The 44,042-nt window shown below is 43.6% G+C and carries 39 protein-coding genes; 21 read left to right on the top strand and 18 right to left on the bottom strand.

Annotated elements, in window-relative coordinates:
• Window positions 1–243: 243 nt before the first annotated feature.
• Genes J6I44_RS19700 through J6I44_RS19690 form a run of 3 tightly spaced genes read right to left on the bottom strand, consistent with a single transcriptional unit; the run spans window position 244 to window position 5,899 of the window.
• The gene (locus J6I44_RS19700; RefSeq protein ID WP_265767981.1) at window positions 244–1,305 is read right to left on the bottom strand and encodes a SusE domain-containing protein; all 1,062 of its coding nucleotides are present in this window, start codon (window positions 1,303–1,305) and stop codon (window positions 244–246) included.
• A gap of 29 nt (window positions 1,306–1,334) precedes the next feature.
• Complete coding sequence (locus J6I44_RS19695) at window positions 1,335–2,900, bottom strand: RagB/SusD family nutrient uptake outer membrane protein (protein WP_265767979.1); 1,566 nt, start codon at window positions 2,898–2,900, stop codon at window positions 1,335–1,337.
• A gap of 26 nt (window positions 2,901–2,926) precedes the next feature.
• Entirely contained in the window at window positions 2,927–5,899 is a 2,973-nt protein-coding gene (locus J6I44_RS19690; RefSeq protein WP_265767978.1) for a SusC/RagA family TonB-linked outer membrane protein, read from the bottom strand.
• A 521-nt stretch (window positions 5,900–6,420) separates the two neighbouring features.
• On the opposite strand from J6I44_RS19690, the gene J6I44_RS19685 reads away from it, so the two are divergent.
• From J6I44_RS19685 to J6I44_RS19675, 3 genes are all read left to right on the top strand, one after another.
• Window positions 6,421–7,926, top strand: a complete 1,506-nt coding sequence (locus J6I44_RS19685) for a sigma 54-interacting transcriptional regulator (protein WP_265767977.1) — start codon at window positions 6,421–6,423, stop codon at window positions 7,924–7,926.
• 74 nt (window positions 7,927–8,000) lie between these two features.
• Window positions 8,001–8,213: a 50S ribosomal protein L31 gene (rpmE, locus tag J6I44_RS19680; protein WP_265767976.1), complete on the top strand. Its 213-nt coding sequence runs from the start codon at window positions 8,001–8,003 to the stop codon at window positions 8,211–8,213.
• 94 nt (window positions 8,214–8,307) lie between these two features.
• Window positions 8,308–8,943: an MBL fold metallo-hydrolase gene (locus tag J6I44_RS19675; protein WP_265767975.1), complete on the top strand. Its 636-nt coding sequence runs from the start codon at window positions 8,308–8,310 to the stop codon at window positions 8,941–8,943.
• 42 nt (window positions 8,944–8,985) lie between these two features.
• Here the strand turns inward: J6I44_RS19675 and J6I44_RS19670 are convergent, their stop codons facing one another.
• The 3 genes from J6I44_RS19670 to J6I44_RS19660 form a co-directional block, all read right to left on the bottom strand.
• A complete protein-coding gene (locus J6I44_RS19670; RefSeq protein WP_265767974.1) occupies window positions 8,986–9,618 on the bottom strand; it encodes a hypothetical protein in 633 nt (210 codons plus the stop codon).
• A 93-nt stretch (window positions 9,619–9,711) separates the two neighbouring features.
• Window positions 9,712–10,230, bottom strand: coding sequence for an LptE family protein (locus J6I44_RS19665; RefSeq protein WP_265767973.1), 519 nt, complete (start codon window positions 10,228–10,230; stop codon window positions 9,712–9,714).
• Window positions 10,217–11,509 (bottom strand): sigma-54 interaction domain-containing protein, encoded by a 1,293-nt coding sequence (locus J6I44_RS19660; protein ID WP_265767972.1) that lies wholly within the window; start codon window positions 11,507–11,509, stop codon window positions 10,217–10,219. Before J6I44_RS19660 ends, J6I44_RS19665 begins: the two co-directional genes overlap by 14 nt.
• A gap of 233 nt (window positions 11,510–11,742) precedes the next feature.
• Between J6I44_RS19660 and J6I44_RS19655 the strand changes: the two genes are divergently transcribed.
• From J6I44_RS19655 to J6I44_RS19630, 6 genes are all read left to right on the top strand, one after another.
• Window positions 11,743–12,300, top strand: coding sequence for an RNA polymerase sigma factor (locus J6I44_RS19655; RefSeq protein WP_265767970.1), 558 nt, complete (start codon window positions 11,743–11,745; stop codon window positions 12,298–12,300).
• Between the two features lie 5 nt (window positions 12,301–12,305).
• On the top strand, window positions 12,306–13,034 hold the full coding sequence (locus J6I44_RS19650; protein WP_265767969.1) for an early set domain-containing protein: 729 nt from the start codon (window positions 12,306–12,308) through the stop codon (window positions 13,032–13,034).
• Entirely contained in the window at window positions 13,031–14,296 is a 1,266-nt protein-coding gene (locus J6I44_RS19645) for a glycogen-binding domain-containing protein (protein ID WP_265767968.1), read from the top strand. The genes J6I44_RS19650 and J6I44_RS19645 overlap by 4 nt, the downstream gene beginning before the upstream one ends.
• Window positions 14,297–14,312: 16 nt before the next feature.
• Window positions 14,313–15,209 carry a hypothetical protein gene (locus J6I44_RS19640; protein WP_265767967.1) on the top strand — a complete coding sequence of 299 codons (897 nt, stop codon included), beginning with the start codon at window positions 14,313–14,315 and terminating at the stop codon, window positions 15,207–15,209.
• Between the two features lie 115 nt (window positions 15,210–15,324).
• Entirely contained in the window at window positions 15,325–16,164 is an 840-nt protein-coding gene (locus tag J6I44_RS19635) for a DUF4382 domain-containing protein (protein ID WP_265767966.1), read from the top strand.
• A 246-nt stretch (window positions 16,165–16,410) separates the two neighbouring features.
• Window positions 16,411–18,132, top strand: coding sequence for a sugar phosphorylase (locus J6I44_RS19630; protein WP_265767965.1), 1,722 nt, complete (start codon window positions 16,411–16,413; stop codon window positions 18,130–18,132).
• Here J6I44_RS19630 and J6I44_RS19625 read toward each other — a convergent pair.
• Genes J6I44_RS19625 through J6I44_RS19615 form a run of 3 tightly spaced genes read right to left on the bottom strand, consistent with a single transcriptional unit; the run spans window position 18,121 to window position 21,161 of the window.
• Window positions 18,121–19,023, bottom strand: coding sequence for an HAD family hydrolase (locus J6I44_RS19625; protein ID WP_265767964.1), 903 nt, complete (start codon window positions 19,021–19,023; stop codon window positions 18,121–18,123). The two genes, J6I44_RS19630 and J6I44_RS19625, sit on opposite strands and share 12 nt — an antisense overlap.
• A complete protein-coding gene (locus J6I44_RS19620) occupies window positions 19,016–20,011 on the bottom strand; it encodes a glucosyl-3-phosphoglycerate synthase (RefSeq protein WP_350356724.1) in 996 nt (331 codons plus the stop codon). The genes J6I44_RS19625 and J6I44_RS19620 overlap by 8 nt, the downstream gene beginning before the upstream one ends.
• Window positions 19,995–21,161: a M20/M25/M40 family metallo-hydrolase gene (locus J6I44_RS19615; RefSeq protein WP_265767962.1), complete on the bottom strand. Its 1,167-nt coding sequence runs from the start codon at window positions 21,159–21,161 to the stop codon at window positions 19,995–19,997. Before J6I44_RS19615 ends, J6I44_RS19620 begins: the two co-directional genes overlap by 17 nt.
• A gap of 326 nt (window positions 21,162–21,487) precedes the next feature.
• Between J6I44_RS19615 and J6I44_RS19610 the strand changes: the two genes are divergently transcribed.
• Both J6I44_RS19610 and J6I44_RS19605 read left to right on the top strand, forming a co-directional pair.
• On the top strand, window positions 21,488–23,356 hold the full coding sequence (locus J6I44_RS19610; protein ID WP_265767961.1) for a transthyretin-like family protein: 1,869 nt from the start codon (window positions 21,488–21,490) through the stop codon (window positions 23,354–23,356).
• Between the two features lie 363 nt (window positions 23,357–23,719).
• The gene (locus J6I44_RS19605; protein WP_265767960.1) at window positions 23,720–27,517 is read left to right on the top strand and encodes a hydantoinase B/oxoprolinase family protein; all 3,798 of its coding nucleotides are present in this window, start codon (window positions 23,720–23,722) and stop codon (window positions 27,515–27,517) included.
• Between the two features lie 18 nt (window positions 27,518–27,535).
• On the opposite strand, the gene J6I44_RS19600 is transcribed toward J6I44_RS19605, so the two are convergent.
• Complete coding sequence (locus J6I44_RS19600; RefSeq protein ID WP_265767959.1) at window positions 27,536–27,901, bottom strand: DUF3127 domain-containing protein; 366 nt, start codon at window positions 27,899–27,901, stop codon at window positions 27,536–27,538.
• 89 nt (window positions 27,902–27,990) lie between these two features.
• Window positions 27,991–28,659 (bottom strand): C40 family peptidase, encoded by a 669-nt coding sequence (locus J6I44_RS19595; protein WP_265767958.1) that lies wholly within the window; start codon window positions 28,657–28,659, stop codon window positions 27,991–27,993.
• A 208-nt stretch (window positions 28,660–28,867) separates the two neighbouring features.
• Here J6I44_RS19595 and J6I44_RS19590 point away from each other — a divergent pair, with 208 nt between their 5' ends.
• The 3 genes from J6I44_RS19590 (at window position 28,868) to J6I44_RS19580 (ending at window position 31,179) form a co-directional block, all read left to right on the top strand.
• A complete protein-coding gene (locus J6I44_RS19590; RefSeq protein ID WP_265767957.1) occupies window positions 28,868–30,103 on the top strand; it encodes a glycosyltransferase in 1,236 nt (411 codons plus the stop codon).
• A gap of 71 nt (window positions 30,104–30,174) precedes the next feature.
• Window positions 30,175–30,363 (top strand): hypothetical protein, encoded by a 189-nt coding sequence (locus J6I44_RS19585; protein WP_265767956.1) that lies wholly within the window; start codon window positions 30,175–30,177, stop codon window positions 30,361–30,363.
• Between the two features lie 51 nt (window positions 30,364–30,414).
• Complete coding sequence (locus tag J6I44_RS19580; protein ID WP_265767955.1) at window positions 30,415–31,179, top strand: hypothetical protein; 765 nt, start codon at window positions 30,415–30,417, stop codon at window positions 31,177–31,179.
• A 124-nt stretch (window positions 31,180–31,303) separates the two neighbouring features.
• Here J6I44_RS19580 and galE read toward each other — a convergent pair whose 3' ends face one another.
• The 3 genes from galE to J6I44_RS19565 all read right to left on the bottom strand — a co-directional run bounded on the left by galE (window position 31,304) and on the right by J6I44_RS19565 (window position 33,180).
• A complete protein-coding gene (gene galE, locus J6I44_RS19575; RefSeq protein ID WP_265767954.1) occupies window positions 31,304–32,311 on the bottom strand; it encodes a UDP-glucose 4-epimerase GalE in 1,008 nt (335 codons plus the stop codon).
• Between the two features lie 101 nt (window positions 32,312–32,412).
• A complete protein-coding gene (locus J6I44_RS19570; RefSeq protein WP_265767953.1) occupies window positions 32,413–32,766 on the bottom strand; it encodes a taurine dioxygenase in 354 nt (117 codons plus the stop codon).
• Window positions 32,767–32,811: 45 nt separating this feature from the next.
• Window positions 32,812–33,180, bottom strand: coding sequence for an acyl-CoA thioesterase (locus J6I44_RS19565; RefSeq protein ID WP_265767952.1), 369 nt, complete (start codon window positions 33,178–33,180; stop codon window positions 32,812–32,814).
• A 447-nt stretch (window positions 33,181–33,627) separates the two neighbouring features.
• Here J6I44_RS19565 and J6I44_RS19560 point away from each other — a divergent pair, with 447 nt between their 5' ends.
• Window positions 33,628–35,052, top strand: coding sequence for a Gfo/Idh/MocA family oxidoreductase (locus tag J6I44_RS19560; RefSeq protein ID WP_265767951.1), 1,425 nt, complete (start codon window positions 33,628–33,630; stop codon window positions 35,050–35,052).
• Between the two features lie 100 nt (window positions 35,053–35,152).
• On the opposite strand, the gene J6I44_RS19555 is transcribed toward J6I44_RS19560, so the two are convergent.
• From J6I44_RS19555 to J6I44_RS19540, 4 genes are all read right to left on the bottom strand, one after another.
• On the bottom strand, window positions 35,153–35,644 hold the full coding sequence (locus J6I44_RS19555) for a hypothetical protein (protein WP_265767950.1): 492 nt from the start codon (window positions 35,642–35,644) through the stop codon (window positions 35,153–35,155).
• Window positions 35,645–35,709: 65 nt separating this feature from the next.
• On the bottom strand, window positions 35,710–36,336 hold the full coding sequence (locus tag J6I44_RS19550) for a tetratricopeptide repeat protein (RefSeq protein WP_265767948.1): 627 nt from the start codon (window positions 36,334–36,336) through the stop codon (window positions 35,710–35,712).
• Window positions 36,337–36,381: 45 nt separating this feature from the next.
• Entirely contained in the window at window positions 36,382–37,029 is a 648-nt protein-coding gene (locus tag J6I44_RS19545) for a class I SAM-dependent methyltransferase (protein WP_265767946.1), read from the bottom strand.
• Complete coding sequence (locus J6I44_RS19540; protein WP_265767944.1) at window positions 37,026–38,189, bottom strand: BtaA family protein; 1,164 nt, start codon at window positions 38,187–38,189, stop codon at window positions 37,026–37,028. Before J6I44_RS19540 ends, J6I44_RS19545 begins: the two co-directional genes overlap by 4 nt.
• A gap of 210 nt (window positions 38,190–38,399) precedes the next feature.
• On the opposite strand from J6I44_RS19540, the gene J6I44_RS19535 reads away from it, so the two are divergent.
• The 6 genes from J6I44_RS19535 to J6I44_RS19510 all read left to right on the top strand — a co-directional run bounded on the left by J6I44_RS19535 (window position 38,400) and on the right by J6I44_RS19510 (window position 43,906).
• Window positions 38,400–38,627 carry a hypothetical protein gene (locus tag J6I44_RS19535; RefSeq protein ID WP_265767943.1) on the top strand — a complete coding sequence of 76 codons (228 nt, stop codon included), beginning with the start codon at window positions 38,400–38,402 and terminating at the stop codon, window positions 38,625–38,627.
• Between the two features lie 83 nt (window positions 38,628–38,710).
• Window positions 38,711–39,830 (top strand): peptide chain release factor 2 gene (gene prfB, locus J6I44_RS19530; protein ID WP_265767982.1). Its coding sequence is split into 2 segments (ribosomal slippage): window positions 38,711–38,770 and window positions 38,772–39,830, totalling 1,119 coding nucleotides; the frame shifts between segments, so codons are not numbered across the junction.
• Complete coding sequence (gene coaE / locus J6I44_RS19525) at window positions 39,830–40,429, top strand: dephospho-CoA kinase (protein ID WP_265767942.1); 600 nt, start codon at window positions 39,830–39,832, stop codon at window positions 40,427–40,429. Before prfB ends, coaE begins: the two co-directional genes overlap by 1 nt.
• A 75-nt stretch (window positions 40,430–40,504) precedes the next feature.
• Window positions 40,505–41,536: a class 1 fructose-bisphosphatase gene (fbp, locus tag J6I44_RS19520; protein ID WP_265767941.1), complete on the top strand. Its 1,032-nt coding sequence runs from the start codon at window positions 40,505–40,507 to the stop codon at window positions 41,534–41,536.
• A gap of 15 nt (window positions 41,537–41,551) precedes the next feature.
• Window positions 41,552–42,313, top strand: a complete 762-nt coding sequence (locus tag J6I44_RS19515) for an SGNH/GDSL hydrolase family protein (RefSeq protein ID WP_265767940.1) — start codon at window positions 41,552–41,554, stop codon at window positions 42,311–42,313.
• 663 nt (window positions 42,314–42,976) lie between these two features.
• The gene (locus J6I44_RS19510; RefSeq protein ID WP_265767939.1) at window positions 42,977–43,906 is read left to right on the top strand and encodes a hypothetical protein; all 930 of its coding nucleotides are present in this window, start codon (window positions 42,977–42,979) and stop codon (window positions 43,904–43,906) included.
• Window positions 43,907–44,042 lie beyond the last annotated feature (136 nt).

Below are 44,042 nucleotides of genomic sequence, written 5' to 3'. Positions count from 1 at the left end.
GCAAGCGCCTGCATTCAAGCCTGGATTACCGCAGCCCTGCACAAACCGAAGAATTATTAATAACCCAACAGCAACAGGCCGCATGATCACCCTTAACTCACTGTCTACTTTTTTGTTGCAATTCCAATAAAAGGGGGTTGTTTATAACAAACTATATAAATAAGCTCTAAATTGAGTAATTCAATGGGTTATAGAACTCATGGCTGGGATGACACCCAACCATGAGTATACTGGATAATAAAGTTAATTTTGGGTAAGCGAGTAGGTGTATGGGACTTCACTCAGGTTGAGTTCAACGGTATAATTACCGGCCTCTTCTACTGCAATGTTATCTGCACCGGCCTCCAGTGTGCCATCGCCTTCCGCATCACCGTAATTCAGATCCCAGGCATCGTTGGCACGGAATTTCATTTCGCCGGCTGTCAGGTCCGTTGTGATTGTCCATACTTTGGTATCGGGATTATACGTCATATCCTGGTCCGCATCCCATTCACCGGCTGTTGCATCTCCGATAACACCCCAATCGGTATTGGTTAAAGAGTAGGTAAGGTTACTTAAATCAACATCCATTTTATAATAGCCAGCCGTTTCAGCTATAATATTATCTCCGCCTGCGTCAAGCGTTCCATCGGCACCGGTATCGCCCCAGTCGCCATTATTCCAGTTGCGTTCAGCTGTAAACTTGAAGGCTGCACCAGCGTTAGCAATATAGACGTAGCCTTCGTAGAAGTCATCATCTTCAAAAGAATAGAGGGCAGGGGCATCGGCAGGTTCCCAGTCGGTCATATATCCGCTGGCTGCCTGGTAGCCGCCTGGAACGTAAATTTCCGGGTATTCTACCTCCACCAAGTAAGGAGTAAAAGTATAAGATGCTGGTTCCGAGATTTCTTGTTGAACGGAATCATTGACCATGGCACGAACTCGTACAGGCACCGTTATTTGTTGATTGGCCGCAAATCCGGCAGAGATCAGTCGGTTGTTCATGCCACTGACGGTAAGCGCATAGGAGCTCTCCGTGGTGGTTCCAATTTCTGTGGAGTCAGCAAAATCTCCGTTTGTGAGTCCCATTTCTATGGAATAGGTCACGGGGGCAGCAAAACCATAGTCGGGCTCTGTCCATGTTATCGTCATTAAGGTGTCTTCGGCTGTTTCTTCGGTAAGGGTATAGCCTTGTCCCGATTCAGGAGCAGTGATAGCAGGAGAACCCGGCTCTGAACTGATGACCGGGCCCATCTCTTCTTTATCACATGCGACAATGGTGAAGAGGCTAAGTAAAACAATAAAAGGTGTACGTAATTTCTTCATTATCATCATATTTTTGACGTTCAACATTATTAATAACCCAAATTCTGCGTCAGGTTTGTATTTGAATTCACATCTGAGGATGGAATAGGGAAGAGCGCATAATGATCGCTGGTAGCGGCACCTTCTTGTGTATTTCCTTTCCAGGCCCAGACGTAATCTGCAGAGGTAAAATGACCGTAGCGGATGAGATCTGTCCGCCGATGACCTTCCCAGTAGAGCTCACGTGCCCGTTCATCCAGGATGAATTCCGGGGTTAATTCACCGGGGGTAATATTTTGGGAAGCATCGCCAAAGGCTCGTTCCCTGATTTGGTTTACCAGGTCAACGGCTTTGGCGGTATTACCGCCTTCGGCGCCGCGCGCTACTGCTTCGGCATATATGAGGTATACATCCGCAAGACGGAACATGGGGAAGTCAGTATCCACAAATTCAGGGAAAGAACCAGGCTGGCCATCAGAGGTAATGTTTTTCCATTTCGTGATGGCATAGCCCTGCTTAAAGTCTTCAATGTCTTGAATTTCGAGCTCTTGTCCCTCGGTAAAAAACAACGCGCGGCTATCGTTCTCTTGGTCAAACTTATCGACCAATTGAGGAGTAGTTCGGTGTCCGGCCCAGCCCGCGTCAATGCCGAACTCCGTTGCGCTCATGTCGCCTCCTACGGCTGCATGGACGATAAAATTCGTACCTCCGTAGGTTTTGGTATGCTCACCATCGAAAGTGATAGGGAAGATAATGCCATCAGCGGTGTGATTATCGGCCAGGAACAGGTGTTGATAGTTGTCTTCGAGCGCATAGGCTCCACTTTCAATAACTTTATCAGCATAGGAAAGGGCATCACTGTAACGCTGTTCACCGGTATAAACTTCGGCATTTAAATAGAGCTTAGCCAGGAGCGTCCATGCCGCTGCCTGACCGGCGCGTCCGTATTCATTTTGGCCGGTAGCTGGAAGCTGATCTTCAATGGCAAGCAGCTCATTTTCGATATAAGAAAAAACGGAATCAGCCGAAGCCGGTTGCGGGTTGTAAGCACCAACTCCATCCTTTTCGGTTACAAAAGGAATCCCTCCTCCATAAAAATCAAGCGCATGCCAATAGCTGAGGGCCCGGAGGAATCGTGCTTCAGCATTATAACTTTGGACCATAGAGTTTTCGTTGCCGTTCGCATTCCTGATAAACTCATTGGCCAGCGTGATTTCATAAAAGATGCGGCTGTACATTCCCATGACAAAATCGTTGGAAGCCCCCCATGATTGATAATTAAATTCAGGAAGGCCGGGATCCGTCCAGGCGACGACTGCTTCGTCGGTTGGAATTTCCTGGGCTACCCAAAATTGACGAATGTAACTTGAAAATCCTTCATCAATGCCTTGGATATCTGCATTACCGGATGGCCCTTGCTGCCCGGTTGCTGCAAATCCGGCATAAAGTTTGGCAAGTACCTGCCGATAATCTTCAGGGGTTTCATACACCGCCTCTGATGTTACAATATCATTGTCGAGGGGGCTGGTGTTGAGGTTGTCCACGCAAGAGGCCATGAACAAAACGATCATGGCAAGCAATGCTGCTGATACAATTTTATAGTTTTTGATAAACATAATATCCGTGGTTTTATACATTCTATTTAGAAATTCAGATTTACACCTAACATGAAGGTGCGTGGACGTGGGTAAAGGTTGTTGTCAATACCGCCAAATACTTCTGGATCGAGTCCGCTGTAGTTGGTAATCACAAAAGCATTTTGCACTGTAGCTGACAATCGAAGTGAAGAGACAGCAGTCAGCACATCACTGAAGGTATATCCCAGCGTGATGTTATCCATGCGCAGGAAAGAGGCATTTTCGACATAATGATCAGAATGAAACTGTTCGGTATTGAAATCAGTATCGAAAATAGAGGTAGGCGTATTGCGGATGTACTGGGTGTACAACATGTCGCTATAAAAGGAATTGCTCGAAGCTACATTATTGTAGATGTAGTTACCTAAGCTTGCGCGAGCTGAAAAGGAAGCATCCCAATTTTTATATTCTAATCGTGATGAAAGCCCGAGGGTTACATCTGCATCTGGGTTTTGATACCGATACTTATCATCTTCATCAACCACTCCGTCATCGTTGCGGTCAACATAGAGTCCTTCAATGGGATTTCCATCTTGATCATAAACTTGCTCATGAACATAGAAAGAGCTTCGTGGGTGACCAACGCTATGGATTTGGATGGTATTGCCGGTCCCCCCAGCGATACCCCCGGTTTCAACTCCAATGTAATCTGGGTCGTCAGCGGTAGTAAGTTTAGTAATCTCATTGGTATTGTGGGAGAGATTAAAGCCAACTTCCCAGAATGTATTGTCTGTTGAAATCGGACGTCCGGTTATATTAAATTCAACTCCTTTAACCTCCAGCGTTCCTACATTTGATAGAATGCGGTTGGTAAAGTTGGTTCCGGCTGGAACGGGTACTACATTTAGCAGATCCGTTGTTTCTCGGTAATAGGTTTCTACAGATCCATAAATGCGATCATTTAAAAATCCATAATCGAGCCCAAGGTTATAGGTTGTGGTTTCTTCCCATTTGAGGTTGGCATTGTAGCCTTCAGGACGAAGTGTTTCCAGAAATGTATCCCCGAATTGATAAGAGGCGGTCGGTTCTCCATAAGTGTAACGACCCAAGTAGGGATAGTCACCCTGGCCGATTCGCTGCTGGCCCGTAACGCCATATCCCAGGCGGAGTTTTAACTGGCTGATATCATCAATGCCCTTAAGGAAGGGCTCTTTGTGCATCTTCCATGCCAGGGCGGCAGACGGAAAGAGGCCCCATCGATTATCTTCCGAGAACCTTGAGGTACCATCCTGGCGGAGCGTAGCTGTCAGCAGGTACTTATCCTTAAAAGTGTAATTCATACGCCCAAAGAAGGAAATGATGTAGTGCTCGGTCTCATAGTCGGTATCCTGATCGACAACAAGCGTAGAAGAGCGGTCGAAGTTAGTGGCGTATTCGGAGCCCCTGGAATAGTGATGCTCCCACGAATAGCCGGCCGTCAGATCCACTTTACTGTCAATAGAAGAAAGGTCATCATTGTAATTCAGATAAAAGTCGAGCAGTTCATTTTCTTTTTTCTGAGAATAATCACGTCGCACGCCATTCGCTTCATTGGCGCCCGAGTATTCGAAGGCCGCCGTTTCCGGGACAGTATATAATCCATCGCCAACATCCGAATAGTCGTATCCCAGATTGAGCGTTGCACTTAGCTCGGGCAGAAATGAAGTTGTATAATCGAATTTAACATTTCCAATAGAGCGGTAGACTGTGGATTCGTCATTAGTCTGATTCAGCAGTGCCACGGGATTGGACGGAGCTATAGAAATAGGACTTCCGTCAGCATCCACCCAGGTATAATAACCGTCGAAACGGTTTTCGCCCTCTACTTTCACGGGCTTCGTGGGGTCAAATACAACTGCAGATCCTATAGCGGCCTGATTGGCAAACTGATTATTTACCTGCATGCCTTTGAGATTAAGGTCTATTTTCAGGCGATCATCCAGAAAAGTGGGCGTTAAGGCCAGAGATCCCGTTAGTCGATCTAATTGAGAGGTTTTCAGGATTCCATTGTTTCCTGAATAGCCCAGCGAGAGACGGTAAGGAAGTTGATTGACAGCTCCGGTAAAGCTCAGGTTATGGTCCTGGCTCAGCGATTGTTTATAGATTTTATTTTGCCAATTGGTACTGGCTTCCCCTAAATACTGGCTGCCATCTTCCCCAAACTGTTCCCGGATCACATTCCGGAACTGGTCAGCTGATAGAACATCCACCTGGTTTCGGTTGGTCTGCACTGAAAACTTTCCGGTATAATTAACCTTTAACTCTTGGCCAACCGTTCCTTTTTTGGTTTCAATAATGATGACCCCGTTCGAAGCCCTGGAACCATAAATAGCAGTAGCGGAGGCATCTTTGAGCACCGTTATGGAGGCAATGTCATTGGGATTGATGGTATTTAGTGGGCTTCTCATCCCCGAAACACCACTGCCATCCAGCGGCACTCCATCTACTACAAAGAGGGGATCGTTGCTGGCCGATAGGGAAGAGCCACCACGAATACGAATGGTAGCTCCGCTGCCGGGAGCGCCATCATTAGAGGTTACGTTGACGCCGGCCGTCTTGCCCTGGAACAGTTCCTCCGGAGAGGTGATAGCGCCTTCATTAAAGTCATCTGCATTTACGGCTGTGACCGATCCGGTATTGTCATCAACATCCTGAGTACCATAACCAATGACCACCACATCATCGAGCGCCTGGATATCTGAGGAAAGTGCAATGTCAATCGTTGAGCGACCATCAATCGGAACTTCTTGCTTTATATATCCAACAAAAGAAAAAATGAGGGTGTCGGTTTCCGAAGGCACTGACAGAGAATATGCCCCATCGGCTCTGGAGGAAGTCCCCACGGAAGGAGCATTTTGGACAATAATATTTACCCCAGGCAATGGTTGACCATCGCTGGCATCCGTGACAATACCTGATACAGTAATTTGGGCAATACCAGGCAGAGCAAAGCCCAATAATAGGGACGTTGTTATTAGTAGCTTTTTTATATCATTCATAGAGTTAGCTGAGTTAAGTTTAAAGAATAGGCAATTCGTGGCTATTTAAAGTTGTTTTGAACCAAAACTTTCAGTCCAAGACTTAAAAATTTTAGTCAAGAAATATTTTTTTGTGTAGCTCGCTAAGTGTTGTAACAAGACCTCTTAATATATCTTTGGAAACGCCTTGCAATACTATGTAAGCGCTTACAGTCAATGGTATAAAATAAGGGCCTATTATCTCAACGGCCTGTTGTAAGCGCTTACAATGTGCTCTTAATTAAGAATTATTGCAACAATATTCAAGTTCTTCTTGGGATGATGAAAAAAATTAAAAATAAAATTTCATAAGGTGGGAGTTGTAAGGGAATAATAGAAGGAGGTTTGCACTTTATGGTTGGTTCATGGTTGCAAGAGCAATAAATATTATGCACTACTTCCACAATTAGCCAAAAAAGCTTAGATGAATAAATAATTATGAAATGATTCTTGTCTATATTCAGTTATCAAATTGTCAATTCAAATGGATTTAGTAAGTGCTCATGAGTGAAACGGTACCACAAATTACCACCCTTGGCCAATTAAAAGAATCAGAATGGAAATCAGTCTCGGTCAAGGAAGAAATCCGGCGTAACTTGATCAAAAAAATAAGGGAGGGTGACATATTGTTTCCTGAAATTAGGGGATATGATCAGTCGGTAATTCCTGAATTACAACATGCGCTTCTGGCCAAACATGATTTCATTTTATTGGGATTGCGAGGCCAGGCGAAGACCAAGATATTACGGCAGCTTTATCTTTTACTGGATGAGTATATGCCCATAGTCAAAGGGTCGGAAATTAATGATGATCCACTTAAGCCAGTTTCCAAACAAGCACGTGAGCAGATTGAAACAAAGGGGGACAAGACCCCTATTGAATGGGTTCATCGGAGTCAGCGATATGGAGAGAAGCTGGCTACACCGGATACGGCCGTAGCAGATCTGATCGGGGATATTGACCCTATCAAGGCGGCTGCCCGGAAATTGACACTGGCTGATGAACACGTAATCAATTTTGGGCTCGTACCGCGGACCAATCGTGGTATTTTTGCGATCAATGAGTTGCCTGATCTACAGCCGCGTATCCAAGTATCATTGCTGAATATTATGCAGGAGCGTGATATCCAGATTCGTGGTTTTAATGTGCGTATTCCATTGGATGTATTGATGGTATTTTCCGCCAATCCAGAGGACTATACCAACCGGGGAAATATCATTACGCCGCTTAAAGACCGCATTGATTCACAGATTTTAACGCATTATCCGCGTAAGCTGGAGATCGGGCAAAAGATTACTGAGCAAGAAGCGTGGGCCAACCGCAATGGTTCTGTGGAGGTGGAGGTACCGCCCCTTATGAAGGAGCTACTGGAGCAAATTGCCTTTGAGGCTCGTGAATCGGAGTATATTGATCAGAAGAGCGGGGTTTCAACAAGGATGACGATAACGGCAATGGAGCAGCTTATTTCATCTGCAGAGCGGCGGGCGTTGTTAAATAATGAAAAGAAAACAACGGCACGTATTACCGATCTTTTTCATATCGTTCCGGCGTTAACCGGCAAGCTCGAGTTGGTCTATGAAGGCGAGCAGGAGGGCGTTTTGAATGTAGCAAAGCATATTATCGGAAAATCCATAAAACAAACGTTTGGGCGGTATTTTCCTGATCCGGAAGAACAGAAAAAGCAGGATAAAGAGAGCTTGTATCAACCGGTGTTGGATTGGTTCGCCAATGGAAATGAGCTGGATATGACCGATAAGATGTCCCAAAAGGAATATGAAGCCGCCTTACAACAGGTTGAAGGCTTAGAAAAGTTGGTTGCCGGACGGGAAATATTGTCATCTGACGACAGCAATAAATATTCATTGATGGATTTTGTGGTCGAAGCCCTGCATCAGCACTCTATGTTGGGCAAAGAAGACCTGGATGACGGACGTTCTTATTCGGATATGCTGGGAAGTATGCTGGGATCGATGGACGACTTTGATGATCTGGAGGATTTCGATCGGTGATTGGGATTGCAAATGAGGCAACAGAGCCTTATATTTGCTTCTCTGAATAGCCAACAAAGAAATTTTAGGATCTCATGAAAAAAGGAATTCACCCAGAATACAACGAAATTACGGTTGTCCTCAGCGATGGAACAGAATTTAAAACCCGAAGCACAATGGACACCAATGATGGTGTTTACCGCAGCGAGGTTGACTCTAAAAACCATCCCTTCTATACCGGAAATATGAACTTCCAGAAAAAGGCTGGCCGTATTGATCGCTTTAAGAAGCGTTATGGCAACAAGTAGTTTTCTGTAGATCAATTATTTTAAGGATGCATGTCGTTAAGAGATGCATCCTTTTTTATTTCTTTCCCATTGTCCTGCTATTAATAATGACATAATGGATATCCACTCTTTTACCGTCGGGCCTTTTGCCGAAAATAGCTACCTGTTGATAAAAGGAAGTGAAGCCTTACTGATTGATCCGGGCTTCACATCAGCCAATGAATTTAGCCAAGTTCAATCAATTGTAGAAACTAATGAGCTTTCATTGTTGGCAGTGTTATTGACACATGCCCATGTCGATCATGCATTGGGTGTGCCACGGGTTCTTAATTACAAGCAGCTGCCTGTTTATTTAAGCGATAAGGACCGCTATTTATGGAATAATTTTGTTTCACAGGCCTCAATGTTTGGTCTGAATGTTGAAGGGTTTGATTTTGAGCCAGAGATTTTGCCGATACAACAGGACTGGTCAATCGGAGAATTTACTTTTGATGTATTGTACACACCCGGGCATTCCCCGGATCATGTTTCCCTGTACAGCCAGGATGAGGGTATTCTAATCGCAGGGGATGCACTCTTCAGGGAAGGCATAGGGCGTACGGACCTTTATAAGGGAAGCATGGAGACACTTAAAAAGTCTATCAAAACGGAGCTTTACACCCTGCCGGATGATACCACGGTTTATTGCGGGCATGGACCGAAGACTACCATCGGGCATGAAAAACAAGCAAATCCCTTTGTGTCGGTGTAGCGTAATTCGTTAAATGCCTCTGCGTAAATTAAGGCAAGAAAGCTACTCTTCTTCGGATTGCTCTTTAATGCTTTTCAGCCTGGTAATTTGCTCATTATAATAATCCTCTTTGTCTGCCTTTATTTTTTTCAGGCGCTCATAAGAACGGATTGCTGTATCAATTTTTCCTTGTTGCTCATGAATCTTTGCCAATGTTTCTGAGGTAAATTCGTCAACATCGCTGTTGATTTTAGCATTTCTTTTGCTACCTTCATCCATTTGATCTTGCTTGGGCCGTATACGTTGCGACTCCATTTCGGACAATCGTTGAATCAACATGTCCAAGTCTAAAACAGGTCCATGGCGCTTCAACCCAAAAGAGGCTTGAGTCTGATTGGTATCGGCTGGTTTGGGAATCCAGGCATCAAATACATCCGGATGCTGTAGATAATAGTGGAGCTTATTCAAAAAGGGACTACCCGGCGAAAAGATACGAGCTTTGAGTGCTTTTTCCATTGCCTCCTCCGGCATATTCCGGAGATAATAAAACCATGCAAGTAAAAAGTAACCAACTGCGTCGGGCCCGCGCTTGTCTAACTGTTTGGTAAGCCGCTTGGTAGCTTTAACAGGATCTTTTTGAAAATGTTCTGCATAGGATATAAGCGACTTAGGTATGTCAAAAGGTAATTGAAGCATCTCTGTTATTTAGTATTTCCCGACATCAAATTAGTTTGGTGTACAAACGAGTGATAATAGCACTCACGTCCATTAAGTTAACGTATTATACTGTTACCAGCCACTAACTGCATCATTAAACATATTATCAGCAACGCGGCCTAAGGCTTCTTCAGCCGCGGTTTCTTCTCCCTCAATTGGATTTTCATTGGTATCATAAGTAGCTGCTCCGCTGAAGGTTTTATTCCATTCCGGTTTATCCTTTTCTATATACTGGTAAGTGGCCCGTACGTTAATAGTAACCTCGTTACGAGTGGTCTCGTCATCTCCTGTTATACTAAAAGGGCCATTTCGGTAGTTGGTGATTGACCCTTCCAAAACAGCATCAGCCGTAGCTCGCGAATTGGCCAGCTGTAAGCGTGTTTGATTGATAAATCGATCAATGAGAGCCTCATTCAGCCGATCGCTGAGGTTGCCAACCCCACTCGATGATTGATCAGCAAAGAAGGGTATGTAGACTGAATTTACGTTTTCAGGTATAGAGGCACCGGTAAAACTATATCTAATACAGCCGGACCCAATAATGCTGATAAACAGCACTAAAAACAGGAGGATTTTTTTATTGTAAATCATACTGGTCTAATTTGCGATACAGCGTTCGTTCACTAATACCAAGAGCTTCAGAAGCTTTGCGGCGATTGCCATCATATTTTTGCAACGCCTGTTCAATGAGAAATTGTTCTGTTTTCTCTATTGAAGGAATATCCTCTGCACTAAAAAATTGGGAAAAAGCTTCTTCCTCGCTGTTTTCTTCTTCCGAAATATCAGCTTCTGCAAAAGGCTGCACGCCAATATTTTCCTCTGATGTTGCTCCTACATCAATATCAAATTCAGAAATATCGCTATGTTGAACTTCATCCTGAATGTTTTGGGGTAACGCTTTTAAATTTTTCTGGGAAAAGGTAGAATAGAGAAAGGTTCCCAGCATTTTTTTAAGATCACCGATATCATTTCTTAATTCAACCAGAGCCCGGTAAATAAGCTGTTGATCTCCATCTCCGGCCGACCCATTGGAGGTATGTTGCTGCTTATCAGCCAGTATTGGCAAGTTGTCCGCCGAGCCGGTATGCTGGCGTCCCTTCAAATACTTTTGCAACTTTTCGGTATCGATGAACTGCGATTTTTCCAGCACTACCAGCTGCTCGGCGACGTTACGGAGCTCACGTACATTGCCGGGCCAGCGATAAGAAATAAGCAGTTCTTTGGCATCATCAGAAAAGCCTTTGAATACCGAGTCGTATTTGGACGAAAATTCGGTAACAAATTTACGAAAAATAGGGATAATATCATCTGGGCGCTCACGCAGAGGAGGAAGCTTCACTTTTACCGTATCGAGTCGGTAATACAGATCCTCGCGGAATGTTTCATCCTGTACCAGCTGCCAAAGGTCTTTATTGGTAGCAGCAACGACACGAACATCGGTCGTACGCAATTTACTTGATCCAACCCGAAAATATTCCCCGGATTCAAGCACGCGCAGTAGTTTTACCTGCACGTTAGCTGGAGTGTCGCCAATTTCATCCAGAAAAATGGTACCTCCATTGGCTTTTTCAAAATAACCTTCCCGGGCCTCATGGGCACCGGTAAAGGCCCCCTTTTCATGGCCAAAAAGTTCACTTTCAATAATACCCTCAGGTATCGCACCACAATTGACAATAACCATATTTTCATGCTTGCGATGGCTGACGGCATGAATAGCTTTGGCCGTAATATCTTTACCTACACCACTTTCTCCTTGCAGAAGAACCGTTATATCGGTATCCGCAACCTGTATTATTTTGTCAATGACCTGTTTTAGGGCAACAGACTCACCTATGAGCCCAAATCGTTCTTGAAATGCTTCACGATCCATAGAAATGCCTATTTCTGATCTTTATGAACTTAACAACATCTTTAACTCTAAAGGTAACAATTACAACATTAGATACATAAAGATATTCTGATAACCGCTGAATATCTATGTCAAAAAATTTGGTAACTATCTTCCGGTTTGATCGTCATATGAATAGTGGAAACTATCTGAACTTTATTTTATGATACTGAAACCAGGCTATTACCACCTTTTGCAGTCAGTTTTTCTTGCGTATGAAAAATGAAAAAGAATTTCAGATAGTGGATGCGGTCCTTAATGGGAACAAAGACCGCTATCGCGAATTGGTGGATCAGTATGCCCCGATGGTTTTTCACATCGTCAACCAGTTCGTGGATTACAGAGATGAGGCAGAAGAACTGGCACAAGATATTTTTGTGAAAACATATGAACGACTGGCCTCTTTTGATAAGAAGTCTCGTTTTTCATCCTGGTTGTATATGATTGCCAAAAACCACTGCAGAGATTATGTAAAAAATGTTCGCCGGCAAAATAAATCCTTTAGCGAGATGAATCAGCATAAATTAGAGCAGCAAATGAAGGATGAAAGCAGAGCCGATACTGATATGGAAAAAAACGAATGGCTGCAATTATTGGAAGAAGGGTTGAAGGTGATAAACCAAGAATACGCAGAGGCTTTTTTGATGAAATATAGGTCTAGGATGACCTATAATGCGATGTCGCAACGGTTGGGGGTGTCTGTCAGCGCCCTCAAGGTTCGAGTATACCGAGCCAAGAAAGAGTTGAAAACATACATAGAAAAAAATAGCTGAACATTATGAACAAGGATGAATTGCTCCGGGGTTACCTGGAGGGTAATTTATCGTCTGAAGAAGAGAAACGAGCCTTGCATACAATTGCTGAGGACGAAGAGCTGCGTGCTATGTTACGATTTGAGCAACGGCTCAATGAGGTTTCTTTAGATGAATCGCTCGACTATGACAGGGAAATCGTGCCGGAGAATTTTTCGGCGCAGGTTATGCAGCAAATTGCACTGGCGGACGAAATACAGAGCCTTTCGGTTTATCAACAGCTGAAAGCTTGGTTTCGCGGGTTATTTACTCCAAAACAGATACAATGGCGGCCGGCTTACACTTTTGCAATGGTGGTATTGGCATTGGCTGCCTTCTTATATCCATGGTACCTGACGCAACAGATGAAAGAGGATATGCCCTCATTCGCTGAAAATAGTGAAAGTAAAGAGGGGGTAAATGGCTCGGTACAACAAGTTTCATCCGGTACGGAGGAAGTTATGCTTAGATTTGTTTACATCGATGAAAATGCTAATTCGATGGCAGTAGCAGGTGACTTTAATGATTGGGAGCCCGTAGAAATGAGAAGTCAGCAGATCGATGGAAAACAGGTATGGACTGCCCTTGTGCCAATGAAGCGCGGAGAACATCATTATATGTTTGTTAAAAATGAAGATCAATGGATGACAGATCCGCTGGCCACTATCCAGCGCGATGATGGCTTCGGTAATAAAAATGCTGTTATCTATTTATGAAAAAGAACCTGCTGATAATGTGTTTTATATTTTCTCTAACAACCTGTGGATTTAGCCAGCAGTGGCAGACGATATTTTACCTGGATACAAGGGTGGGGTATTCCACGAACAGCTATTTGAATCCCTTTTTATCTGAGTGGGATCCGGCGATGGAATCGGGCTATAATTTTACATCGTTTATTGGACAGACGTCTTGGTATAATGATGGTCATTCCTTCTCTGTGATGGGAGGTCCGTTATACATGCCCGTTTTTAACGAACAACAGGATAACTGGGGCGGAGGATTGGGTTTGCTGAACTACAATTATTGGCTGTCTGACAAAATAAGTGCAGGCTTGGAGGGCGGCGCCAGCTATATGACGGGAGCATACAGCCGGACATTATTATGGGCCCAGCCTCAATTAACGTGGTTTATTTCACCTTTTACACTGTTGCGTACAAAAGCGGGCTCCAATTTTCGCACCTATCGTAACTATGGAGGTGTAGATCAAACCAGGGACCGGCTTGACCTTTACAGCCTTGAGTTTGAGACGTGGCCCAGTTATAAGTGGCGTCTTAGGACAGCTTTGCATGGGGAATTGGATGCCTTTCCCGATATTCGCGAAGGGTTCAACAGCCAGGCATCAGTGACCTACTTTCTTAGAGACGGAGCTTCTGTAACAGTGAGTGGAAGTTGGGCCCAATATCAATATGAAAGTACAACAACCGAAGATAATGGGACAACACCATTTCCACCAGGCAATGATCAGAATCCTTCAACTATTTCCGTTACAAACGTAGATCGAATCATAAATATGAGTATAGAGGGGACATTCCCTGTCAATAAGCAATTTACGCTATTTGCCGGGGTTAATGGAGTTCAGCTAAGACCTGAGTCAGAGTCTTCGGGCGAGGCTGTTACTGAATTTAAGGTATCCGGAGGGCTACGATTTAGTTTTAACCCGCATTTCAGGTCAAAAGATTATAGCATAAACCCGGAATGGAAGAAGACGAAAGGTGAACAGGAAGTGCGTATCCGTTACTCAGGAGAGGGACAGCTGTTTCTGGTGGGAAATTTCAATAATTGGAATAAAACAGGAATCCCGCTTACCGAGAGTAGCGATAATGTGTATAGAGCTCAGCTTCTGTTGGAAACAGGAGCCTATGAATATAAAGTGCTCAAGGTACAGGGCCGTTCGGAAGATTGGCTACCATTTTCGAATAAAGTCTATACAGTAGATGATGGTTTTGGCAGTGAAAATGCCATGTTATTAGTCGAATAAATTAGAAAAAAGAATTATGAAAACGTACAAACAGTTATTGCTTTTTATATGTACTTGCGGAATGCTGGTACTGTCAGGACAACAGGTAGGTGCTCAGAATAGCGAATTATCCTCATTATTTGAAAAGGCCAAACAAGCTGGTGTTGAGGAGGCTTCGTTAACTGAACTCCAAGACCGGGCTCAAGCGCAGGGGATCAGTTCACAGCAACTTCGTCAAATTTTGCAGTCTGCTGTAGATATGTCGGCCAGGAATCTTCCGGGAGAACTAGCCATCGACAAAGCACTTGAAGGGTTCTCCAAGGGAATTCCCGGCAACCGTATTATCGCCGTTCTGGATCAGGTGCAGCAGAGCATGGTGCAGGCAACCGACATTGTTGATCCCTGGTTAAACCGCCCGGCGGTTCAAGAGATGCTGAATCAAGCCGGTTCTTCTATGCCCGAACAAAATTTTCGTAATGATATGGCCCGGGCAGCTTCGCGGTCATTGATGAAGAATGTTTCTCCGGGAAATATCAGCACTATTTTATCTCAAATCGAATCTGACCCCGTAGTTTCAAAAGTTTATCCTGCAGATATGGTCGCTGCAATGCAAATACTTTCAGATTTGCCCACTACTGCTGACCAACCAGAACAATCAGCTTCGTTTATCATACGAGCACTCAGAGGAGGATTCAATGCCAATGAGTTACAGCAACTGCCTGCTGCTTTAAAAATGGGACAACAGCGCAGCCAGCTGCCTGCTGCTTCCGTGGTAGACGGGGTGGCCAGGCAAATGGAGGGAGGTATCCCGGCCAAACAAATCCTCGATAATCTTTTCAACGGCAAAGTAGGGGGTGGCCCTCCGGGAAATGTACCCAAAGGCCTGGAAAACAGGCCTGAACGCGGAAATGGTTCTGGAAATCGAGGTAACTAATGAGAGGTTTCTACTACAATATATTGAACAATAAATAATTCTGTAACCATTCTTCCTTTCGCTCGTCTTATGCTCAGAGATGGAAGTACAAAACAAAATAATTAATCATAGACAGATGAAAGATATGTTACGGAATAAAATATTATCAATACCATTTGCATTTTTTCTTGCTGCAGCGGTTTTCTTCACAGGTTGTGACGACAACGGTACCGGATCGGATGGAAGTATGGGAACAATGACGGTAGAGATGACCGATGCACCCATTGATTCGGCCGATGCGGTAAATGTGTTCATCGAACGCGTTGAAGTACAGGCACAAGATTCCGAGGGAGAAGAGGGAGAATGGATTGTATTAAGCGAACCCCAGCAGAGCTATAATCTGCTTGAATTAGTTAACGGTGCCACTGAAGTGATCGGTACCAAAGAGCTCGAACCGGGCATTTATGAACAAATACGACTGATTTTAAGCACAAACGGTCACAGCGTGGTGGTGGATGGCACTGAGCATAGCATGATGGTGCCAAGTGGAGCACAGACCGGCATTAAGCTTAATATCAATGCGGAAATTCAGTCTGATATTGAATATGTATTACTATTGGACTTTGATGCCAGTCGCTCGGTTGTAGCTGCTGGGCAACCCGGCAATGCACAGAAATACCTGTTGAAGCCGGTTATTAAAGCCTCAGAAAAGGCTATTACCGGTAATATTGAAGGCGTTGTGAACCCTGCTGATGCCCAACCTGTAGTTTACGCTATTGCAGGATCAGATACTCTTGCTTCGACTATTGCTGATACTACCAGCGGAGACTTCAGACTTATTGGTCTTGAAGAAGGCAGTTATGATGTATCCGTGAACCCTCGTGTTGACAGTTACCAATCCGCCACAGTTGAAGATGTAACCGTACAAACAGGAAAAACCAAGGATATAGGAACGGTTGAATTAAATCAGCAGTAAAATATGTTAAAATAGGGAACAGTAATAGGGCTACAAATCAGTTAAGTAGAGGCCTGCAACGCGAGTTGTGGGCCTTTTTAATATGGATGAAACATAAATAAAAAGCATTAGTTTTAAGCTAACTTATATGCGGAAGAATTTTTATAAATAGACATTTTAAACCGAATAGATTGATGCTTTAATTTAAAATCTCATTGGTTATTTTTTGGACTCCGAGGCCGAAGTTTTAAAACCAAAGCTTTTTCTATGAGTTTTGATGATAAAGCATTACAACGACTTGAGTTTTTATATGGATCCGAACAAAAAAGGGATCTGTTAAACCGGCTTAAAAAGCTTGTAGGCAAGCACAACCTTAGATTGAGGGATACCCCATCATCCAGAATATCCTTCAGCCAGGAAGATGCTGTACTCATAACGTATGGAGATGTCATTCTGCCTGAGAACGGCCAGAAGAATAAGCTACAGACATTAAAAGAATTCGTAGAAAAAAGGTTGGGAGATGCTGTAAATACCGTTCATATTTTGCCCTTTTTCCCCAGCTCATCAGACCAGGGCTTTTCGGTCATTGATTACTTGAAAGTACGAGAAGATCTTGGAGATTGGGAAGATATTGAATCGCTCTCTGAAAAATATAATGTGATGGCAGACCTGGTGATCAATCACACTTCAAGGTTTAGCGATTGGTTTGAAAATTACCAGATGGGAAAAGCCCCCGGGAAGGATTACTTTATTGAAGTTGATCCCTCTACCGATCTTTCTAATGTAACCCGACCTCGCAGCAGCCCTCTTTTAACTACGGTCAAGACCAACCGGGGGATGCAGTATGTTTGGACAACATTCAGTGATGACCAGATAGATCTTAATTTTATCAACCCGGATGTCCTTATTGAATTCGTAGATATCTTTCTGTTTTATCTGTCGAAGGGGATCAACTTAATCCGGCTTGATGCAATTGCCTACTTGTGGAAAGAAATAGGTACCAACTCTATTCACCTTGAAGAGACGCACCAGGTTATCAAACTTTTCCGCGATATAGTGGATCATATTGATCCCGATATAACGCTGATTACGGAAACCAATGTACCGTTTGATGAGAATATCAATTATTTCGGGGACGGTGATGAAGCCCATATGATTTACCAGTTTAGCCTGCCTCCGCTGCTTTTGCATGCTATTCTAACAGAAAATGGGCAATACCTCACACAGTGGGCTCAGGAGCTGCCGGAACCCCGGGAAGGGTGCACCTATTTTAATTTTACCGCCTCCCATGATGGCATCGGAGTACGCCCTCTGGAAGGATTAGTCCCCGATGAAGAGTTCGATTATTTGATCAAAAGTACCAAGGAAAGAGGGGGATTTGTATCGTATAAAAAGAATGAAGATAATTCTCAAAGTCCTTACGAGCTAAATATCACTTACTACGATGCCTTTGCCGAGCCGGGCAGAAAAGATACACAGTTCCAGGTAAAACGATATTTATGCTCGCAGATTATCATGCTGAGCCTACAGGGCGTGCCCGGGGTCTATTTCCATAACTTCACGGCCACTAAAAATTATTTGGACGGTGTTACGGAAACCGGTGAAAAGCGTGCCATCAATAGGAAACAGTGGGGAGAGGAAGAGCTGGAAGAGCATTTAAGCCAAACAAATGATATAACTCATTATATATTAACACGGTATAAAGAATTATTGCAGATTCGCAAGCAGCATTCGGCGTTTAGTCCCGCAGCGAAACAAGAAGTACTGGACTTGGGAAATGATTTTTTTGTGCTGCACCGGAGTTCGGACGAAGAAAATATCCTCTGCATTAGCAATATAACCCATGAGCACAAATCTCTGGCCAGAGAACTGCTGTCTTCCTTCATAGCCGAAGCTGATACCTATACGAATATCTTGACGGGTGATCAGCTTACCATAAAGAACGAGCTTAAACTTGAACCGTTTAAAACGGTTTGGCTAGCTATCTAGGCACTGGAGTATTTGATGGAGATCCCGAATGATAAGGTCGGGCTGAAAATCACTTTCATCCAGCTCCCGGGTTTCATGGCGAATAGATCGCTGGTCGCCTACATAGAGCGCTGTGCGCATCCCCAGGTTTTTAGCAGGTCGGATGTCTTTACGGATATCGTTGCCGACATATAGTATTTGTTCCGGTTGTAATCCTTCTTTATTGGCAGCACGGTCAAAGACCTTGTAAAATTCTTCTGAAGGTTTTTTGAGGCCGGTCTGATACGACCAAACCAATAAATCGGGATTAAAACCAAACTCTGCAGGACTTACCCCCAGGAATGCTTCAAATGCAATTGGAGTATAAAACTGAGAGTTCGAAATAATGCCTAATTGAAGGCCATCATCCAACAGGTTTTTGAGTAGCTTTTTTAAATCGGGTACGGGCCAAATATCATTAATTCGGAATTCGAACTCAATGCCAAAGCGCAGGGCAAGTCCTTGGGTAACCGAACCGGCAATAAGCTGCTCCTTTTGCATCTTCTGCAGAACTTCAAACCATACGGTACGCACATCGGGTTCCGGATGGTCAACGCCATCGGTTTGAGCCGAAGAAATATGAGCAGTAATGGTATCTTTAAATAATGTTTGCCCGCGATCGCCGGCTTGTTCATGCAAGATCGTAAGCCCACAATCTTTAAGGGAAGCGGTAAAATAGTCGGCACTTTTAGACTGTTGATCCTCATCGATACCGATATCTCCAACAGCCGATATAAACATGGTGCCATAAAAGTCAAAAGCTACACACTGGATATCCTGCAGGGGCTGCAGCTTTTGAGGATGATTGATTGAAATAGGAGAAAGGGGATGAGTGAGATCCCGAATGCGCTTCAGTAGCTGTGCTCTATTCATGTATATCAGACGTACGGTTAAACTTTTCACGATAAGCATCTATTTCAATCATGGGCGGACGTTCTTCTTCCACAATTTCAAGTTCAGCCTGTTCATAGACCTTATCCTTGGCCTGTGTTTGCCGTAAAACGGTTTGGAAGTCATCAATCTTTTCAATGATCCCCAAATGTTTGGCTCGTTTGATAAAGGTTTGTAAGATACCAAAAGCCATCTTTCCCAGTGCCTGTGTCGGTTTGTTTTCATGCACGCGTTGGTCGAGGTCGGTTTGGGCAAAGGCTTCCAGTCCATATTTGGTGTAAACGTCGATCAGGTGCGAGGTCTCAACACCATAGCCGATGGGGAAGTTGATATGCTCCAGCACTTCCCGACGGACTGCATATTCCCCGGAAAGCGGCTGAATGATACCGGTCAATTCGGGGAAGTAGAGGGAGAAGAGCGGGCGAATAAGGATTTCCGTAACCCGACCGCCACCGGAAGCGCGAACGTTTCCCGATACCGCCAGCGGTCGATCATAAAAGGCTTTGACGTATTTGATTTTCTCTCTATAAATAAGGGGCGCTACCAGTCCATAGACAAATCGGGGATGGATGTTGCTGATATCAGCATCCACATAAACGATAATATCTCCTTTTAACTGGTAGATTGCTTTCCAGAGGTTTTCTCCTTTGCCTTTCTTGGATTTGATATGGGGCAATATTTCGTCTGCCAGGTAAACATCCGCACCAAAATTTGAGGCTACTTCACGGGTATTGTCATCCGATCCTGAATCGATAACTGCGATCTCATCCAGCAGGGGATAGCGGTCAACAAGTTCAGATTTAAAGATAACCACTTCCTTGCCAATGGTCTTTTCTTCATTAAGCGTAGGCAGGCAAAGAGAAATCGTCAGCTCATTTTTTTCCTTGGCTTCTACTAACTTCTTCAGATCCCAAAACTGGCAATGGTGGTAGGTGTTATTATTAATCCATTGGTCAAGTTTCTTCACAATAACCTCCGTCAATAGCTAACAAGGTACCAATTATCTGTGCAATGCCGGTATAGATCGGTTCAATTTCTACGGTTTCATCTTTTCCCCGAACGTTACTTCCTTTGGATATACCCAGCGTAATAGCCGGAATCTCTTGATCTATGAATGCTGATAGCTCGGATGTACTGGGGCCGGGGCGTGATTCAATATCCAGATGATCCATGATTTGTCGCGTTCTTTTTACCAATGGATGGGAAAACTTAAGCCCTCCAGGTCGTCTTTCGGCAAAAATATCCAGTTCAATACGATCACCACTTCGGGAAGAGACCTCTTCGACAATTTCCCGCATGTTCTGATGAATCTCCTGAACCAGCTCTGACGACTCGGAGCGAATTTCAAATTGTAGCTTTGCTTTTTTTGCTGTGGTAAACGAACTTCCGCCTTCTATCGATCCCAAGACAATACTCGTTCGGGGGCGTTGTGGCGTCTTAATTTTGTTGATACGGTTGATAAGCTCATTAATAGTGAGGATTGCACTGGCATCTCCAAAGCGTGACCAATCATAGGTTTCCGGGACTTCGCACGTCAGCTCACCTCGTCTCATACCGATAGAAGTATGACTCAATCGTCCCAGCTCTACTCCTTCAATACCTAAACCAGCTTTCAGGGGTTGATCAAAATGGGATAAGAAAAATCGAAGCCCTTTCAGATTGCCCCGTCCCAGGCTGCGAGTGGCTCCCATCAGGATGAGGTTATGGCTGAGCTCAATATCCAGTTCCTCCAGAATGGTAGGGATGGTTGCCAGGACGGCGAGCCCCAAACTGTTATCCGCTACGCCAGGCCCTTGCACCGTCTTCGGTTGTATCTGGATGGTATGGTCTACTTTAGAATCAAAGACTGTATCTGCATGAGCTACCAATAGAATGGACTCCTTATTGGAGGAGCCTTCTAAAATACCAATGCCATTGCCTGCTTCATCCACTGAGTTGTGGGCGATTTCCGCTTCCTTAAACCTGTTAAGCAGGAATTCTATTCGATCCTCTTTCTCAAATGTGGGGGCAGGAATTTCTCCGACCATTACCAAATTGGCCAGTAGTATTTCCTTGAGCTCTTTGGCCGTTTTTTGAGAGGAGGAAAGCAAACTGAGTATCTCTTCAAATGATTGAATCACGACTCATAGCATTTTTTGATATTGCATTTTTAATATTAAAAAATATGAGGAGTCTACAAATGCTTATTTGTGTCTGTTGACAATAATTAGTTTGGCAGAAACACAGTGCATTCGTTTCCCAATTTTTAGGCATGTAATGAATGGATAATCCCTGGTAGGGGCCTGCCCAGAAATAAAAAATATTTTTATGTAAGGATTACCCTTTAAAAGGTACTTACCTATGTAATGCATTAATTATCCGATTTGAGAGAAAGAGTTGGTAGATAATTAGGTAATACCAAGAATAATATCACTTTAACAAAAAATAGAAAAGAGAGGCAAAAATTATGAGTTATATATTTAAAGGATCACTCTGTGGACGCTTATGTGATGATTGTGAGGAATACCTTTCGAATGTGGTGGTTAAGTTGTACCGGATTCGAGAAAGAGAGCGGGAAACCGTCTTGGCTACGGCCAATCCCAAGAATACGTTTTCGATTTTATCTGAGAAGGATATTAAAGCCAAGGAAAAATTGTTGATTGCTCAAACAGAAACCGGAGAGCGCGGCCAGTTTAACTTTGAACTGGGAGAAAATCAGGACTATGAAGGAGAAGCTTTTGAAATTGATGTATATGTTGAACGAGCTCCCGGACAAGATGAACGCCCCGACGATACATCGCCGGTACAGTTTACTATCACCACCCTTCAGCCTCAATGGAGACAAACCAAAGAGGGACAGATAGCCGCTTGGGAATACTGTATATCTCATCGGTTTTGGTGCCGAATTCGCGAACTGTTAGGCGCCTACGTTATTTGCGGGCAGGTGCTGGATTGTGAAAAGGAGATACCGTTACCTGGAGTTAAGGTTTCAGCATTCGACAGAGACTGGTTACAGGATGATCCACTTGGCTCGGCTCTTACTGATTCTACAGGCCATTTCAGGATTTACTATTCTGCGGATGATTTCAAACAAGGCACCTTCATTGATGTGGAGTTATTTGGTGGGCCGGATATCTATTTCCATGTAGAAACAACTTTAGGGTCCCCCTTACTCATTGAAGATCCTTCGAAGGGAAGAGATCCTGATCGAGAAAATGCAGGTTCTTGTTTCTGTGTAACCTTATGTTTAGCTGATACCCCATCGATTCCCCCACCTGAACCGCTGCCTTTCTTTAGTCATATAGGAGGTTATGATTATGAAGATGATATAGTTTCAGCAACCGGATTAACGGTAGGGGCAGACAGAGCATTTTTTAGTAATCTCCGTTTAAATGGAACTTTGTCCAAGAAGTTTAATGGCAGTGATTTGGAGTATCGTTTTGAAGTACATGAGACAGATCCTTCAGGAAATCTTCTTGGTGGGGAAAGTTGGGAGCCCGTATTAGAAGCTCAGATGGGGAAACAGAAAATTGGAACCTTGCAAAGATCCAATCCCGATTATCCTGTACCCAGTCCGAATCCCATCGAAAATGTGGATTATGTAATTAAGCCGAATCAACCGGATGAATTGGCAGTAAATATTGTAAATGATAGTGGTGTGGACTGGATACAAGTTCCCCAGGAAGCTGATAATCCACTGGATTCAACCGGCGATGGTTTTTTTACCCCCAATCATAATTTAATATCACTTAATAGCCGGAGTATAGCGTCATTCCCAGATGTTGATCTAACGGGATTAGTGACCGGAAACTCAGTAACAGATGTGCATCCGTTAGTAGAAAATAAACATTTTGCAATACGGATGATCGTAAGGGAAAAGGGGAGCCCAGGAACGGAAGAGGTTGCCGGTACCTGCGACCATATATCAGTAAATAATACACTCTATGATGGCATCGATAGTCATCCTGATTGGTATTCAAACATCAGAAACAACCAGTTAGCGGTGGCTATGGTAGATGTTGCTCAATTACAGGGTCATGGTTGTTTAGGTATAACCACTGATTTGGATGTAGTGTTTACGGCGGCTCATCCAAATCTCGGGAGCGTAAGTCTTAATATGACAGGACCGGGAGGCCCATATAATTTTACAATGCCACCTGTTTCAAGTCCGGGAGATCATCATGGAACCGCAACTCCGGATTTTTCAGTCTCAGATTTAGAACCTTGCGCTTATATCGTCAATATGAGTGTACAAGTCCTACTGACTGATGGAGACGATACGCCCAGTAATCGTCATGATGAAATTGCGTTTTGCAAACGTAATGGGAATACGTAACAAAACTATCAGTTAGATTCTTAGCCAAGGAACTGATAAAACGAGTTAAGCAGGGTGCCTCGGCACCTTGCTTAGCTTATTTAACCCAAAAATTGAAGAGGGATGTTATGGAAGCTTATCAGCACGGAAAATCAATTACCATATATTTATTTATCCTGATATTCATACTTTTTTTAACCGGACTCTTCGGCTGAAATAAGAAGGGGGTAAAATATTTTTCTTGTTTGGATTCACTATCTGTGGGTGAATGAGTGTTATGCCATAATAATAAAGCCTCACCATATCTTTTATATAAAATATTTTACTTTTTGATTGATAGTCATAAGTTAGGTACTTCAAGCTAAGTATCTATACAAACCCTTCATGAATAATTCTGAGAAACCCTGGTCTATTTATATCGACACCGGCGGTACTTTTACTGACTGTATTGCTGTCACACCGGATGGAAATCAAAAAAAAGTCAAGGTTTTAAGTAGCAGTGCATTAAGAGGAAAAATTGTAGAGCGGCGCGGAACTGCAAAATATAAAATTAAAGAAGATTGGGAGGCACCGGATGGCTTTATCAGAGGCTTCCATTTTTCTTTACTCGACAATCCGGAAATAACCAGAAAGGTAACGGCCTATCATGCCGAGGAAGCCATCATTGAACTGGACGAGCCTTTTGAAGAAACAGGAAGTATTGCTGCTGTCTCTTTTGAAGTTAAAACAGAAGAGGAAGCACCCATTTTGGCCACGCGTTTGATAACAGAAACACCTGTAGGTCGGCCTCTGCCACCCATGGATTTACGATTAGCTACTACAAAGGGGACTAATGCTTTATTAGAAGAAAAAGGAGGTTCAACAATCCTGCTTGTAACAGAAGGGTATCGCGATTTGTTGACCATCGGTAACCAGCAGCGACCCAACTTATTTGCACTTCGGGTTGAGAAAACTCCTCCTATCTATGATGAAGTGATAGAAGTGCCTGAACGTTTATCAGCAGAAGGCGAGGTGCTCAAACGCATTGATTTAACAGCCCTGGAAGCCAAAATTGATAGGCTCTCTCAACAAGATATTCAATCGGTGGCTGTAGCCCTGTTACACAGTCATAAAAATGATATTCACGAACAAGAGCTAAAGAAATGGCTCATGGATAAAGGATTTTCCAATGTATCCGTATCTTCAGAGCTAAGCCCCTTTATTGGCATTATACCCCGGGCGGAAACCACACTCGTAAACGCTTATCTGGAACCCATTATTCAAAGTTATTTGGATAATGTGGCCACACACATGCAAGAGGGATCTTTGATGGTAATGACCAGCGCCGGTGGGCTAACCACAAGCCAGGAGTTCGATCCCAAAGACAGTCTGCTGAGCGGTCCCGCAGGCGGGGTAGTGGGAGCTGCTTCTGAAGGCGAGAAAACCGGCTTTGACAAAATTATCTCTTTTGACATGGGAGGGACCAGTACGGATGTAGCCCGTTACAATGGAGAGTATGAATATGTTTTTGAACACCAGGTAGGATCGGCCCATTTAGTGGCTCCCAGCCTCTATGTGGAAACCGTGGCAGCGGGAGGAGGTTCAATCTGTGGTTATGATGGACACAAACTATATGTAGGCCCAGAAAGCGCGGGGGCTTATCCCGGCCCGGCTTGTTACGGTGCTGGAGGTCCGTTTACTATTACCGATGTAAACCTATTATTGGGACGTTTGGATCCCCAAAATTTTCATATTCCACTTATTGCTGAGGCTGCCGATAAGAAGTTTCGGCAAATTTTGAAGAAGTTGCGAAAAGCTTCTGAGGTGACTATTCACCGGGAAGAAGTTTTGCAAAGTTTCCTTGATATTGCCAACGAGCGCATGGCAGATGCTATTCAGAAAATCTCCCTTCGAAAGGGATATGATGCCCATGAATATGCGCTGGCTTCTTTTGGAGGGGCAGGCGGTCAACATGCATGTGCCATTGCCCGTCATTTGGGTATGAAGAATATAGTTATTCCCGTAGAAGCAGGGCTGCTTAGTGCAGAAGGCTTGCAGCATGCCCGGATTGAAGAGTTCGCTGAACGACAGGTTCTTAAACCATTGTCAGAAGTCTATGAATCAGTTGAAGGCATGATCGAGGAGCTGGCAACCCGAGCAACAGAAAAGCTATATGCTACTGTTGGAAGAGATCAAAAGATTGGGGTGCGCAGAAAAATATGTTCCTTACGATTTCAGGGGCAAGAGAGTAGCCTTGATGTAGAATTTAGTGCTGGTGATGATTTGGCACATCGCTTTCGTACATGCTATATCAAGCAGTATGGTCATTGGGTATCTGGCCGGACTGTAGAATTGGAATCTGTGCGGGTGGTAGCATCAACAACTCAGGACAGGCAGGAGACTATTCCATTGGCAGGAGAGCAAAATTGGCCTGTTCCGGCTTTTACCAAGCCCATTTGGTTTAACGGAAATAAAAGAACAGCCCCTGTTTTTATTAGAGATCATTTGTCAGTCGGTGACTGTATTCAAGGGCCTGCCCTTATTTTAGATCCGCACAGCACTATCGTCATTGAGCCGGGCTGGAAGGGCGCAGTTGATGCAAGAGATACATTGATTTTAAATTTTGATGCTACGGACAACACTACCGGTTTTGAACAAAGGCCAGAAGCTGCGCGACTGGAACTTTTTACCAATCGATTTAGCACCATTGCTACAGAAATGGGAGAGATGCTTCGGCGAACGGCCGTTTCGGTGAATGTAAAAGATCGACTGGACTTTTCCTGCGCGCTACTTAATCCGGAAGGAGAATTAGTCGTCAATGCTCCGCATATCCCCGTTCATCTGGGCGCATTGGGATTATGTGTTCGTCGCCTAATGGAGACTATAGCCATGGAACCCGGAGATGTTGTGGTTACTAATCATCCGGGCTACGGCGGGTCGCACTTACCGGATGTAACAGTGGTGACGCCGGTTTTTACCAAAAATAAGCAGTGTATCGGCTATGCCGCCAGTCGGGCTCATCATGCGGAAATTGGGGGTTTAGATCCGGGATCAATGCCCCCAATGGCCACAAATTTGGCTGAAGAAGGGGTCGTAATTCCTCCAATGTACCTTATCAGGGGAGGAGAAGAAAAGTGGCAGGACATTGAGCAGCATTTGAAGGAGGCCACGTATCCCAGCCGGAATGTGGAAGAAAATATGGCGGATCTCCAGGCAGCGGTGGCTGCAAACCATCGGGGCGCAGAAGGGTTAAGAGCATTAGCCAAGAAGTATGGATTAGACGAAGTCCACCACTATATGAAAGCGCTCAAGCAGCATGCACATTCTAAAATGGAAGACACGCTGATCAATATTCCCGATGGGGAATATGTGAGCGAAGAGCTGCTTGATGATGGGAATCAATTGAAAGCTCGATTTCAGGTAAAGAAGAATCGGATGCAAATTGATTTTACCGGCACTTCAGCCGTACATCCACATAACCTGAATGCTACACCCGCTATTGTCAATAGTGTGGTGATGTATGTGCTGCGACTCTTGATTAATGAACCGTTACCTCTCAATGAAGGTATACTGGCACCAATTGATATTGTATTGCCTCATTGTCTTTTAAATCCGGAGTTTGACCAGGATCCGGCTCAGTGTCCAGCGGTAGTTGGTGGGAATACAGAGGTGAGCCAGCGCTTAGTGGATACCTTGCTCAAACCGTTTGAAGTAGTCGCCTGTAGCCAGGGAACGATGAATAATGTGCTCTTTGGGAACGATTATTTTGGATATTATGAAACCGTAGGAGGTGGGACGGGGGCAGGTCCCGGCTTTCACGGGGCCGATGCTGTTCATCATCATATGACAAACACCAAGGGTACCGATCCAGAGATTCTGGAGTATCGCTATCCCGTTCGGCTGAGGCGTTATTCGATTCGAGATGAGTCCGGAGGAGAAGGGGAATACGGGGGAGGGAATGGCATAATAAGGGAGATTGAGTTCCTTGAATCGGTCAGACTGACGGTATTGACCCAACATCGATTAGAAGTACCTTATGGACTAAAGGGAGCAGAAGCCGGAGCTGCTGGAGAGCAATGGGTCCATTATGCAGATGGATCCAAAGAAAAGTTAGCCCCCATTGATGGCCGGGACCTACAAAAAGGCGATCGGTTCATTCTTAAAACACCTGGCGGTGGCGGGTTCGGCCATCCTGATAAATAGTGCTACCAGATACCTCCACTAAAATGGAATATCATCGTCGGTGGCAGAAAGATCGATAGAGGGTTCTTCATCATTAAAAGGTACATTGTCCTGTGGCGCGCCTCCCGGATTACTATCGCCACGTTCTACTTTCCAAGCTTTAACATCAGTGTACCAGTTTCCTTTGTATTCACGACTTTGAATATCGATATGTGCAATGATGTCTTCACCTTCCTGCACATTTGCCTGATCAATACTGTCGCCCCATTGGGTGATACAGATTTTTTTGGGGTATTGCCCAGCAGTTTCCAGGATAAAGTCGCGCTTCCGCCAAGGGCCATTTTTGCCCTCACCAGATTGTTCTTCTAAGATTTGCTTAACGGTGCCTTTTATTTGCAGATCCATCGGTGATATAAAGCCTGATTATAGAATATTGTCTGCCGAAGGATAAGGCCTCTAAAACTGCTATGCAATATTAAAAACGGATAATAATTTTATTCAGAATTAAGGAGTTCCAGCAGAAATTCTCTGCTGCTTTCATCGAATATTCCATTCACCTCCAGGTCAAAATTAGTGGATTGAAGTTGTTTGACGCCCCCTTCCGTTTTGGGACCGAAAATGCCGTCGGAAGTCCCAACATCAAAATCAGCAAGTTTCAGTGCATCCTGCAATTGTACCACTGCTTGTCCACGGTCGCCTCTTTTTAATATCTTGTCTTCAAGCTCGATATCTCCTTTGTGTTTTAACCTCCGGAAGTCGAGCAAGCGGTCGGCCGGGTAAGCAGATATAGAGACGGCGTTATTCTGATTACCTCCAAGCGTATAAATACGGGAATGATCATTAGAAAAGCCCATAAAAATTCCCACATGTCCCTGGTGAGAATCGGGATGGCCCCGCCAGTAAACAACAATATCTCCCGGCTCTGGATTTGCTACCGAAAACCCCACATTTAACCAGGATCTGGCTGCAGCTGAATTAGAGCGCTCTGATCCTGCCTTTAAGGCTACCCAGTTCATAAAAATACTGCACCAGGGCGTCTCATCATCATTAATCCAGGTTTGGCCAATATCTTCAGCGTACTGAAGAATTCGTTCATTATCTGTACTACCCGCTATTTCTGTTATACCCAATTCTCCTGAAGCTATTTTTAATAAATTTTCCATGGCTTTTAGATTATGTTAGAGGTTTCTCTTTTCGGTTTAATTAGAACGATAAGAAATGGATGCGTTCAGAGGAATAATCCCTATATTTATTAATCCCCAGCATACTTTTGTCAAATTGTTAACGAATCTTAGACCTTCTTCTAATAGTAAGACCTTTTATGACATCAATACTTACAAATTTTTTTGATAAAATTGAATTTTTCTATTTATGAGCACGCTATTAATTATTGGTTCTGTCTGGCCAGAGCCTAATTCTTCGGCAGCCGGCAGACGTATGATGCAGCTAATATCACTATTCCAATCCTGGGATTACGAGGTGACTTTTGCCTCATCAGCAGCTAAAACCGACTTTATGTCTGACCTACAAGCAAATGGTGTCGATTGCCGAGAGGTTGCCATCAACAGTTCAACTTTTGACGCTTTTGCTAAAGAACTTCAGCCGGAGGTGGTACTATTTGATCGGTTTATGGTTGAAGAACAGTTCGGCTGGCGGGTAGCCGAGGTATGCCCTAATGCAGTACGTATCCTGGATACCGAAGACCTCCACAGCCTGCGCAGATGTCGAAAGCAGGCCGTAAAAGAGGGTAGCATATTTCATAAAAAAGATTTGCTCGCAGCAGATGTAGCCAAGCGCGAAATTGCCAGCATCTACCGCTGTGATCTGTCGCTTATCATTTCGGAGTTCGAGATGGAGCTATTGCAGGAGGTATTTAAGGTTGATCATTCTCTTATCCAGTATCTTCCGTTTCTCTTAAAATCAGTTGAACAGTCCACATTACAGGAGAGGCCGTCCTATAAAGAGCGGGATCATTTTGTGATGATTGGTAATTTTCGTCATCCTCCAAACTGGGATGCCGTTACGTATCTGAGATCGGATATCTGGCCGTTGATTCGTCAAAAAATGCCTGATGCTGAGGTCCATATTTATGGGGCCTATCCCTCGCAAAAGGTTTGGGATATCCACAAACCGGAGGATGGCTTTTTTATTGAAGGTCGGGCCAATAATGCTGAAGAAGTGGTTGAGCAAGCACGGCTAAGTTTGGCACCACTGCGTTTTGGGGCAGGTCTTAAAGGTAAGCTGGTAGAGTCAATGCGCTGTGGTACGCCCAACGTAACAACGGATATTGGTGCTGAAGGACTCGCAGGAAATATGGAGTGGGCCGGAAGTATAGCCAACAAGGCTGAAGAATTTGCCGCAGAAGCGATTAGGCTGTATAAGGATCAAAGTGCTTGGGATAAAGCACAATGGCAAGGCATGCGGATCATAAATGAGCGTTTTGCAAACAAAGCATTTAAATCCAAGTTAGCTGATACCATAAACGAAATCCTAGAGAATTTAGATGATCACCGAAAACAAAATTTTATTGGAAGTATGCTCATGCACCATTCTATGGCCAGCACCCGGTACATGTCGAAATGGATTGAAGAAAAGAATCGGTCATAAAAAGTAGGTCGTCCCGTGATTTTTTTATATTAAAGCTTGTTGGATATCAAATTTGCTAAATAGATTATCCTATGGCGATACTTATTGCAGCCTTGGTCATTGGAATGTTAGCTCTCTTTTGGCTTTGGAAAGTACCCATTAGTGGTATGGTGACAGCGCTCAAAAAGGGAGGGAGCGGTACATTCGAAGCTTATACAATAATCGTATTGTTAGTCGGTGGATCAGCCGCTGTCATTTATATGGTTTGGGAAGTATTGTAGTAAGGTAATAAAGCTTGGTTACAAATAATTTATAATCAAAAAGAGGAAGCTATGATAAATGTCAAATGTTCAATTTTGGTACTTTTCTGGTTGCTGTGTTTTGTTGGAAATGGGGTAGCACAGGAATCTACTTCAGTGGTCGTACGTGCCCAAGCCAAAGATGCTAAATTCATTGGTTCGTCCATGGGGGGAGTAGCGATTGTAATCAGCGAAACAGAAACAGGAAAGATACTTGCTGAAGGTACAACAGAAGGCTCCACGGGAGATACCAACCGATTGGTGAGTAATCCCCAGCAGCGATACGGCGAGTTGCATACTGAGGACGCCGCAAAATTTGAAGCCCATCTAACGCTTAATGAACCTACTTTTGTTACCATTACAGCACGAGGACCATTGGCACAAAAACAGTCCGCTATAACAGCAAGTACTCAACTTTGGCTGATTCCCGGTAAAGATATTACGGGGGATGGCGTTGTTATGGAGATGCCCGGTTTTGCGATTGATATTTTACAACCCCAGGCACACGAACGAAATAGTAATGATACTATAACAATCACTGCCAACGTGGTTATGATGTGCGGTTGCCCGATTGAACCGGGTGGGTTATGGGACAGTAATGAAATGGAGTTCGTAGCCACCATTGCAAAGGGTGGGCAAGAAGTTAGCGAAATACCGATGGATTTTACGGGTAAAACGAGCACTTTTGAGGCTGAATATACTCCCCAAGAATCCGGAGCTTACCAGATAACGGTCCATGGATTTGATCCAAGAACCGGCAATACCGGGGTAGACCAAACAACCTTTATCAAGCAGTGATAGCTGGAGGTTAGAAGTTAGGGGTTGGATGCTGGAAGTGTTGAAATTAATTCTTGACTCGGTGATTCGGAATACCCAGCTTTTACCTGCAACCTGCAACCTGCAACCTGCAACCTGCAACCTGCTAATACCCTTCGGGATTTTCAGACTGCCAGCGCCAGGAATCGCGACACATATCCTCAAGGTTATGCTTAGCTTTCCAACCTAACTCTTCTTCGGCCTTGGAGGGGTCGGCGTAGCAACTGGCGATATCTCCGGGACGGCGCGCTGTAATTTGATAGGGCACATCCTGGCCAGAGGCTTTTTCAAATGCCTTTACTACGTCTAAAACGCTGTAGCCTTGCCCTGTTCCCAGGTTATAGGTTGCAACGCCCGGATTTTCTCTTAATTTATCAAGAGCTTTCAAGTGCCCAACAGCTAAGTCAACTACGTGGATATAATCACGTACGCCGGTACCGTCAGGGGTGGGGTAGTCATCGCCAAAGACCGATAGTTGTTCAAGTTTACCAACAGCCACTTGTGTTATGTAGGGCATCAAATTGTTGGGAATATCATTGGGGTCTTCTCCAATACGTCCGCTTTTGTGTGCCCCAACCGGATTGAAGTAACGTAAAAGGGCTATATTCCAATGGTCACTTGCTACATGTAAATCTCGCAAAATTTTTTCGATAAAAAGCTTCGTTCGTCCATAGGGATTCGTAGCAGAAAGCGGGAAATCTTCTTTGATGGGTACTTTATGCGGATCGCCATATACCGTCGCAGATGAGCTAAAAACCAAGTCAGTAACCCCATGCCTTTGCATCGCTTCACAAAGGTACAGGGTGCCCGTTATATTGTTGTGATAGTAGGAAAGAGGTTTGGAGACCGACTCACCAACGGCTTTATAGCCAGCAAAGTGGATAACTGAATCAATATCATGCTGAGCAAAAATTTTGTTTAGTGCTTCTCTTTCCAACAGGTCAGTGCGATAAAAGGTGACCGACTTGCCAGTAATATCTTCGACACGATCAAGGGCCTCTTCTTTGCTATTACTCAGGTTATCAATAACAATAACTTCATCGCCCTGATTGAGCAGTTCTAACACTGTATGGCTCCCGATGTACCCCGCTCCGCCTGTGACTAAAATCTTCATTTTTAACTAACTAAATTAAATTCAGATTAAGATTCTGTTGTATCTTGCCCTGTGAAATACGATTTAAGCCTGTTTTTTACAAACAGTTGAGCTTCAGTAAGCTATTTATACTCCTTGGATAAGGTATTCAGCTCTTCAAGAATAGCTGAGCAAATCGCGTCCATTGCCTGAACTGATTGTTCAAGCTTTTCTGTAGAGGCATTATCTTCAAGCATGGTGCGGGCTTTTGTATATTCATCAACGATCTCATCCGCTCCCATCATCTGTGCCCCCGGTTTAATTTTATGGCCGGCATTCCTGAGCTCTTTCATATTGCGATTCAGCAGATGAGTAGAAAAATTTTCGTTGAATTCACTAAAGGATGTAATGCCAGCTTCACAAAATTCAACAATATAGCTATCATCACCAAAGAGCATTTCCGATATTTTATCCGGATCAATATACTTATAGGACATAGGACAAGACCATAGTGAATTATCAATTAGGTTTTGAATTTATTCCTAATTTTGAGGGACTGTAGCGCCATGGGGAGCAGGTCGCCCGTCTTCTCCAAGATGTACAAAGACAATTTCGTCAATTTTAATAATAATGTCTTTTGTAAATTTATTTCTAACTTCGCAGCGAATAGTGATGGATGATTTCCCAAATTTAATAGTTTCCATCCCAATTTCAATAATATCACCCAACTCGGCTGAACTCACAAAGTTAATCTCTGTCATATACTTTGTGACTACATTTCCCTTATCTAATTGGCAAGTCACAAAGATAAAGGCCTCTTCATCAATCCAGCTCAAAACGGATCCTCCAAAAAGTGTACCGTTGGAATTAAGGTCTTCGGGCTTAATGAGCTTTCTGCTATAAAATCGCATAATAATCTTAAAGTTGAATTTTTATTCGCCCAAATTATAAGCATTTCTCAGGGATATTACCTACCCGAAAGTGATTCAAGTTGTATAGGACTGAAGCATCAGAAATGAGTTTATCAATGAATTGGTAATAGCTAGGTGATGTCTAAAATCTTAAAAGGGAAGGGGGCAATTCAAAGAGAACGTTAGGGGGGCGGGCACATCATCGAAAAGGGAAGTACCCCATGTATTTAGAATCGTTCTAATTGTATTTCCATCTGTTAATTACGTATTTAGCATTTGTTACGTGTTGTTTTGACAGTTACAGCCGAATCAACAGAAAATTACGACAAGTTCTGTTGCGCAAGGCCGCCTTTCTAAAGCATTCCTCAGGTAAGTTGTCATCAAACGGTAACATAGGGATACGATCTAACATAGATTGTTAACAAAACCTCGATAAGGGATAATTATATGTCTTATAGCAATATTTCTCGCAAAGATTTTTTACAAAAAACCTCAGGAGCTATGGCCGGTACCATGCTGGCTAATCCTGTGGGAGCATTAGGCAAAAAAGCATTTGGAACAGCAAAGAAACGAATTGCACTGGTAGGAACCGGTATCCGTGGAATTACATTCTGGGGCAAAACCGTACGAGAGCGATATGGAGATATCACAGAATTTGTTGGACTTTGTGATATCAACCCGGGCCGGCTTGAATATGGTAAGAATTATATTGGTGCCGACTGCCCCACTTTTACGGATTTTGATGAGATGATGGACCAAACCAACCCAGATATGCTCATTGTTACAACCGTAGATGCCACCCACCATCAGTTTATCATCAATGGACTTGAGCGTGGCGTGGATGTACTTACCGAGAAGCCGATGACGACTGATGAAGTGAAGTGTCAGGCTATCCTGGATGCAGAAGAAAAGTCAGAAGCTGATTTAATTGTGGGCTTTAATTACCGCTATAGTCCGCACCATACGAAGTTAAAAGAAATGCTTGTAAACCAACGAGTTGGAAAGATTACTTCAGTCGATTTCCATTGGTATTTAAATACCTATCACGGCGCTTCGTATTTTCGGCGATGGCACGGTATTGAGGCCAGCGGCGGTACGCTCTTAGTACACAAAGCCACCCACCACTTTGATCTGCTTAACTGGTGGCTCGATTCCGATCCTGTAGAGGTATATGCGGAAGGCGCTTTGGAACATTATGGCAGTAATAATGATTTCCGGGGCAATAAATGCCGAACCTGTCCTCACCAAAATGATTGTGATTTTTATTGGGACATCACCGATAATGATACCTACATGGATCTTTATGTGGCGAACGAAGAACATGATGGATACATTCGCGATAATTGCCTGTGGAGACATGAGATTAATATCTATGATAAGATGTCGGTACAAATAAAATATGCCAATGATGTGCAGGTTACCTATTCTCTAACTACCTACTCACCTTATGAGGGTATGGAAATTGCTTTTAATGGCTTTGATGGAAGGATTGATGCTTGGCATGGTATCCCCTGGAGGGAAACGGAGAAAGTAAATCAGGCTGAGCTGCATGCCCAGGAAATGTCGCAGCAAGAGCGTGAAGAAGCGGCTAATTACGAAGAGATCATGGTCATGGATAATTTTGCAGGTGAATATGATCATATAAAAGTACAGCAGGAAAGCGGCGGACATGGAGGTGGTGATGTGCGACTGCAGAACCAGATATTCCGTGATCCGGATATGGCTGATCCCCTGGAGCATTCCGCAGGTATCAGAGATGGAGCTATGTCGATTTTAATTGGTATTGCGGCCCGTAAAAGTATAAAAAGTGGGCAGCCTGTTCGAATAGAAGATCTTACTTCGTTTAAACCACATCCTACAAGAGATGCTTAATTTATTTTAGGTTATTGCTGTAACCTCTTGTCATATAGTGAATAATAAAAAGCCGATCCTTAATGGGGATCGGCTTTTAAATGAGAGTAGAATTACATTATTAAAAGTAGAATGTACCTGTCAGGGCCGTGGCCGTAAAAATTGAGTTATTGTCACTATCATCCAGCAGGAAGTTTAATTGTCCTTCCACGCCCAGGCTAAAGTGTTCATCAAGAAAATATTCACCTCCACCGGTCGCTCCGATAAGGAAGTCCGAATCGTCATCATCTACATCGCTATCATAAGAAGTATTCTGTAAAATTCCTTGCACACCGATGTAAGTAGCAAAATCGTTGCCCAGCGATTGGTAGAAACGGGGATTAATTCCAAGATTGATAGACGTAAAGTTATCATCCTGGTGGGTGAGACCAACAAGGGGAGCGATTACGATATCCTCAGAAACCCAAATGGGGACTTTAATATTTGTTTGACTACTCTGCACTGAAGCAGATAAGCCTACAGTACCTTCATCTGGTCTGCTTTGGGCAAACGATGATGTTGTAGCTAAAAATAAGACGGCAATTAACACTAATCGTTTCGTAGCATTCTTCATAATAACTTCGTTTGGTTAATGATTTACGAAGTCTTTATAGCCAAGAATGTAAGCTGTGTTCCACACTACGATTGTTGAAGTGCCTGGCGACATTCCTGCAAATCTTTCTTTGCAGGCTGATAGGAGGGTTCAATTGTAAGGCATTGCTCAAAATAGGAAATGGCTTTTTCGTACTGTGCGAGATGCTTGAGCATATAGCCAATATTGTTGTAGGCCTCGTAAAAATCCGGATTCAGTTCGATCGCTTTTTTGTAGCACCGTCCCGCTTCTACCGTGTTATTGTGGCGCAGATGGTGGTTGCCAAGGTTAAAGTAGCCCATGGCCTCGTCTGGTCTTATCTTGGTGATATATTCAAACAACTCGCGCGCCCGATCGGGCTCTTCAGCGAGTTCATAAATATCAGCCAGGTTATTGAGAGCCGGAACGTAATCCGGTTGGATGTCAAGAGCATCTAAATAATGATTGACGGCGGCATCAATTTGCTGGAGTTCAAAAAAGGTATTAGCAAGGTTGAAATGGGTTCTAACGTCTTGAGAGTTCTGGCTCAATGACTTCTGATACGCCTGAACAGCCTTATCGTATTCGCCCAACATGTGGTAACCAATGCCCAGCTCATTAAGTAGAGCAGCATTTTGGGGTGTTTCCTCAAGTTCTTCCTTTATTTCGTCTATTTGTTGTTTGATCTGTTCCATAGGGAGGGAAAATATGAAAAGATCTCTTCTTTCTCATAGCATAAACTAAGATTGCCGGCCGACAAACTGAAAATAGGTCCACAGTCCGCCATAGGCTTTTTTTAGTTCAATATCGGAAGGCGAAAAATATTTCTTAAAGAGCGAAAACAGTTGCTCGCTAAAATCAACATGGTTCATTTCCATCCATTTGCAAAACCAGTTAAAGGGACTGGTGTGGAAGTCAACGGCTGCGATGTATCCCTGGGGCTTTAGATCCTTACAAATTTGTTCGAAAACGTCTTCAATGTTGTCGTCAAACATGGTCAGTGAATAGGATACGAGGATTAAGTCAAATGAATCGTAATTGAAGCTTTGTTTGCCATATTGACCAAGTTTTAATTCTATATCTTTTGTAGATCCTAATCGCTTTTTAGCTTTTTGCAGCATATCCGGCGACAGGTCAATGCCCACGATACTGGCATCAGGAAAATGGTAGCTGAGGCGTTCCATATTTTTGCCTGTGCCGCATCCAATTTCAAGGATATGCGGTTGGGAGGGCAGGTCGGGAATTTTGTCGAGCAGGTTTTCCCGGCCAAAAAGAAAACTCCAGCGTGTGGCATCATAAATCTGAGCATGAAGCTGATAATATGCTTCAACCTTCTGGCTTTGCTGAGAAGAAGTAGAGGTGGTATGAGAGGATGAAGATTTTGTCATTGGACAATACCTAAGTGCGTACTTTCGTAGGTGCCTACTCGATCTTGAGGATGCAGTTTAGAAGATAGTTCTTCTTTGAAGGATATATGTTTTTTAACAAAGGGAGGTAAAAAGTCGGCAGAGGGGCTCGCAGAACGGAATAAAATACGAGTACCAGGGGATGAATTGTTCAATATATGGTGCCAGCCTTCTGCAAGCAGATCTGGTTTAGCATCGGCCATCCAGTCTTGGTGGTCAAGCAATATAAAATGGGAATACGTATCCGGATGATGCTTTAAGAATTGAATTAGGGAAGAGGTGTGGGTATGGATACGATCGACTCTTGGCTGCAAATATTTAAAGTTCTGGCTGCTTAAATAATTGGGACAACAATCAGGGGCATAGGAGCCTGTCAGATAAACCCTCCAAAAATAGTTGTCGTGGATGGGTAGTTGTGTAAAGACCCGCTGAATGGATTGGCGAATGAAATTGAAAATGCCATCATATTCTTGCTCAATCATTTTACGCTGTACGGCCGGCACTCCCAGCATGCTCATCGTAGCATTTCGACTTATAAGCCATTTATGAAAGCCATTCCACAGAAGCGGCTCTATCTCGAAAAAGTAATAAGCCTGCTCTTTAGTTGACTGAGCGTTAAGGAGTTGCAATACATTGTTATATAGTCCTTTTCGTTGTATTCTATTGCGAACCATAAGGGCAATTTTGCCAGAGGTCCCCTTGTAATAGAAGCTGGGCTCGGTAGGAGAGGGCGTAAAATAGCTTATGTGGCTATCCCAATACTCTTGAGCGGCTGTAGGTAAAAGTGGTCGTATGTTCCGCTGATAAACGACTTCAGCACCCGTTTTTTGTCCTTCGCCGAAGAAATCCCATAGCAAAGAGTAGTTGCCATTTGTAAACAGTGCTTTTTTAAGCTCAAGCAGATAGTTTTGAGCAGGATTGACATCCACACAGTGAATGTGGCGCGGGGAATCCAGCAGGTAATCCAGCGCATTGCACCCTGCACTGGTTAGCATAACTACATTGCTTTCTTTATTAAGTTGCAACATCTTACGATCCAGTCGCGGATCTTCCCAGCAGGTGTTATAGACTAAGTTATTGGATACGACTGAGTTAAACAGCCGATCCTGTAAATTTTCTACTATCTTTGAGAGCGTAATCATAGAATCGAAAATCTATAAAACAGATGTGTATTCTATATGAATGAATTGTAAACTTTCTGTAAAGAAGGAGCTCATCTGATTGGATTCATCTTATGCTTTCAACTTAGACGCCCGCTTGGCAATATAAATTAATGCGATAAATTTGGTCGTGTAATCCCCAATGAAATTTGTATCTTTGAACATATTCAATGAAACTAAAGAAATTTCCTTATGGCATCTGATAGCAAGAACCGCGCGGGAATCCCCGGGAATCAGGTTGAAAAGTACGAACATTTAATCAAGCGTTTGCAGCAAGAACGTAAAGCGTTGCAAGAGATTATAGATCGAGACTATCGAGAAGCCCGTCGTTATGTGCGGTCCCATCCAGAACAGGGAGTATCCATAGCTTTTATCAGTGGTATTGCAGTTGGATATGTTTTGGGTAAGTTAGGTCGGTAAATTATTCAGAATCCTAACTTTGTCAGGTTCCATCCATATAATTAAAACGAAATTAAAGAGGAAGCACCGTGAGTATTACAGCTATTAACAGCGACCATTTGAATGAATTATTTGAGCGTGTAGATGCGCTCAGGGGGTATCTTTGACTATGAACAGCGAAAAGTTCGAATTATAGAGCTACAAGAACAGACGCAAGATCCTAATTTTTGGGATGATCCCGATGAGGCTCGCCGGATAATGAAAAAACTCGACCATGAAAAGAACATGGTTGCCGAATGGGATAAGCTCAACGACCTTCGGGACAGTATTCAGGTGTACCAGGAATTTATGGAGGAAGGGGAAGACGTTGAAGCCGAACTAAGGGGCGAAATACGGCAGCTTGAGGCTAAGCTGGAAGCCCTTGAACTCAAAAATATGCTCCGTGGTGAAGATGATCACCGGGACGCTATTATGACCTTCAATCCCGGGGCCGGTGGAACGGAAAGCCAGGATTGGGCAGAAATGCTGTACCGGATGTATACCCAATGGGCAAAGAAAAATAATTTTGAGCTGTCTAACATTGAATATCAGCAAGGTGATGTTGCTGGGCTCAAAAGTGCCACGGTGGAAGTTAGTGGTGAGTTTGCGTATGGCTTTTTAAAGGCGGAAAGTGGTGTACACCGACTGGTGCGCATTTCGCCTTTCGACAGCAACTCACGCCGGCATACTTCTTTTTGTTCGGTTTTTGTATCGCCCGTCATCGACGATAGTATCGAAATTGCTGTAAATGAAAGCGATGTTGAGCTGCAGCGGTTTCACTCCAGTGGGGCCGGCGGGCAGAACGTGAATAATGTTGAGACGGGGGTTCGCCTGATTTGGGAAGGCGAGCTTTCCGACGGTTCTACCGAGCGGGTTGTTGCAGAATGTCAACAGGAGCGTTCTCAGCTGCAAAATCGTGAAAAAGCGATGGTGCTATTGAAATCTAAAGTCTATGAGCTCGAAAAGCAGATCAAGGAACGTGAAAAGCAGAAGCTGGAGGATTCCAAAAGTAAAATTGAGTGGGGATCACAGATCCGGTCTTATGTTTTTCATCCCTATAATATGGTCAAAGACCACCGCACGGATTATGAGACCTCGGATGTTGATGGCGTAATGGATGGTGAAATAGAGGAGTTTATCAACCAGTATTTACTTTCCATTTCAGCTACAGATAAAACGGAATAATGATCATTGTTGGAATTACCGGGGGAATAGGCAGCGGTAAAAGTACCGTCTGCGAAGTCTGGAGAGATCTGGGGGCCTATGTGCTCAACGCAGATAAGCTGGCCAAAGAGCTTATGATCTCTAATGAAGAGATAAAAGCAGAGCTCATTGAAACTTTTGGGAAGCTATCTTATACAAAAGATGGCCAGTTGAATCGAGACTATCTGGCCCGGGAGGCTTTCCAAAAGGGACGAGTGGATGAGCTTAATGCTATTGTCCACCCCCGCATGCCGGAAGCCATGAAAGCTAAAATGGAGCAGGCCGCCCGGAATGGATATAACATTGGTGTTTATGAGGCGGCATTGCTGCTCGAAAGTAACCATCTGGATGAACTGGATCTCTTGGTTTTGGTCTTAGCCGATCAGGAAAGGCGCCTGCAATGGGTGAGTGAGCGTGATGAAACCAGTCCACAAAAAGTGTTGGACCGTATAGAGGCCCAACGGAATTTTTCTGAGGCTACGGATAACGTGGATATCGTAATATACAATGACGGCAGCCTCGAAGAGCTCAGGGAAAAAGCAAGGAACGTTTTTTTAAAACATTTTCAGTCCGGCGATTAGAATACACTAATCGATTGGAAAAAAGATCCACGAAAAGATAAATTTTTAAAACACACATAATGAAAGGGATTATCTATGGTAGATCGTAAAACTAATCGCGTTATTACCCTGGAGGAATACATAATCCAGGCTCAAAATAAATTTCCCGGGGCTACCGGAGAGCTGTCACAGTTATTGCGAGACATCGGATTAGCGGCGAAAATTATATCAAGAGAGGTCAACAAAGCGGGTATTACCAATATTTTAGGTGAGGATGGAAGTACCAATGTGCACGGCGAATCCGTCAAAAAGCTCGACCTCTTTGCCGACCGGCAGTTGATTTCTGCTCTCAATCGATCCGAAATAACGTGTATGGTTATTTCCGAAGAGAATGATGGCATCGTAGAGCTGGACAATGATGGCGGAAAGTATATTGTTTATCTCGATCCATTGGATGGGTCCTCAAACATTGATGTCAATGTATCCATTGGGAGTATTTTTTCTATCTACATGCGTAAAAAGCCGGGTTCTGATGAGCTCTCCGAAGATGATGCCCTGCAGCCGGGCGTTAAGCAAGTGGCAGCCGGCTATGTTTTGTATGGATCCAGTACGCTCATGGCCTACACGACCGGACTTGGTGTTTCTTTATTTACGCTTGATCCCAGTATTGGGGAATTTATACTTTCAGATACGGATGTAAAAATACCCGACCACGGAACCATTTACAGCGTCAATGAAGGGAGTTACCATTCCTGGGATAAGGGATTAAAGCAATATGTAAAATATTGCCAGGTCGAAGATCCCGCCACCAAGCGGCCGTATAAGGCCCGTTATATTGGTTCGATGGTGGCAGATGTACACCGCACCTTAATTACCGGCGGCATTTTTATCTATCCCAATAGCAGTCAATATCCGAATGGCAAATTACGGCTGATGTATGAGTGCAACCCGCTGAGTTTCCTGATTGAGCAGGCCGGCGGAATGGCCATTGATTGTGAGGGTAGAATTATGGAAATTAATCCGGAATCAATCCACCAGCGTACCCCGATTTTTATCGGATCGAAACAGAACGTATTGAAGGTTAAGGAATTTCTGGATGAATATGCCCCCGAATCGATTAACTCCTAATATAAAGCAATGACCATGGATTATACCCGACGGAATTTTTTGCAAGCCATTACCACCGCAACGATTGGAGCTACAGGGGCTACAATTTGGCCTTCTGGATCTTGGAAAGATGATGCGGCAGGTTCCCAAAAGTTTGATATCATCGAAGAGAATGCCACCATTCTTTTTCAAGGAGATTCAATTACAGATGCCGGCCGGGATAAGGAAAACCATGGAGCCAACCAGGGGCTGGGTGGTGGATACGCTTTTTTGGCTACGGCCCAGCTTCGTCATACGCTGGCAGCCCGCAGCATTTCATGCTATAATCGCGGAATCAGCGGTAATAAAGTTTTTCAGCTGGCCGACCGCTGGCAGGAAGAGGCCTTAGCGCTTAAGCCGGATGTGTTAAGTATTTTGATTGGCGTTAATGACTTTTGGCATACGCTTAACGATTATGACGGCACAGTTGAGGTCTATGAACAAGATCTCAGAGCGCTGCTTACCCGTACTAAAGAGCAGCTGCCGGATGTCACCCTGGTGATCGGCGAACCTTTCGTGGTTTTGGAAGGATCTGCCGTTAGTGAAGAGGAGTGGATGCCTGATTTCAAAGATTACCAACAGGTGGCGAAGGAGATTGCCCGGGATTTTGAAGCCGGCTTCATACCTTATCAATCGATTTTTGATGAAGCTTCCAAAGAGGTAGAACCCACCTATTGGACGGGCGACGGCGTGCACCCGTCACTGGCTGGATCGCAGCTGATGGCCGAGGCATGGCTACAGACCGTAAATAAGATGTGACTTCTTGGTTATTTGTTAGCTGTTCCCGCGTTATGTGTTTTTTTTAACAAGGTTTATGGCATATTATGATCCTAAAAGCGGCCTTCTCATCCGAATTCTGGGGTTGAAGTCGGATGAGTGAAGGGGCCCTTGATTTATTCACCGGACGACAAACCCAGTCGCCCGATGAGAGATCATATCCTTGTTTTATATGTTTATTCAACCGCACAACGCGTTTACTTGTTATTCGTTAATCCAATTCTTTTCAGTTTAGATGTTTGAAGTAGAGACCAAGAAATTTACCGTTGTGAATGAATTCTGCACCTGAATAAAAAAGCGGGAGCAGAGCTCCCTCAAAATGATAGGTTCTAAACTATCATCGGATGACTGGGGTTGTCATCCGATGAATGAGCCCAGTCACAAGATTTGAGTTGATTGTGCCTAAAACTGCCCTAAATGAGCTGCTTGTGATCTTGCAAGAGAAAAAGATCTCTTTTTCAGATAACCTTATCTGGATACATTATCAGGAAGTCATCATTCCTGATAATATACGCCCAATGTGCCCTCACAATAAATAACTGGACAAACCCCGATATTATATGGAAGTTGTGCTGAAACGGGATTCCGCTTAATTATATGTTAGCCGTACTCATCAAATCAAAATTATGAAACTGATATTATCTGATGGAATTTGAAAAGGGAGAACTTGAGGAACTTTTAGAAGCAAACAGCTCTGACCGAAAGCTTCATGGTAAATTGAAGATTGGACAAAGATATATGCTTCACTGTTCAAACTGTTTTAATCCTAATAACTTTTCTATAGAAGATGAAGAAAATCTTCTCATAAGATTTGAAGAAGTATTTTATGCTATACAAAATATAGTTGAAGTTTTTAGCCTAAAATTATTTGAAAAAATAGCTGAGATAGAATCGGAACTTAACCTTTCTCAAAATGTAGTAAAACTTGGAATGATTGATGGAAGATTGCGAAGACCTCCAAGAGGAACATTCTCAAAATTACTTTTAAGCCCTTCTCATAAAATTGAAATTCCTGAAAAAGGCACAGTTCCTCTCACGAAACAATTATTGTTAGAAATTCAAACAGCTTTAGCTAGAATTGGGGGGTTATGTGCTGCAGCATCAAGAGAAGCTAAAGAGTGGTGGTATTCAGATGAAGACGTTTTTGTCGTAGAAGACTACTATGATCCACGAAACGTTTCAAAAAAGTATTTAAAAAGACTCATCGATGATATAAAAGAGTCATTGCATGAAGATCCAAATATTCCTGAAAAAGTCATTAAAAAACTACACAGTGAGTTAGACGATGTAACTAGAGAATTAGATAAAGGAAAGCCTTCCTGGAATAAAATTGTTTCAAAAGTTTCTCAAACAGTTTTGGTTTTGGCAGCCGTAGTTACAATTGCTGCCAACTTAGATGATGCATATGAAAATGCCGTCAAAGCATTTAACTATATTTCTCAGCAATCAATAACAGTTCCTCGAGTCCAACAAAGTAACATCAAGGATATTCCAAAACTTTCAGGTATAAAGGAAGAGCAAGAAAACGAAGATGAAAAAGGTGGTGATAGATCTAACTCCAATGGCTCAAACTAAGAAGTACGGCTAACCCGCGCATACCCTTAGCTAAGAGTCAAATAAAAGTGTTAAAAAGGGTAACTAAGATGCACCTTTTCCACAAATGGAGGGATTCCATTTAAAAAAATCCCGATAAAGAGGTGGTTTTAGGCAA

This window comes from Fodinibius salsisoli, assembly GCF_026229185.1.
In the GTDB taxonomy this organism is placed as follows: Bacteria; Bacteroidota; Rhodothermia; order Balneolales; family Balneolaceae; genus Fodinibius; species Fodinibius salsisoli.
Note: the sequence above shows the minus strand (reverse complement) of the source record. Positions and strands in the feature narration are given on the sequence as shown.

Coding starts and splice junctions, on each gene's coding strand:
- J6I44_RS19535 (WP_265767943.1), top strand. CDS start 38,400: ATGGCATCTGATAGCAAGAACCGCGCGGGAATCCCCGGGAATCAGGTT.
- J6I44_RS19555 (WP_265767950.1), bottom strand. CDS start 35,644: ATGAAGAATGCTACGAAACGATTAGTGTTAATTGCCGTCTTATTTTTA.
- J6I44_RS19670 (WP_265767974.1), bottom strand. CDS start 9,618: ATGCTTCAATTACCTTTTGACATACCTAAGTCGCTTATATCCTATGCA.
- fbp (WP_265767941.1), top strand. CDS start 40,505: ATGGTAGATCGTAAAACTAATCGCGTTATTACCCTGGAGGAATACATA.
- rpmE (WP_265767976.1), top strand. CDS start 8,001: ATGAAAAAAGGAATTCACCCAGAATACAACGAAATTACGGTTGTCCTC.
- J6I44_RS19610 (WP_265767961.1), top strand. CDS start 21,488: ATGAGTTATATATTTAAAGGATCACTCTGTGGACGCTTATGTGATGAT.
- J6I44_RS19675 (WP_265767975.1), top strand. CDS start 8,308: ATGGATATCCACTCTTTTACCGTCGGGCCTTTTGCCGAAAATAGCTAC.
- J6I44_RS19565 (WP_265767952.1), bottom strand. CDS start 33,180: ATGCGATTTTATAGCAGAAAGCTCATTAAGCCCGAAGACCTTAATTCC.
- J6I44_RS19510 (WP_265767939.1), top strand. CDS start 42,977: ATGGAATTTGAAAAGGGAGAACTTGAGGAACTTTTAGAAGCAAACAGC.
- J6I44_RS19585 (WP_265767956.1), top strand. CDS start 30,175: ATGGCGATACTTATTGCAGCCTTGGTCATTGGAATGTTAGCTCTCTTT.
- J6I44_RS19650 (WP_265767969.1), top strand. CDS start 12,306: ATGAACAAGGATGAATTGCTCCGGGGTTACCTGGAGGGTAATTTATCG.
- J6I44_RS19550 (WP_265767948.1), bottom strand. CDS start 36,336: ATGGAACAGATCAAACAACAAATAGACGAAATAAAGGAAGAACTTGAG.
- J6I44_RS19580 (WP_265767955.1), top strand. CDS start 30,415: ATGATAAATGTCAAATGTTCAATTTTGGTACTTTTCTGGTTGCTGTGT.
- galE (WP_265767954.1), bottom strand. CDS start 32,311: ATGAAGATTTTAGTCACAGGCGGAGCGGGGTACATCGGGAGCCATACA.
- J6I44_RS19630 (WP_265767965.1), top strand. CDS start 16,411: ATGAGTTTTGATGATAAAGCATTACAACGACTTGAGTTTTTATATGGA.
- J6I44_RS19625 (WP_265767964.1), bottom strand. CDS start 19,023: ATGAATAGAGCACAGCTACTGAAGCGCATTCGGGATCTCACTCATCCC.
- J6I44_RS19635 (WP_265767966.1), top strand. CDS start 15,325: ATGAAAGATATGTTACGGAATAAAATATTATCAATACCATTTGCATTT.
- coaE (WP_265767942.1), top strand. CDS start 39,830: ATGATCATTGTTGGAATTACCGGGGGAATAGGCAGCGGTAAAAGTACC.
- J6I44_RS19560 (WP_265767951.1), top strand. CDS start 33,628: ATGTCTTATAGCAATATTTCTCGCAAAGATTTTTTACAAAAAACCTCA.
- J6I44_RS19570 (WP_265767953.1), bottom strand. CDS start 32,766: ATGTCCTATAAGTATATTGATCCGGATAAAATATCGGAAATGCTCTTT.
- J6I44_RS19540 (WP_265767944.1), bottom strand. CDS start 38,189: ATGATTACGCTCTCAAAGATAGTAGAAAATTTACAGGATCGGCTGTTT.
- J6I44_RS19665 (WP_265767973.1), bottom strand. CDS start 10,230: ATGATTTACAATAAAAAAATCCTCCTGTTTTTAGTGCTGTTTATCAGC.
- J6I44_RS19700 (WP_265767981.1), bottom strand. CDS start 1,305: ATGAAGAAATTACGTACACCTTTTATTGTTTTACTTAGCCTCTTCACC.
- J6I44_RS19695 (WP_265767979.1), bottom strand. CDS start 2,900: ATGTTTATCAAAAACTATAAAATTGTATCAGCAGCATTGCTTGCCATG.
- J6I44_RS19685 (WP_265767977.1), top strand. CDS start 6,421: ATGAGTGAAACGGTACCACAAATTACCACCCTTGGCCAATTAAAAGAA.
- J6I44_RS19605 (WP_265767960.1), top strand. CDS start 23,720: ATGAATAATTCTGAGAAACCCTGGTCTATTTATATCGACACCGGCGGT.
- J6I44_RS19600 (WP_265767959.1), bottom strand. CDS start 27,901: ATGGATCTGCAAATAAAAGGCACCGTTAAGCAAATCTTAGAAGAACAA.
- J6I44_RS19590 (WP_265767957.1), top strand. CDS start 28,868: ATGAGCACGCTATTAATTATTGGTTCTGTCTGGCCAGAGCCTAATTCT.
- J6I44_RS19660 (WP_265767972.1), bottom strand. CDS start 11,509: ATGGATCGTGAAGCATTTCAAGAACGATTTGGGCTCATAGGTGAGTCT.
- J6I44_RS19595 (WP_265767958.1), bottom strand. CDS start 28,659: ATGGAAAATTTATTAAAAATAGCTTCAGGAGAATTGGGTATAACAGAA.
- J6I44_RS19640 (WP_265767967.1), top strand. CDS start 14,313: ATGAAAACGTACAAACAGTTATTGCTTTTTATATGTACTTGCGGAATG.
- J6I44_RS19645 (WP_265767968.1), top strand. CDS start 13,031: ATGAAAAAGAACCTGCTGATAATGTGTTTTATATTTTCTCTAACAACC.
- J6I44_RS19545 (WP_265767946.1), bottom strand. CDS start 37,029: ATGACAAAATCTTCATCCTCTCATACCACCTCTACTTCTTCTCAGCAA.
- J6I44_RS19515 (WP_265767940.1), top strand. CDS start 41,552: ATGGATTATACCCGACGGAATTTTTTGCAAGCCATTACCACCGCAACG.
- J6I44_RS19690 (WP_265767978.1), bottom strand. CDS start 5,899: ATGAATGATATAAAAAAGCTACTAATAACAACGTCCCTATTATTGGGC.
- J6I44_RS19655 (WP_265767970.1), top strand. CDS start 11,743: ATGAAAAATGAAAAAGAATTTCAGATAGTGGATGCGGTCCTTAATGGG.